Source organism: Paenibacillus ginsengihumi DSM 21568 (assembly GCF_000380965.1).
Lineage (GTDB): Bacteria > Bacillota > Bacilli > Paenibacillales > NBRC-103111 > Paenibacillus_G > Paenibacillus_G ginsengihumi.
On the sequence record NZ_KB905578.1, the window covers coordinates 1 to 55,422 of the forward strand.

The window sequence follows — 55,422 nt, forward strand, 5'->3', positions numbered from 1 at the left end:
AGTGAATCAGCAAATGTTGTATTTTGTACAACAAAAACGGGGAAATATACCGCTCTAGCGGCCTAATGTTGTAGAAAGTGCAACATTTCGGGCGATGTTCCCGGGTTTGCAGCCAAACGCGCCCAAATTGTTGCACAAAGTGCAATATTTCTCTGCCTCCTGTACGTAGGATGAGGGAAATGTTGCATTTTTTGCAACATTCGTCGCCCAATGCTCGGTTGTGCCCGGGAAGGTCAGCCCTAATATGAAGTTTGCATGGTCAGGGGAGTTTCAGCGGCTAAAGAGAAGTTTGCACGGTCAGGCGAGGTTCGGCGGCTAACCGATGACGAGCGCTTTCGTCATCGGTCTTCATCTTCGGCGAATTTTTCAAGACAGGGCGCTTGAAAGTTCCTCGCCATTACATGAATCCAGCGGCTTCGACGCATAATATGGACAGCTTAAACAAACGTTTTGCGACCCACTTGCATTTCTAAGCAAATTTGCTATAATGAACTTAAAGTCAAAGAAAGTCAAAGTCAATTTGACTGATTGTTTCGTCATTTGACGATAATACGGGTAGTTGCGCCATTTGACGATAATCGGATAGTTTCGTCTTTTGACGATCATACTGGTTATTTCGCCTTATAGCGAGAATGATGGATGGATACAGCACTTGGCATTGCCATACGCGGAATGTAAAGAGCCTTCGAACAAGAATCCATTTCATCGGTCATCAATTCGTTTAAGCAATTGGAGGGTCCTTGATGCGCAATGTTTCAGAAATCATCGAGCAGTATCTGAAGCAGATTTTGCAGCATAGTCCCGATGGTATCATTGAAATTCAGCGCAATGAGTTGGCCGATCAATTCAACTGTGTGCCTTCCCAGATCAATTACGTGATCAGCACTAGGTTTACGCTGGAGAAGGGATACGTTGTAGAGAGCAAACGAGGCGGCGGCGGATATATCCGCATTCAAAAGATTGAGCTGAATTCTCACAAAGCGGTATTGGATCACATCTTTCAGACGATTGGCAATAATATCGATCAGAACACTTCCGAAGGCTTGATTTATTCGCTCAAGGAAAGAGGATATTTGAGCGCCAGGGAAGCAGCCCTGATGAAAGCCGCGGTATCCCGCGACGTGCTGAAGCTCAAATTGCCGCTCCGCGACGAGGTCAGAGCCGGCCTGCTCAAGGCGATGCTGGTCTCATTGCTTACCAAATAAACCGCGTAAACCGCGGGTCATGGCTCACAGCGTCAACAAAGGGCTCATTCCCAAAGGGCCATAAGGAGGGACACGAATGCTCTGTCAAGAATGCGGCAAGAAGCAGGCAACGCTTCATTTTACCAAGATTCTCAATGGAGAGAAAACGGAGTTCCACATTTGCGAAAGCTGCGCCAGAGAGAAGGGAGAACTGATACCGGGAACACCCAACGGCTTTTCCATTCACAACCTGCTCTCGGGACTGCTTGATTTCGATCCGGCCGCGCATAGCTCCGTTGCCAACAAAGTACAGCCGACGCGCTGCGAGCATTGCGGATTAACGTATACGCAGTTCAGCAAAGTAGGGCGGTTTGGCTGCAGCCATTGTTACCAGTATTTCGGGGAAAGGCTGGACCCTTTGTTCAAAAGAGTGCACGGCAATACCGTACATGTCGGGAAGGTGCCGAAGCGCTCCGGCGGGATGATCAAATTCAAGCGGGAGCTGGATGATTTGAAGAAAGAGCTTCAGCGGCGCATCGAAAATGAAGAGTTTGAACAAGCCGCGCTGCTCAGAGACCGCATCAGGGAGATAGAGAGGAAAGTTTCCGAAGGATAGCCTGGAAAAGCGAAGGCGTTAGGCAAACCCGGATGTTCGCGAGGGAGGAGTAGGCATATGGCAGAAACGGATCGTTTTACAAGAAATGCGTTAAGCGACTGGATGAAGGGCGAAGGTCCCGAATCCGATATCGTCATTAGCAGCAGAATCCGCATTGCCCGCAATTTGCAATCATATCCGTTTCCGATGCTGGCGACCAATCAACAGTCGAAGGAAGTGCTTGCCAAAGTTGCGAACCTGTTATCGAATGAGGATTTGTCGGAAATCAGCCGGTTTACGCTGCTGCCGCTGAGCGAGCTGAGCGAGCTGGAGAAGAAAGTGCTTGTCGAGAAGCATCTGATCAGTCCGGCGCTGGCCAACGAATCGCGCAACGGGGCTATTATCCTCAGCGATAATGAGTCGATTGGCATTATGGTGAATGAAGAAGACCATTTGCGAATACAATGCTTGTGCCCTGGCTTTCAAATTAAAGAAGCGTGGGATTTGGCCAGCCGGATCGACGACATTTTTGAAACGCAGCTTGATTATGCCTTTGACGAAAAGAGAGGGTATTTGACCAGCTGCCCGACGAATGTGGGCACAGGCATTCGAGCCTCGGTGATGCTGCATCTGCCGGCGCTCGTATTGACGCAGCAAATTAACCGCATTTTGTCGGCTATCACGCAAGTGGGCCTGACGGTCAGAGGAATTTACGGAGAAGGCAGCGAGGCGCTGGGCAATCTGTTTCAAATTTCCAACCAAATCACGCTTGGGCAGTCCGAGGATGAGATTATCGACAATCTGTACAGCGTCGTCCGGCAAATTATCGGGCACGAAAGGGCGGCGCGGCAGCGGCTCATTCAAGAGACCAAGGTCAAAATTTTCGACCGGGTCAGCCGCTCATACGGCACGCTTTCCTACGCGGGAATCATGGATTCCAAGGAAGCGGCCCAGCGTCTGTCCGACGTGCGCTTGGGCATCGATCTGGGCTTTATTCGCAATGTGAGCACCCGGACGCTTAACGAGCTGCTGGTGATGACGCAGCCCGGATTTTTGCAGCAGTCGGCAGGAGATAAGCTGACGCCCGAAGAAAGAGACATAAGGAGAGCGCAGCTCATTCGAGAAAAGCTGTCTCGTCCTACCGGCAACGAACATTAATCCACTTTGGAGGTGTTACTCATGATGTTTGGCAGATTTACGGAACGCGCGCAAAAAGTGCTGTCACTCGCTCAAGAGGAAGCCGTAAGGCTGGGACATAACAATATCGGCACAGAGCATATTTTGCTCGGATTGATTCGCGAAGGCGAAGGAATTGCCGCCAAAGCGCTGATTGCGCTGGGACTGGGCCTGGAGAAAATTCAGGACGAGGTCGAATCGCTGATCGGCCGCGGACAAGAGCAGCCAACGAATATCGCATATACGCCGCGCGCAAAAAAGGTCATTGAGCTGTCTATGGACGAGGCGCGCAAGCTTGGACATACTTATGTAGGCACAGAGCATATTTTGCTCGGATTGATTCGCGAAGGCGAAGGGGTTGCGGCCCGCGTCCTGAACAACCTGGGCGTAAGCCTGAATAAGGCGCGGCAGCAAGTGCTGCAGCTGCTTGGCAGCAGCGAGGTGGTGTCCAGCAATCATGGTAACACCGCCAATGTCAGCACGCCGACACTGGACAGCCTGGCCCGCGATTTGACGGCCATCGCCAAAGAGGGCAACCTCGATCCGGTGATCGGGCGCAGCAAAGAGATCGAGCGTGTCATTCAAGTGCTCAGCCGCCGCACCAAAAACAACCCGGTGCTCATCGGCGAGCCTGGCGTCGGCAAGACGGCGATCGCCGAAGGACTGGCGCAAAAAATTATCGCCAACGAAATTCCCGAGACGCTTCGCGACAAGCGCGTCATGACGCTCGATATGGGCTCGGTCGTGGCGGGCACGAAGTATCGCGGCGAATTTGAAGACCGCCTGAAAAAAATTATGGATGAAATTCGTCAAGCCGGCAATATCATTCTGTTCATCGACGAGCTGCATACGCTGATCGGCGCCGGCGGCGCGGAAGGGGCAATCGACGCCTCCAACATTTTGAAGCCGGCCTTGGCTCGCGGCGAGCTGCAGTGCATCGGGGCGACGACGCTTGACGAGTACCGCAAATATATCGAAAAAGACGCTGCGCTGGAACGCCGCTTCCAGCCGATTACGGTCGATCAGCCGACGCCGGAAGAGGCGATCCAAATTTTGATGGGGCTGCGCGACCGCTACGAGGCGCATCACCGCGTCAAAATTACAGACGAAGCGATCGAGCAGGCGGTGCGGCTGTCGGACCGCTACATTACCGACCGGTTCCTGCCGGATAAGGCGATCGACCTGATCGACGAGGCCAGCTCCAAGGTAAGGCTTCGCTCGTATACGGTGCCGCCGGATCTGAAGAAGCTCGAAAGCCGGCTGGAGGATATCCGCAAAGAGAAGGATGCGGCCGTCCAAAGCCAGGAATTCGAGAAGGCGGCATCGCTGCGCGACACCGAGCAGAAGATTCGCGAAGAATTGGAATCGACGCGCAACGAATGGAAGGAAAAGCAGGGGCGCACCGATTCCGAGGTGACGCCGGACGATATCGCACAAATCGTGACGAGCTGGACCGGCATTCCGGTGGTGAAGCTGGTCGAGGAAGAGACCGACCGCTTGCTGAAGATGGAAGAAATTTTGCATGACCGCGTCATCGGCCAGGAAGAAGCCGTCAAGGCGGTCAGCCGGGCGATTCGTCGGGCGAGAGCCGGCCTGAAAGATCCGAAGCGCCCGATGGGCTCGTTCATCTTCCTTGGTCCGACGGGCGTCGGTAAGACGGAATTGGCCCGCGCGCTGGCCGAGGCGATGTTTGGAGACGAAAACTCCGTCGTCCGCATCGACATGTCGGAATATATGGAGAAGCATTCGACTTCGCGGCTTGTCGGGGCGCCTCCCGGATACGTCGGATACGAAGAAGGCGGCCAGCTCACCGAGAAGGTTCGCCGCAAGCCATACTCCGTCGTGCTGCTGGACGAGATCGAGAAGGCGCATCCGGAAGTGTTCAACATTTTGCTTCAAGTGCTGGAGGACGGCCGGCTGACCGATTCCAAAGGCCGCACCGTCGACTTCCGCAACACGCTGATCATTATGACGTCGAACGTCGGCGCGGATACGATCAAGAAAAATTCGACGCTGGGCTTCACCGCTTCGAATGATTCCGAGCGCGACTACAACAACATGAAGGATAAAGTGATGGGCGAGCTCAAGAAGAGCTTCCGTCCGGAGTTCCTGAACCGGATCGATGAAATCATCGTCTTCCACTCGCTGGAGGAGAAGCACATCGCCGAGATCGTCGCGCTGATGGCCGACGAGCTGCGCAAGCGGCTGAAGGACCAAAACGTCGATTTCATCCTGACGGACAAAGCGAAGGCCTTCCTGGCGAAAGAGGGCTTCGATCCGACCTTCGGGGCCAGACCGCTGCGCCGGGCGATCCAGAAGCATATCGAGGACCGCTTGTCCGAAGAGCTGCTGCGCGGCAACATTTCCAAGGGAGACCATCTGATCATCGACGAGCAGGATGGCGAGCTGACCGTCAAACGAACGGAGGAAGTGCCGGCAGGGTCAGTTGAATAAATCAGTTGAAATATAAGAAGGAGGCCGATGAGGCCTCCTTTTTGCCGTCTTTGCCGTGCCAAGCAAGGGGAAGGCGGAAATCGCCGCACAAAGAGGTTTTCAAGACGAAGGGGACATGGTAAACTTTAGTATAGATGTCTATGACAAGTCAGGAGAAAGACGCATGGCCAGGACGAAAACGAAGTTTTTTTGCCAGGAGTGCGGATACGAGGCTCCCAAATGGTTGGGGAAGTGTCCGGGCTGCCAGGCTTGGAATACGTTCGTGGAAGAATTGGATACGGGCGGCAAGTCTAATGGATACCATTCTTCTCTTGTGAGGACGAAAGAAAAAGCGGTTTCCATCATACATATAAAAGGCGGAGAAGAAGAGCGAATTGAGACCAGTATCAGGGAACTGAACCGGGTGCTGGGCGGCGGCATCGTGCCGGGTTCGCTCATTCTTGTCGGCGGCGATCCGGGAATCGGCAAATCGACGCTGCTGCTGCAAACGTCTCACGAGCTGACCAAGCGCGGCCTCAAGGTGCTGTATATTTCCGGAGAGGAATCGGTTCGCCAGACGAAGCTGCGCGCCGACCGGCTCCAGGCGGTATCGCCGCTCCTGTTCGTGCTGTGCGAGACGAACCTGGAGCATATCGAAGCGGCGATTGATGAGATCGAGCCCGACTTTTTGGTCATCGACTCGATTCAGACCGTATATCATTCAGCCGTTGCTTCCGCGCCGGGCAGCGTATCGCAGGTGCGCGAGTGCACGGGGCATTTTATGCGCTTAGCCAAAATAAAGGGAATTGCAACGGTCCTAGTTGGCCATGTTACTAAAGAAGGAGCGATTGCCGGACCGCGGCTGCTTGAGCATATGGTCGATTGCGTGCTGTATTTCGAAGGAGAACGGCATCATTCGTACCGGCTGCTGAGAGCGGTGAAGAACCGGTTCGGCTCGACCAACGAAATCGGCATTTTCGAGATGCGCGAAAGCGGTTTGACAGAGGTCACCAATCCGTCCGAGCTGTTCTTGTCCGAAAGGCCGCTCGGCGTGGCCGGATCGACGGTCGTGGCCAGCATGGAAGGAACCCGGCCCGTGCTGGTCGAGCTGCAGGCGCTCGTCTCCCAGACGAATTTTCCGTCTCCCCGCCGCATGGCGACAGGCTTCGACCACAACCGCTTGTCGCTGATCATCGCGGTGCTGGAGAAACGAATGGGCATGTTCCTGCAAAATCAAGACGCTTACTTGAATGTGGCGGGCGGCGTCAAGCTTGATGAGCCTGCTGTCGACCTGGCGGTGGCAGTCAGCATCGCCTCCAGCTTCCGAGAGCATCCGACCAGACCTTTCGATGTCGTCTTCGGGGAGGTCGGGCTGACCGGCGAGGTTCGCGGCGTCTCGCGCGCCGACCAGCGCGTGCGGGAGGCGGAGAAGCTTGGCTTCCAAAGGGTCATCCTTCCTGCCAAGAGCATGAAGGGCTGGAATCCTCCCCAGGGCATCGAGCTGATCGGCGTGAACACGGTCGCCGAGGCGCTGACTGCCGCATTAGGATAGTACGTATCAACAACACAAGGTTTTCAGACAAGGTGCATACAGAGCGGCCGAACGATAGCGATCAGGCCGTCTCCTGAGGAACGCTTGGTCTGCAAACATCCGACTGGAGGCACAGCATGAGCAAGGATGAAGCCAAACGGGAGGTTACGCTAAGCCAGCTGCTTCAGCTGGTCGCTCCCGGAACCCCTTTCCGCGAAGGGCTGGAGAATGTGTTGCGGGCCAAGACCGGCGGGCTGATTGTCGTAGGCTATAGTCCCGAGGTCATGGAGATTGTGGACGGAGGATTCTCGATCAACTGCGAGTTTACTCCGAATTATTTATATGAATTGGCCAAAATGGACGGCGCCATCATCTTGAGCGAGGATCTGCGCAGCATTCTATATGCCAATACGCAGCTCGTGCCCGATTCGACGATCCCTTCAACCGAGACAGGCATCCGTCACCGGACGGCGGAGCGCGTGGCCAAGCAGACGGGGAAGCTGGTCGTATCCATTTCCCAGCGGCGCAACGTCATCACCCTGTATCAAGGCAATTTGCGGTATGCGCTGAAAGATATCGGCGTTATTCTGACGAAAGCGAACCAGGCGATTCAGACGCTGGAGAAGTACAAGTCGGTGCTGGATCAAGCGCTCACCAATCTGGGAGCTTCCGAATTCGAGGAGCTGGTAACGCTTCATGACGTCACCGGCGTGATGATGCGCATCGAGATGGTGCTGCGGGTCAAGGCGGAAATCAAACGGTACATTAACGAGCTCGGCAACGAAGGGCGCCTGATCAGCATGCAGCTGGAGGAGCTTGTCGGCAACACGGAGCAGGAAGCGCTGCTGCTGATCAAGGACTACATGCGCGAGCTGAACGAGGAGAAGATCAGGGAGCTGATGGGAGCGCTCAAGCGGCTGGCATCTGACGATATGCTCGACCACCCTCACATTGCCCGGCTGCTCGGATACCCGAACGCCTCTGGAAGCACCGAGGAAACGATTGCCCCGCGCGGTTATCGGGTGCTGCACAAGATCCCGCGGCTGCCTTCCGTCATTATTCAAAATCTTGTGGAGCGCTTTCAAGACTTGCCGCATCTGATGATGGCGACGATCGAAGAGCTCGACGACGTGGACGGCATCGGGGAAGTGCGAGCTCGCACGATCAAGGAAGGTTTGAAGCGAATCCAAGATCAGGTGCTCATTGACAGACATATCTAACTTGCATACAATCAGAGGGTAGCCTAAATAAGTAATCGGATTTAGGGTACAGTATAACCAGAGGTGGATTCTTAAATGATAACCAAATCCCTTCCGAATATATTTACGATAGGCAATCTGTTCCTCGGTATCATCTCAATTATTCTCGTGTTTAACAATAATCAAGAACTGGCGGCTATTATGGTCATCGTAGCGATGCTGCTCGACGGCCTGGACGGACGGGTGGCCCGGGCGCTCAACGCGCAGAGCGAGTTCGGCAAAGAGCTGGATTCCTTGTCGGATGTCATTTCCTTTGGCGTGGCGCCAGCGTTCATCATGTATGTCACGGCTTTCACCGAGCTGAATGCGGCGGCAGCCTGGATCGTGACCGCCATCTTCCCGATCTGCGGAGCGCTTCGTCTGGCCCGCTTCAATGTCGTAGCCGGGGTGCCGGGTTATTTCATCGGCCTGCCGATTCCGGCGGCCGGCGGCATGCTCTGCACGCTAGCGTTGTTCCATAGGGAACTGAATCCATACGTTCTGGTGTTTGCCACGCTGCTCTTGTCTTATTTGATGATCAGCACGGTCAAATACCCGAATTTCAAGCGGGTCGGCATTCCGAAGGCGGCGATCTGGGTCACGCCATTCGTCGTCATCGCGGCGGTTGTGCTGGCCGTCATTTTCCCGGGCACGCTGTCCAAGATGATTTTCATTCCCCTGGTGCTCTATGCGCTGTACGGACTAAAAAAAAACGTTGACCGTCTTTCCCGCAGAAGGAGAAGACGCAAGGAGCAGTCGCTGGAAGAGATGGAATCCAACAGCACGCCGTTGTGACGGCTTGCCTGGACCAGCGATTAATCGAATAATCAAAACGAGGAAGAATGAAAAGCATTTATTTTCCTGCCGCAAGGATGTGGAAAATAATGCTTTTTTTTGTGCATCCGCCGCTTGAAGTGGATTAGAAAGCGAGCTTTTGGTTCATAATGGTAAGGTGAGTGAAGGAAACAGGAGAGGCTGGAGGTGAAATCTATGATGAAAAAGTGGTTTCAAGTTCTATTGGCCGTGATCGGCGGATTGCTCGCGGCGGAATGGAGCGATCGAATCGGGAAGCCGTTAATCGAAGTCATAGCTCCTGTACTGGGAATTCAGGAAACGGAATGGCTGGCTTATTGGATGTTTGGACTCGGTGCATTATTCGTCTATGCATGCAGTGCATGGGCTATCGACGCGGGGCTTCGCCTCATTCGCGAAGGAGAAGAGAGGGTGGCGCGCGTGCCCGTCACCGACCTATTGTCCGGCACGCTGGGGATGGCCGTCGGACTGCTCTTGGCGACGTTGCTGCTGAACCCGTTCGAACGGGCCGGGTTATCCCCTCCGCTGCTGCATGTGTTGTTGGTCGCGCTGTTCGCTTACGCGGGCTACCGGCTCGGGAGGACGAAGCGGGAGGAACTGCCGGCAGCGCTTGGCGCCCGCGCAGGCAAGGCGGAGAAGGAAGTCAAAGGCTTCGAAGAGCACAAAATTTTGGATACCAGCGTGATCATCGACGGGCGGATCGCCGATATTTGCAAGACAGGCTTCATTGAAGGAACGCTCGTCATCCCCGAATTCGTGCTGGAGGAGCTGCAGCATATCGCCGATTCGTCGGATTTGCTTAAGCGCAACCGCGGCCGCCGCGGATTGGACATCCTGAACAAGATCCAGAAAGAACTGGATGTGAAGGTGCTAATCTACGAAGGGGATTTCGACGAAATCTCCGAAGTAGACAGCAAGCTGGTGAAGCTGGCCAAGGTGCTCGGCGGCAAAGTCATCACGAACGATTTCAACTTGAACAAAGTGTGCGAGCTGCAGGGTGTATCCGTGCTGAACATCAACGATTTGGCCAATGCCGTGAAGCCGGTCGTGCTTCCCGGAGAAGAAATTGTCGTTCAGGTCATCAAGGACGGCAAGGAGCACGGCCAAGGGGTCGCTTATCTGGACGACGGCACGATGATCGTGGTCGAAGGCGGCCGGGACTTTATCGGCACGACGCTGGACGTGCTGGTCACGAGCGTGCTGCAAACTTCGGCGGGACGAATGATTTTCGCCAAGCCGAAGCTATTGGAAAAAGCGCTGTAACAAGGTATGATTATAGGGACGCCCCTGTCGCCTGTCAGGGTGCGCATACTTGTTGCAGGAGGACGGCCGTGAAGGACAAGCTTGGCGTAATCGTCGTCGCCGCGGGCAAAGGCACGCGGATGGGGACTCAGGATAGCAAGCAGTTTTTGACATTGGGCGGCAAGCCGATCCTTGTACATACATTGGAACGGCTCGGGCGGGTGGATATTGTGGAGCGCATCGTCGTCGTGACAGCGGCGGAGCATATTGCGCGGTGCGAATCCTATATCGGCCGCTACGGGCTGAAGAAGATCGCGCAGATCGTCCCTGGCGGAAGAGAACGCCAGGATTCCGTCCGTGCCGGAATCGAAGCGCTGGGAGACGCCGTTGAATGGGTGATGGTTCATGACGGCGTCCGCCCGTTTCCGGCCGAGGCGCATGTGCGGCGCTGCTACGAGACGGCGCGGGAAACGGAGGCGGCCGTGCTGGCGGTTCCCGTCAAGGACACGATCAAGGTGGTGGACGCGGATGGCGTCATCCAGTCGACACCGGACCGTCGAAGCTTGTGGGCGATTCAGACCCCGCAGGCTTTTCGTCTTTCCTTGCTGCGGGAAGCCCACGAGCAGGCCGCCAGGGATGGCTTTGCGGGCACGGACGATGCGATGCTGGTCGAGCGGCTTGGCGTGAAGGTGCGTGTCGTCGAAGCGGACTATTACAATATTAAAATTACGACGCCCGAGGATTTGCCTTGGGCGGAATGGATCTATCGGCATGTGAGGTAAGCCTCGGCGCCGAATGCGGGAATTGGGGGAGAACGATGATACGGATAGGACAAGGGTTTGACGTGCATCAATTGACGGAAGGACGCAAGTGCATCATCGGCGGGGTGGAAATCCCGTACGAGAAAGGCCTTCTCGGCCATTCCGATGCGGATGTGCTGCTGCACGCCGTCAGCGACGCGATTCTGGGGGCGCTGGCGCTGGGCGATATCGGCAAGCATTTCCCGGATACGGACGAGGAGTACAAAGACGCGGACAGCTACAAGCTGCTCGTTCGCGTATGGCAGCTTGCCAAGGAAGCGGGGTACCGCCTCGGCAATGCCGATGCGACGATCATCGCCCAGAAGCCGAAGATGGCGCCGTACATTCCGGCGATGGTTGAACGCATTGCCGCTGCCCTGGAGGCGGAGCCGTCGCAGGTTAACGTCAAGGCCACGACGACCGAACAGCTCGGATTCACCGGCCGAGGCGAAGGCATTGCCGCACAAGCGGTTGTTTGTCTTGTCAAAGATGTGCTATCATAACTCATAATATTTTCCGGGGAGACATGACGATGAGCAACCTTCGCGTAAGATACGCCCCCAGTCCGACGGGGCATCTGCATATCGGCGGGGCAAGAACCGCCTTGTTCGATTATTTGGTCGCCCGCAAAATGGGGGGGCAATTTATTATTCGCTTCGAGGATACCGACCAGACGCGCCACATCGAATCGGGAATCGACAACCAGCTGGACGGATTGCGCTGGCTCGGCATCCAGTGGGACGAAAGCGTCGATATCGGAGGACCTTACGGCCCTTACAGGCAGACGGAGCGGCTCGAGCTGTATCGTCCGTTCACCGATCAGCTGCTGCAGAGCGGCCACGCTTACCGCTGTTATTGCACGGAGGCGGAGCTGGAGCAAGAGCGGGCGGAGCAGGAGGCTCGCGGGGAAACGCCGATGTATTCCGGCAAATGCCGTCATTTGACGGCCGAGCAGGAGGAGCGGTACCGGGCTGAGGGACGCCGGCCGTCCATCCGTTTTCGCGTGCCGCAAGACCGGATCATCGCTTTCGACGACCGGATTCGGGAGCGGGTCGAATTCGAGACAAGCGGCATCGGAGATTTCATCATCGTGCGTCCGGACGGCATTCCTACGTACAACTTCGCCGTTGTCCTGGACGATCATCTGATGAAGATCAATCTCGTGATCCGGGGAGAAGAGCATCTGACCAATACGCCGCGGCAAATCATGATATACGAAGCGCTGGGCGTCGAGGTGCCGGAATTCGCTCATCTGTCCCTGATTTTGAATCAGGACCGCAAAAAGATGAGCAAGCGCGACGAATCGATCATCCAATTCGTCGAGCAGTACAAGGAGCTCGGCTATTTGCCGGAGGCGGTCGTCAACTTCATCGCGCTGCTCGGCTGGGCGCCGAAAGGCGAGGAGGAGATTTTCAGCCTGGAGGAGCTGGTAGCGCAGTTCGATCTGGACCGGGTATCGAAGAGTCCTGCCGTCTTCGACATGGACAAGCTGAATTGGATGAACAATCTGTATATCAAAAAAGCGGACCCGGCCCGCATCGTGGAGCTGGCGATTCCTCATCTGCAAAAGGCGGGGAGACTGCCTTCCGAACTGACGGCGCAGCAGCGGAGCTGGGCGGAGGATTTGATTCGTCTGTATCAGGAGCAGCTTCGCTTCGTCGCCGAGATCGTTCCGCTGTCCGAGCTGTTCTTCCGCGAGGAAATCAGCTTCGAGGAGGAAGCGAAGGCGCTGCTGGCTGAAGAGCATGCGCCCGTCGTGCTAAGCAGCTTCCTTCGCCAGGTGGAGCAGGCGGGAGAGATTGCCGCCGAAGGCTGGAAAGATTTGCTGAAGGCCGTACAGAAGGAGACCGGCTACAAGGGCAAGCAACTTTTCATGACCGTCCGCGTGGCGTTGACCGGACAAATGCACGGCCCGGATCTGAACATGACGCTGCATCTGCTGGGCCGGGAGACGGTGATGGCGAGGCTGAAGAAGTTATTGTAAACCGCCGTCATTTCCGCTATACTATTGGCATCAATAATCCCGAACATGGGGCGGCGCTGGCCGCCAATCGTTCGGGGGCGCAGGCGACGAGCGGGGAGCGGCAAGCATCGCAGGTCGCCCGCGCCGATATTCGAATCAGGCTGAGAACGGGAGAGTACGCTGCATTAACGGATTTCCAGAGAGGACGACCGGATGCGAGTCCGGCTGGAAGTCGTCCAGTCCCATGCAGACGGAAGTGCACCCGGGAGCCGCGAAGGCGAACGTTCTTTGCCGCGCGATAGGGCGGCCGGAGAGCGGGCAGCCTTGCGCCGGAACGTTCACGTTAAGAACGCATGAGATGGGGAGCGGGCTTGTTCTCTCGCGCCTGGATTCCCCAAGCAGAGTGGAACCGCGTTATTGCACGCCTCTGCAGCCTTGACAGGCTGCGGAGGCTTTTTTAATTTATGGAGTGATGGAGCTTAAGCTAGGAAAGTGGTGGCTTCGGATGTTCAAGCGAATGAAAGAAGATATCGAGACCGTCTTCGAGAATGACCCGGCGGCCCGCAACTGGTTCGAGGTCGTGTTCACTTACTCGGGACTGCATGCGCTCTGGGCGCATCGGATAGCTCATTGGTTCTACAAGAAAAAGTGGTATACACTGGCGCGCATCATTTCGCAGTTCAGCCGCTTCATGACGGGGATCGAGATCCATCCCGGCGCAGTGATCGGCCGCCGCTTTTTCATCGATCACGGGATGGGCGTCGTCATCGGCGAAACGTGCGAGATCGGCGACAACGTGCTGCTGTATCACGGCGTAACGCTCGGCGGCACCGGCAAGGAGAAGGGGAAGCGGCATCCGACGATCGGCAACAATGTGGTCATATCGGCTGGAGCGAAGGTGACCGGTTCGTTCAAGATAGGGGATAATTCCCGGATCGGGACGAATGCGGTCGTACTGAGCGAGGTGCCGCCGAACAGCACGGTCGTCGGCATTCCCGGCCGCGTCGTGAAGCGGGACGGCGTCCGCGTCGGGCGGCTGGAGCACGACAAGCTGCCCGACCCGATCGTCGATACGTTCCGTCAGATGCAGCAGCAGATCGACGAGCTGAAGGCGGAGCTGGAGAAAGTCAAGCAAAATTCCGATAGCAGAGAAAGGGTTTAACATATGGCGCTGAAAATTTATAACACGATGAGCCGAACGAAGGAAAGCTTCGTGCCTCTGACGCCGGGCAAAGTGAAGATGTATGTCTGCGGCCCGACCGTATACGACTACATTCATATCGGCAACGCGCGGCCGCTTATTTTCTTCGATGTGGTCCGCAGATATCTGGAGTCGGAAGGCTACGAGGTCAGCTACGTCGTCAACTTCACCGATGTGGACGATAAGCTGATCAAGAAAGCGAACGAAGCGGGAAGCTCGGTGCCGGAGGTGGCCGAGCGTTTCATTGCCCAGTACCATGAGGACGCCGGCGGTCTTGGGGTGCGCGAGGCGTCGCTGCATCCGCGCGTGACGCAAAATATGGAGGAGATCATCGCTTTCATTGCCGGACTCGTCGATAAAGGGCTCGCTTACGAAAGCGGAGGCGACGTCTATTACCGCACGTCGAAATTCCCGGATTACGGCAAGCTGTCGCATCAAAATCTGGAGGAGCTGCAATTCGGCATCCGGATCGAGGTGGACGAACGCAAGGAGAATCCGCAGGATTTCGTGCTCTGGAAGGCGGCCAAGCCCGGGGAGATCAGCTGGTCCAGCCCGTGGGGCGAGGGACGGCCGGGCTGGCATATCGAATGCTCGGCGATGGTGCGCAAATATTTGGGCGATACGATCGACATCCACGGCGGTGGGCAAGATTTGACCTTTCCTCATCATGAATGCGAGATCGCGCAGTCGGAAGGACTCACCGGCCATCCGATGGCCCGGTACTGGATGCATAACGGCTTCGTCAATATCAACAACGAGAAAATGTCCAAGTCGCTCGGCAACGGCATTAACGTGAACCGGCTGCTGCAATCGATACCGGCGGAAGCGATCCGCTATTTCATGCTGTCGGGGCATTACCGCAATCCGCTCAACTTCAGCGACGATGCCGTCGAGCAGGCGAAGAACAGCTTGCAGCGGATCGAGAACTGCCTGGCGAATCTGCGGCACAGGCTCGGTTCCGCCGAGCCCGGGGAAGCGGAGGCTTCCGTCAGGGAGACGATCGAATCGGTCCGGAAGCAGTTCAAGGCGAAGATGGACGACGATTTCAATACGCCGGACGCCATTACGGCCATCTTCGAGCTGGTGCAGGCGGCCAATGCCTATCTGGCCGGGGCGCGCGTCGTCGCCGGCTCCATCGAAGCGTTCCTCGCGCAGTTCGAGGCGATGGATCGCGTGCTGGGCATACTAGCTAAAGCCGAGGACGAGCTGCCGGGCGACGAGATCGACCGGCTCATCGCCGAGCGGACGGAAGCGCGCAAGGCCAAAAACTGGGCAAGGGCGGACGAAATCCGCGATTTGCTGATGGAACGCGGCATCGTGCTCGAAGATACGCCGCAAGGCATCCGCTGGCGGCGCAAATGAGCGGAGCGCAAGGAGGAGAACGCTTGTTCCTGGCTGCGGAGCAGGAGGCCGGAGGCGCGAAATGGTCCGGGCCTCCGCAAGAAGGGCAAGCGGCGGCGCCGGCGGGGACGGAGTGCGGCCATGGCGATCCCCCCGGCAGCCTGCCGCAGGCAGCGGGCAAGGATACCGCCGCAGCAGCGTTCGGTCCGGAGCTGCTCTTGTACCCGCCGGCGCGGGACCCGAAGCTGCTGAATCCGCTCGTGCTGGCTTATGTCGGCGACGCGGTGTTCGAGATGTTCGTACGGCAATACGTCGTTTCTCAGGCAAACCACCGCCCTCATCATCTGCACCGTTCCTCGGTCCGGTACGTCTCGGCCAAGGCGCAGTCGCGCGCCTTGGAGCTGTGGATGCCGGAATTGTCGGAGGAGGAGCTCGAGATCGTGAGAAGGGGGCGCAACGCCAAATCGGGGAGCGTCCCCAAAAGCGCCGACGTGCTCGAGTATCGGCACAGCACGGCCTTCGAGTGCCTGATCGGATATTTGTACTACATGCAGCGGTGGGAACGGCTTCGCGGGCTGATCGAGCTAATCTTGGGCGAGCGCCAGGACAAGGACCAAGGGAAGGGGTAGCAGGAACGACTATGGAAGAATTTATTGTCGGCAAGCATTCGGTATTAGAGGCGCTTCGCTCGGGGAGAACCGTTCATAAAATATGGATATCCGAGCAGGCGCAGAAGCAGGCGGTTCAGCCCATTGTGGCCGAGGCCAAGCGTCGCGGCGTGATCATTCAGCCGGCGGACAAGCGCAGGCTCGACCAGATGGCCGCAGGCGTGCAGCACCAAGGGGTCGTCGCCCAGGCGGCAGCTTATGAATATGCCGAAGTTGACGACATTTTGCAGCGTGCAAAAGTGCGGGGCGAGCAGCCGTTCGTGCTCATATTGGACGAGATCGAGGACCCTCACAATCTCGGCTCGATTCTGCGCACGGCCGACTGCACCGGGGCGCACGGCGTCATTATCCCGAAGCGGCGCTCCGTCGGCTTGACCGCGACCGTATCCAAAACGTCGGCGGGAGCGGTCGAATACGTGCCGGTCGCCCGCGTGACCAACATTGCGCAGACGATGGAGGATTTGAAGCGCCGCGGCATCTGGATCGCCGGGGCCGATGCGGCGGCCGAGCGGACGGTATTTCAGGAAAATTTGAATGTGCCTCTGGCGGTCGTGATCGGCAACGAAGCGAAAGGGATCGGGCGCCTGATTAAGGAAAAATGCGATTTTCTGCTGAAGCTGCCGATGTTCGGGAGCATCAATTCGCTGAATGCCTCCGTGGCCGCATCGGTATTCATGTACGAGGTCGTGCGCCAGCGTATGGCCGCCCGCTAGTCGGGCGGCCTTGGGCCTGCGGGTGAATATGATTCAGGAAATTCTCATCGTAGACGGCTACAATATCATCGGCGCATGGCCTGAGCTGCAGAAGCTGAAGGAGATCAGTCTGGAAGAGGCGCGCGACCAGCTGATCCAGATTTTGGCCGAATATCAGTCGTACTCCGGCATGAAGGTCATTCTCGTGTTCGATGCGTACTATGTGCCCGGGATTGGCAAAAAATATATGCAGAGCAAGCTGGCGGTTTTTTTTACGAAGGAGAAGGAGACGGCGGACGAGCTGGTCGAGCGCCTGGTCAGGGAACATATCGGCAGGCGTAAGCAAATCTATGTCGCCACCTCCGATATGACGGAGCAGCACGTCATATTCGGGCTTGGAGCTTTTCGCATATCGGCCAGAGAGCTGCTCGTCAAGGTCCGTCAGTCGCGGCATGATATCCGGAAGAAAATCCAGGAGACGGCGTCCCGCAGAAACAATACGCTTGACAGCAAGCTGACCGGCGAGCAGCGGGATTTGTTCGAAAAGTGGCGCAGGGGAGAGCAGTGAAGGCCGGCGGGAAGGGCCGGTCCGGCCGGCGGACGGCTTGCCGGGATCGCGGGCGGCGGCTTTCGTTCGGGAATTCGGTTGACGGTAACAGATTACATAATGTATACTAATCCTATCTTTCATGCGCTGGGCCGGAGGGATTGTAGTGGGTGTCGACCTCAAAGAATTGAGAAAGCTTGAGTACGATCTCAAGGCCGACGAGGATCTGGTCGAAGCAGTGCGCTTGGGAGACAGCGACGCGCTGGAATATTTGATCAACAAGTATAAGAACTTCGTTCGCGCAAAGGCGCGATCCTATTTTTTGATCGGCGCCGACCGGGAAGATATCGTCCAGGAAGGAATGATCGGCCTGTACAAGTCGATCCGCGATTTTCGCGGCGACAAGCTGGCGTCCTTCAAGGCCTTTGCCGAGCTGTGCATTACCCGCCAAATCATAACGGCCATCAAGACGGCCACCCGTCAGAAGCATATTCCTCTCAATTCCTACGTATCGCTGGACAAGCCCATCTACGATGAAGATTCCGACCGCACGCTGCTCGACGTGATCTGCGGCTCCCGCGTATCCGACCCCGAGGAGTTAATTATCAACCAGGAAGAATTCAGCGGTCTGGAAGACAAGATGGGAGAAATATTGAGCGATCTGGAACGGCGAGTGCTGATGCTGTATTTGGACGGCAGATCGTATCAGGAGATCGCTGTGGATCTGGATCGGCATGTGAAGTCGATCGACAATGCGCTGCAGCGGGTGAAGCGAAAGCTGGAACGATATTTGGAAGTGAGAGACGGATGATTTTTGAAGCGCCTATGCCGACGGTCGTAAGGTGCTTTTTTTGTTACCGTCCCGTTTAACCGCGCATCGAATGGTCGATAATGGTTACAATGGAGCGGTTCAATGTTAATCCTATTTCCTTGACATCGGATAGGCCGTATGATACATTGTTTGGGTGGCCTTTAAATTGAGGCGTTTTTGTGCTGATCATTTAAAGGCGAATCATTAAGGCTGGAACCGTAGGAGGTGTACATCATGCGGGTGATCATCACGTTAGCGTGTACGAACTGCAAGCAAAGAAACTATACATCCACTAAGAACAAGCGCAACCATCCGGACCGCATGGAGTTCAAGAAATACTGCAAGTACTGCAACGAACAGACCGTGCATCGCGAGACTCGCTAAGCTTTGGGGGTGTAGTTGTGTCCTTTTTGGCAAGGATGAAGCAGGGTTTCGGGCGCACATTCGGCTACTTCGCGGACAGCTGGTCCGAATTGAAGAAGGTCAAATGGCCTACTCGTAAAGAGTTGACAAGCTACACGCTGGTCGTGCTGTTTACGATCGCCTTCGTCACGGTGTACTTCTACGTTCTGGATTTGGGAATTTCCGAGCTGCTTCGCCTCGTGTTCCAATAATATGAGCTGACGGGTGGCGATAGGAATGGAGAAGAGATGGTACGTCGTACATACCTATTCCGGGTATGAGAACAAGGTTAAGGCCAATTTGGAGAAGCGCGTCGAATCCATGGATATGAAGGACAAGATTTTTCGTGTGCTCGTACCCATGGAAGAAGAAGTCGTGAACAAGGACGGCAAGAGGAAGACGGTCATGCGCAAGGTGTATCCCGGATACGTGCTCGTGGAGATGATCCAGACGGACGATTCGTGGTACGTGGTGCGCAATACGCCCGGCGTTACCGGATTCGTAGGATCGACCGGTTCAGGGTCGAAGCCGACGGCGCTGCTGCCTGAGGAAGTCGACGCCATCCTGAAGCACATGGGCATCGAAGAGCCGAAGCCGAAGATCGACTTCGAGCTGAAGGACTCGGTGCGCGTGAAGGTCGGACCCTTTGCCAATTTTGTCGGTACCGTGGAAGACATTCTCGTCGACAAAAGCAAGCTGAAGGTTCACGTCAATATGTTTGGCCGGGAAACGCCGCTCGAGCTGGACTACCATCAGGTAGAGAAGCTGTAACGAGGGGAACCCTGTCAGATTACGGACAAGGAGGTGCTACACAATGGCAAAAAAGGTCATCAAAATCGTTAAGCTGCAAGTGCCTGCGGGCAAAGCGAATCCGGCTCCGCCGATCGGTCCCGCACTCGGTCAAGCAGGGGTTAACATCATGGCGTTTTGTAAGGAATTCAACGCGCGTACCGCGGATCAAGCAGGTCTGATCATTCCTGTTGAAATTTCGGTATTCGAGGACCGTTCCTTCACCTTCATCACCAAAACGCCGCCGGCGGCTGTCCTGCTTCGCGTCGCTGCGGGAATCGAGAAAGGTTCCGGCGAGCCGAACAAGAAGAAAGTCGCTACGGTCAAACGTGCGAAGGTGCGTGAAATCGCCGAGCAAAAAATGCCTGACCTGAACGCGGCATCCGTCGAGGCTGCTATGCGTATGATCGAAGGTACGGCCCGCAGCATGGGCGTTGCGATCGAGGACTAAGGCGTTTATCGGTTTGCGGCATGCGGCCGCAGGCCTCATGTGGGAGGATTTTCTTTCCGCTAACACCACCATAGGAGGAATGGCCAGATGGCTAAACATGGCAAGAAGTATACAGAAGCTGCCAAGCTGATCGATTCCGAAGCTCTTTATGAGTCCCTTGAAGCGATTGAGCTTGTGAAAAAAGCGGCTACTGCCAAATTCGACGAGACCGTCGAAGTGGCCGTACGCCTGGGCGTTGACCCGAGAAAGCAAGACCAAGCCGTTCGCGGCGTCGTTGTACTGCCTCACGGCACTGGTAAGACCAAGCGCGTTCTTGTATTCGCCAAAGGCGAGAAAGCCAAGGAAGCGGAAGCGGCAGGCGCCGATTTCGTCGGCGATCAAGACATGATCAACAAAATCCAGCAAGGCTGGCTCGACTTCGATGTCTGCGTGGCGACGCCGGACATGATGGGCGAAGTCGGTAAACTCGGCCGTATTCTCGGCGGCAAAGGGTTGATGCCGAACCCGAAGGCCGGCACGGTAACGCTCGACGTAGCCAAAGCCGTGCAGGAGATCAAAGCAGGTAAAATCGAGTATCGTCTGGACAAAGCCGGACAAATTCACGCGCCGATCGGCAAAGTGTCTTTCGATGCCGAGAAGCTGAATGAGAACTTCCGCGCGCTTGTGGAGGCGCTCGTTCGTGCGAAGCCGGCTGCTGCCAAAGGCGTATACCTGAAAAACATTTCGGTATCCTCCACGATGGGCCCTGGCGTTCGCGTCAACCCGGCGGCATACCGTTAATGGATGAGCTTTGACGTTGACTTTTGCGAGTCGACGTGATAACCTGATTTAGGTTATCAATAACATGTGAATATGCTTACCGTAGACAGCAGGTGCGGAAGGGAAGAGAGTGCCCTGAAGCTTAATTTCCTGCCGAGGTGTTATGATACAGTATCGGAATTCTGCATGCCCGTCAGCCCGTTCCCAGAACGAGAATGACGCCTGAAGATACCCGGAATGATCATGCCTTCGCTCATGTCTGCGAAGGCATTTTCGTTGTTCCAGGCTACGCGCCGGGAACAGCGTGCCTCGACGAAGGTTGTATTCACGGTAAGTTGAACGAGAGCAAGCTGCGGTTTGTTTGTAGAAATCAATAGGAGGTGCACCCATGGCAAACGCGAAAATCATTGAGCAGAAAGCTCAACAGGTTGCGGTTTTGGCGGAGAAGCTGAAAGAAAGCTCCTGCACGATCGTTACCGATTACCGCGGTTTGAACGTGGCTCAAGTAACGGAGCTTCGCAAGCAGCTGCGTGAAGCGGGCATCGAGTTCCAGGTTCTGAAGAACACCCTGGTTCGCCGCGCGACAGCGAATGCCGAGCTGTCCGAATTGGACGCATACTTGACAGGGCCGACGGCCATTGCATTCAGCAAAGACGATGTGGTGACTCCGGCCAAAATTTTGACGGAGTTCGCCAAAGCTAACGAGAGTCTGTCCGTGAAAGCGGGCGTTGTTGAAGGCAAAATCGTAGACGTAGCCCAAATCAAGGCGCTGGCGGCTCTGCCTTCCCGCGAAGGCCTTCTGTCCATGCTGCTTAGCGTGCTGCAAGCGCCGATGCGCAACTTCGCCCTTGCAGTCAAAGCTGTTGCGGACCAGAAGAACGAAGGCGCTGCAGAGGCGTAATCGCTGCTCGGTCACGCGCGAGACGGTTCGATCATCGATCTATTAAGATATCGATCAATTAAGATAATGGAGGTTTAACCATGAGCAAAGAGCAAATCCTGGAAGCCATTAAAGGCATGTCTGTACTGGAACTGAACGATCTCGTAAAAGCAATCGAAGAGGAATTCGGCGTAACGGCGGCAGCGCCGGTTGCCGTTGTAGCTGGCGGCGGCGGCGGAACCGAAGCGGCTGAGCAATCCGAATTCGACGTTATCCTGGCTAACCCTGGCGGTTCCAAAATCAACGTCATCAAAGTCGTTCGCGAAATTACGGGTCTCGGCCTGAAAGAAGCGAAAGACCTGGTAGACAACGCTCCGAAGCCGCTGAAAGAGAAAGTGTCCAAAGAAGAAGCGGACAGCATCAAAGCGAAGCTCGAAGAAGCTGGCGCTACTGTAGAAGTGAAGTAATTTCCGAAAGGAACGATACCCCTTGCAGAGACCCTCTCTTCAAGGGGTTTTGCATTTGACGGGAAGCTGCTGGAATCGGAAACGATATAGAAAGGGCGGTTCATCAAGGTGGCGGAGCATTATTATTCGCAAAAGCCGACGGCTGGACACGATCTTTATACGATCGAAGCGACGCTGAGGGGGAGGGCGTATTCTTTTCAAAGCGATGCCGGCGTCTTCTCCAGGAAAGGGATCGACTTCGGCTCGCGTCTGTTGATCGAGACGATGGAGCTCGCGAGCGATGCGCGGGTGCTGGATGTGGGCTGCGGCTACGGACCGATCGGGCTCGCGGCGGCGGCGCTGGCCCACCGGGGTACGGTGACCATGATCGATATTAACGAAAGGGCTATCGAGCTGGCGAAGAGGAATGCCCGGCGCAACGGCATAGCGAATGTGCGCATTCTGCAAAGCGACCGCTTAAGCGAGGTGCTTCAGGAGCGGTTTGACGCCGTGCTGACCAATCCGCCTATCCGGGCCGGCAAGGACGTCGTTCACGGCATTTTCGAGCAAGCGGCCGAAGTGCTTGTTCCCGGGGGAGCGCTCTGGGTCGTCATTCAAAAGAAGCAGGGAGCGCCGTCGGCCTTCGCCAAGCTGGAGGAGCTTTTTGCTTCCGTAGAGGAAGTGCGTAAAGACAAGGGATACCGCATTTTCAAAGCCGTGAAATGAAGGGGGTCAATGAGATGGAAGGGCTGGAAATATTGTTTGACTTGAAAGTTGCGATATGATATTATTATATAATGTCAGTATTAAGATTGGGTTAAATGTCTTTAGTGAGCTAAAATGTCAAGAATTTTTTATCGGGGGATGAATAAAATTTTGACATGTCGCGTATAATGTTAAAATTTTCCGTGAACCCTAGTAAGTATGTGGAAAAGTGAGTATGGCGAAGGACAAACGGCCGCAAGTAGCACATCGCTTCTGAGCGGAGTTTTCACTTCTACGGCGATGCAGTGCGGAGTGGAAGCGTTCGGGCAGGCTTGTGTTTAGTCCTATTGAGTAGACTTGAGAGGTGAATGAAGTTGGCGGGTCATTTGGTACAATACGGTCGACGCAAACGCAGGTCTTACGCGCGGATTCATGAAGTGTTGGAAGTTCCGAACCTCATTGAAATCCAACAAAAATCGTACGAATGGTTTTTGGACGAAGGGTTGCGCGAGATGTTTCAGGATATTTCCCCGATCCAAGACTTCACGGGGAATTTGGTGTTGGAATTTATCGACTACAGTCTGGGCGAGCCCAAGTATTCCGTCGATGAAGCCAAGGAACGCGACGTCACCTACGCAGCGCCGCTTCGCGTGAAGGTCCGCCTCATCAATAAAGAAACCGGCGAGGTCAAGGAACAGGAAGTGTTCATGGGCGATTTCCCGCTGATGACCGAGACGGGGACTTTCATTATCAACGGCGCCGAACGGGTCATCGTCAGCCAGCTCGTTCGCTCTCCCAGTGTCTATTTCAGCACAAAAACCGACAAGAACGGCAAAAAAGCATATACCGCAACCGTCATTCCGAATCGCGGCGCATGGCTGGAGCTCGAGACGGATGCGAAAGATATCATCTATGTTCGGATCGACCGCACGCGTAAAATTCCGGTCACGGTGCTTTTGCGCGCGCTTGGCTTCGGTACGGACGCGGAAATCATCGATCTGCTCGGGGACGATGAATTTATCCGCAATACGCTGGACAAAGACAACACGGATTCGACCGACAAGGCGCTGATCGAAATTTACGAGCGCCTGCGCCCGGGCGAGCCTCCGACGCTCGATAACGCCAAGAGCTTGCTGGTCGCCCGCTTTTTCGACCCGAAGCGCTACGATCTGGCGAATGTCGGACGCTACAAGATCAATAAGAAGCTGCACATCAAGAACCGCCTGTTCAATCAGCGGCTGGCCGAAACGCTGGTCGATCCGGATACCGGGGAGATCATTGCCGAAGCAGGCCAATTGATCGATCGCCGACTGCTCGATACCATTCTTCCGCATCTGGAGTCCAATGTCGGCTTCAAGGAATATTCGGTTGCCGGCGGAGTGACCGATTCGGATAAAATTCAGCTGCAGAGCGTCAGCGTCTACTCCCCGCAGGAGGACGGCAAGATCGTCAAGGTGATCGCCAACGGCAAGATCGACAAGACGGTCAAGCACATCACGCCGGCGGATATCATCGCCTCGATCAACTATTTCATCGATCTGCTGCACGGCATCGGCAGCACGGACGATATCGACCATCTCGGCAACCGCCGTCTGCGTTCCGTCGGCGAGCTGCTGCAGAACCAGTTCCGGATCGGATTGTCCCGGATGGAGCGCGTCGTGCGCGAGCGGATGTCGATTCAGGACGTCAATACGATTACGCCGCAGCAGCTTATTAACATCCGGCCGGTCATTGCGGCCATCAAGGAGTTTTTCGGCAGCTCGCAGCTGTCCCAGTTCATGGACCAGACGAACCCGCTCGCGGAGCTTACGCATAAGCGCCGGCTGTCGGCGCTCGGACCGGGCGGTCTGACCCGGGAGCGCGCCGGCTTCGAGGTGCGGGACGTTCACCACTCCCACTACGGGCGGATGTGTCCGATCGAGACGCCGGAAGGTCCGAACATCGGTCTGATCAACTCGCTCTCGACCTTCGCGCGGGTGAACGAATTCGGCTTTATCGAAGCGCCGTACCGGCGCGTAGACCCGAATACGGGCATCGTGACCGACGAAATTTCGTATTTGACGGCCGACGAGGAGGACAACTATGTCGTCGCTCAGGCGAACGCAGAGCTGACGGAGGACGGCCGCTTCGCGAACGATACGGTTATCGTGCGCTACAAGGACGAGATTTTGACGCTGCCGAAGGACCGCGTCGATTACATGGACGTATCGCCGAAGCAGGTGGTTTCCGTGGCGACGGCGCTCATCCCGTTCCTGGAGAACGACGACTCGAACCGTGCGCTCATGGGTTCGAACATGCAGCGGCAGGCGGTTCCGCTGCTCATTCCGAAGGCTCCGCTCGTCGGTACGGGCATGGAGCATAAGGCGGCCAAGGACTCGGGCGTGTGCGTCGTATCCAAGGTGAACGGCGTCGTCGAGCGGGTGACGGCCAACGAGGTGTGGGTGCGCCGCCAGGAGGTTGTCGACGGCAAGGTCGTAACCGGCGATCTCGTCAAGCACAAGCTGCACAAGTTCCTTCGCTCCAACCAGGGCACATGCATCAACCAGCGTCCGATCTGCCGCAAGGGCGAGCAGGTGCGGGTAGGCGACATCCTCGCCGACGGCCCGTCCACGGAGCAGGGCGAATTGGCGCTCGGACGCAACGTCGTCGTTGCGTTCATGACCTGGGAAGGCTACAACTACGAGGACGCGATCTTGCTCAGCGAGAAATTGGTGAAGGAAGACGTCTATACGTCCATTCACATTGAAGAATACGAATCCGAGGCGCGGGATACGAAGCTCGGTCCGGAGGAAATTACGCGCGACATTCCGAACGTCGGCGAAGATGCGCTCAAAAATCTCGACGAACGCGGAATCATTCGGGTCGGCGCGGAAATCGCCGCAGGCGACATTCTTGTCGGCAAGGTTACGCCGAAGGGCGTCACCGAGCTGACGGCCGAAGAGCGGCTGCTGCATGCGATTTTTGGCGAGAAGGCCCGCGAAGTGCGCGACACGTCGCTGCGCGTTCCTCACGGTACGGACGGAATCGTCGTGGACGTCAAAGTCTTCACCCGCGAGAACGGCGACGAGCTGCCGCCGGGCGTCAATCAGCTCGTGCGCGTATACATCGCCCAGAAGCGGAAAATCTCCGAGGGCGACAAGATGGCCGGACGTCACGGCAACAAGGGCGTCATCGCGCGGATTTTGCCGGAGGAAGACATGCCGTTCCTGCCGGACGGCACGCCGGTTCAGGTCGTGCTGAACCCGCTCGGCGTTCCGTCGCGGATGAATATCGGCCAGGTGCTGGAGGTTCACATCGGCATGGCCGCCCTCAAGCTCGGCATTCACGTCGCCTCGCCGGTGTTCGACGGCGCGACCGAATACGACGTATTCGACACGATGGAGGAAGCCGGCATGCAGCGCAACGGCAAGACGCTGCTGTATGACGGCCGGACAGGCGAACCGTTCGAACGGGAAGTGACGGTTGGCGTCATGTATATGATTAAGCTTGCCCACATGGTTGACGATAAAATTCATGCCCGTTCCACAGGCCCGTACTCCCTCGTTACGCAGCAGCCGCTGGGCGGTAAAGCGCAGTTCGGCGGACAGCGCTTCGGGGAGATGGAGGTGTGGGCGCTCGAGGCATACGGCGCAGCCTATACGCTTCAAGAGATTCTCACGGTCAAGTCTGACGACGTGGTCGGCCGCGTGAAGACGTACGAGTCGATCGTGAAGGGCGAGAACGTACCGGAGCCGGGCGTTCCGGAATCGTTCAAGGTATTGATCAAGGAGCTGCAAAGCTTGGGCATGGACGTCAAGATCTTGTCCGACAACGAGGAAGAGATCGAACTGAAGGAAATCGACGACGAGGACGATGTGGCCGGCGACAAGCTCAACCTGAATCTGGAAGGCTCGGAGATGGGCGTAGAATAATCGCCCCTTGCAAGACGACCGGACGATGAAGCGATATAAAGCACAATCTTGAGGGGGGTTGCTCCTTGATGGACGTCAACAATTTTGAGTTTATGAAGATCGGTTTGGCCTCTCCCGAAAAGATCCGTTCTTGGTCCCGCGGCGAAGTGAAGAAGCCGGAGACGATCAACTATAGGACGTTGAAGCCGGAGAAAGAAGGCTTGTTCTGCGAGAAAATATTCGGTCCGACCAAGGACTGGGAATGCCACTGCGGCAAGTACAAGCGCGTTCGCTACAAAGGCGTCGTCTGCGACCGCTGCGGCGTCGAGGTTACGCGCCAGAAGGTGCGCCGCGAGCGCATGGGGCATATCGAGCTGGCTGCGCCGGTATCGCACATCTGGTACTTCAAGGGCATCCCGAGCCGGATGGGGCTGGCGCTCGACATGTCGCCGCGTTCGCTCGAAGAGATCATTTACTTTGCATCTTATGTCGTCACGGACCCTGGCGATACGCCTTTGGAGAAAAAACAGCTGCTTTCCGAGAAGGAATACCGCAGCTACCGCGAAAAGTACGGCTACGCGTTCCAGGCAGGCATGGGTGCGGAAGCGGTGAAGAAGCTTCTGCAGGATATCGACCTGGACAAAGAAGTCGAGATCCTCAAGGAAGAGCTGAAAACCGCTCAAGGCCAGCGCCGCAACCGCGCGATCAAGCGTCTTGAAGTGATGGAAGCATTCCGCAATTCCAAGAACCGTCCGGAATGGATGGTGCTCGACGTGCTGCCGGTCATTCCGCCGGAGCTTCGCCCGATGGTTCAGCTTGACGGCGGCCGCTTCGCGACCTCCGACCTGAACGACCTGTACCGCCGCGTCATCAACCGGAACAACCGCCTGAAGCGGCTGCTCGATCTCGGCGCGCCGGACATCATCGTTCAGAACGAGAAGCGGATGCTGCAGGAAGCCGTCGACGCGCTGATCGACAACGGCCGCCGCGGCCGTCCGGTCACCGGACCGGGCAACCGCCCGCTCAAGTCGCTCAGCCATATGCTCAAGGGCAAGCAGGGCCGTTTCCGGCAAAACCTGCTTGGCAAGCGCGTCGACTACTCCGGCCGTTCCGTTATCGTCGTCGGCCCGAGCCTGAAGATGTACCAGTGCGGCCTGCCGAAGGAAATGGCCCTGGAGCTGTTCAAGCCTTTCGTGATGAAGGAGCTCGTCAACAAAGGACTGGCTCATAACATCAAAAGCGCCAAGCGCAAAGTCGAGCGCGTCAGCCCGGAAGTATGGGACGTTCTCGAGGAAGTGATCAAGGAGCATCCGGTGCTGCTCAACCGTGCCCCCACGCTGCACCGCCTCGGCATTCAGGCGTTCGAGCCAATCCTGGTGGAGGGCCGCGCGATCAAGCTGCATCCGCTCGTATGTACGGCGTACAACGCCGACTTCGACGGCGACCAGATGGCCGTTCACGTGCCGCTGTCCGCCGAGGCGCAGGCGGAAGCCCGCATTCTGATGCTGGCTTCGGGCAACATCCTGAACCCGAAGGACGGCAAGCCGGTCGTTACGCCTTCTCAGGACATGGTTCTCGGCAGCTTCTATTTGACGATGGACAACAAGCACGCCAAGGGCAGCGGCGCGATCGTCCGTTCTGTTTCCGAAGCGATCTCGCTGTATCATCGCGGCGAAGCTGCGCTTCACGCGCGCGTGGCTATTCCGGTCAAGGCGCTCGGCAAAACGAGCTTCACCGAGAAGCAGCAAAATGCGATGCTGCTGACGACCGTCGGCAAAATTATTTTCAACGAAATTTTCCCGAGCGATTTCCCGTACATCAACGAGGCGACCAAAGCCAACCTGCTGAACGGAACGCCGGAGGATTCGTTCGTATATGACAAGGGCGCGAACATTCGCGAGGCGCTCATGAATATGCCGGACAAAAAAGCGGTAGGCAAAGACTACCTCGGCGCCATTATCGGCGAATGCTTCCGCATTTACCAGACGACGCAAACGTCGATCATTCTCGACAACATCAAGCAGCTCGGCTTCACCTACTCGACTCGCGCCGGCATTACGATCGCGGTGGCTGACGTTACGGTGCCCAGCGAGAAGGAGCGCATTCTTAAGGAGTCCGAGGAGAAAGTGCGGGTTGTTACGAACCAATACCGCCGCGGTCTGATCACCGACGACGAGCGGTATGACCGCATCATCTCGATCTGGTCCAAGGCGAAGGACGAGATTACCGACATTTTGATGAAGTCGCTCGACAAATTCAATTCCATCAACATGATGGTGGAATCGAAGGCGCGGGGTAACAAATCGCAGATTACGCAGCTTGGCGGGATGCGCGGCCTGATGGCGAACCCGGCCGGTAAAATCATCGAGCTCCCGATCAAGTCGAACTTCCGCGAAGGTCTTACGGTATTGGAGTACTTTATCTCCACGCACGGCGCGCGGAAAGGTCTTGCGGATACGGCGCTGCGGACGGCCGACTCCGGTTACTTGACCCGCCGTCTGGTCGACGTTGCCCAGGACGTGATCGTCCGCGAGGAAGATTGCGGCACCGACAAAGGCTTCGTCGTCAGCAAAATTCAGGACGGCAAAGAGGTCATCGAGGATCTGTTCGACCGGATCGAAGGGCGCTACTGCTTCGAGACCGTGCGCCATCCGCAAACGGGCGAAGTGATCGTCTCCCGAAACCAGCTGATCGACGCGACGATCGCCAACGAGATCGTGAAGGCCGGCATCGAGAAGCTGCAGATTCGCTCCGTGCTCAGCTGCCGTTCGCGTCATGGCGTGTGCAACAAGTGCTACGGACGGAACCTGGCGACAGGCCAGCATGTCGAGATCGGCGAAGCGGTCGGCATTATCGCCGCGCAATCGATTGGCGAGCCGGGCACGCAGCTGACGATGCGGACGTTCCATACGGGCGGCGTTGCCGGCGACGATATTACGCAAGGTTTGCCGCGGATTCAGGAGTTGTTCGAGGCCCGCAACCCGAAAGGGCAGGCGATCATCTCCGAGATCGACGGCACGATCAAGGAAATTCGCGAGGCCAAGGACCGCCGCGAAATCGAGGTCGAAGGCGAAGCGGAGAACAAGGTCTATTCCGTTCCTTTCGGTTCCCGGATTCGCGTCACCGTGGGACAGACGGTCGAGGCGGGCGACGAGCTCACCGAAGGTTCCATCGACCCGAAAGAGATGCTGCGCATCAAGGGGATCCGCGGCGTGCAGAACTATATTCTGCAGGAAGTGCAGCGGGTATACCGGAACCAGGGCGTGGAGATCAACGACAAGCACGTCGAGGTCATGATCCGTCAGATGCTGCGGAAAATTCGCATCGTCGACGCCGGCGACACGTCGCTGCTTCCGGGCTCGTTCGTGGATATCCATGAATACGAGGAAGCCAACAAGGCGGCTCTGTTCGCAGGCAAGGAGCCGGCCGTCGCCAAGCCGGTGCTGCTCGGTATTACGAAGGCTTCGCTGGAGACCGACTCCTTCCTGTCTGCAGCCTCGTTCCAGGAGACGACGCGCGTCCTGACGGATGCGGCCATCAAGGGCAAGGTCGACCAGCTGCTCGGCCTGAAGGAGAACGTCATTATCGGCAAGCTGATTCCGGCCGGAACGGGAATGTCCCGATACCGGAACCTGCGAATCATCGACCCGAACGCCGAAGAGGCGGAAGAGGCGGTACAGGAAATGGAAGCCGTACCGGTCGAGTAAGCTAGCGGTTAACAGGAAAGCGGCGGCTTGTCTTCATAGGAATATGCCGATCCAGAAACGACCAGGTAAATTGTTTGTGAAGGCAAGCCGCTATTCTTGACACCGCATAGTCGAGATGCTAATATATCAAAGTGTGCCAATTTGGATGTTTCACCAGCAGCGTTGGAGGATGGTTTCATGTCGAATGAAATAGTCATTCAAGCGGAGAAGCTTACAATAGGCACCAAGCAAGCGACGAGAGCGGTAGAGCTCGGTAAAGCCGCTGAAGTATTTATTGCGAAAGATGCAGATCCGCGAATAACGACGAAGATGGTTAACCTCTGCAAGAAGATGGGGGTTAAGGTAACATACGTAGAATCCATGAAGTCCCTCGGTAAAGCGTGTGGTATTGAAGTGGGTGCTGCTATGGCAGCCGCGGTAAATGAATAAATAGAAGACGTTTTTGCAGCAAGATTGCTCAGGCGATCGGACGGCAAAAACTTTCTCTTTGTTCATTTGCGATTCGCCTGGATCTGTGGGCTTGAAGCAACAGCGATTCATTATAAGAAGGAGGTGGCCTCATGCCAACAATTAACCAGCTCGTCCGCAAAGGACGGCAAGACAAAGTGGTGAAGTCCAAGTCCCCTGCTCTGCAAAAGGGCTACAACGCTCTGAAAAGAGAGCAAACGGATCAGAGCTCCCCGCAAAAACGCGGCGTCTGCACTCGTGTAGGCACGATGACTCCGAAGAAGCCGAACTCCGCGCTTCGGAAATATGCTCGTGTGCGCTTGTCCAACCGCGTTGAGGTGACGGCTTACATCCCGGGTATCGGACACAACCTGCAGGAGCACAGCGTCGTGTTGATCCGCGGCGGTCGTGTTAAGGACCTTCCGGGTGTTCGTTACCATATCGTTCGCGGCGCGCTCGATACAGCCGGCGTGAACAACCGCAAGCAAGCTCGTTCCAAGTACGGCGCGAAGCGTCCGAAGGCTGCGAAGAGCTAATCGCGATAGAAGGATTTTTCGTTTCAAGATCGAATCTTTTGAGAAAGGGGGATAACTATGCCTCGTAAAGGTCCAGTTCCTAAAAGAGACGTGTTGCCCGATCCGATTTATAACAGCAAGCTGGTTACCCGCCTCATCAACCGCCTTATGATCGACGGTAAGAAAGGCGTGGCCCAATCGATTCTGTACAATGCTTTCAACATCATCCAAGAGCGTACAGGCAAAGATCCGATGGAAGTGTTCGAACAAGCGATCAAGAACATCATGCCGGTTCTGGAGGTCAAAGCCCGTCGTGTCGGCGGCGCCAACTACCAAGTTCCGGTTGAGGTGAAGCCGGAGCGCCGGACTTCCCTTGGTCTGCGTTGGCTCGTCAACTACTCCCGTCTGCGCGGCGAGAAGACGATGGAAGAGCGTCTCGCTCAAGAAATCATCGATGCCAGCAACAGCACCGGCGCTTCCGTGAAGAAGCGCGAAGACACGCACAAGATGGCAGAAGCCAACAAGGCGTTCGCGCATTATCGTTGGTAAGATAGTAACCCTACTTTTAGGAAGGAGAATACCTGAATGGCAAGAGAGTTCTCCTTGAAAGATACGCGCAATATCGGGATCATGGCGCATATCGATGCCGGTAAGACGACCACGACCGAGCGCATTCTGTTCTATACGGGCCGTACGCACAAAATCGGCGAGGTGCACGAAGGCGCCGCGACGATGGACTGGATGGAGCAGGAGCAGGAGCGCGGAATTACGATTACTTCCGCCGCTACGACCGCTCAGTGGAAAAATCACCGCATCAATATCATCGATACCCCGGGACACGTCGACTTCACGGTTGAGGTTGAACGTTCCCTTCGCGTATTGGACGGGGCCGTAGGCGTATTCAGCGCTAAAGAAGGCGTCGAGCCGCAGTCCGAGACCGTTTGGAGACAAGCGGACAAGTACGGCGTACCGCGGATCGCCTACGTCAACAAGATGGACATCATCGGTGCCGATTTCTTGGGCGCGGTTCAGCAAATGCGCGACAAGCTTGGCGCCAATGCCGTGCCGATTCAGCTTCCGATCGGCGCGGAGAGCGAATTCGTCGGGATTATCGATCTAGTCGAGCAGATTGCCTACATCTATAAGGATGATTTGGGCAAAGACATCGAGCGGACGGAAATTCCGGCAGAGTACAAGGACAAAGTCGAAGAGTTGCGGATGGAACTCGTTGAGAAGGTCGCCGAGCTCGATGAAGACTTGACCATGAAATACCTTGAAGGCGAAGAACTGACCGTCGAGGAGATCAAAGCGGCTCTTCGCAAAGGAACCGTCGAAGTGAAGATCTTCCCGGTCATTTGCGGATCGTCCTACAGAAACAAGGGCGTGCAGCTGATGCTCGACGCTGTTGTGGACTACTTGCCTTCGCCGATTGACGTGCCGGATATCAAGGGCACGCTCGATGACGGCACTGAGGTTACGCGCAAATCGTCGGACGACGAGCCGTTCGCCGCACTTGCGTTCAAAATTATGACCGACCCGTTCGTCGGACGTCTGACTTTCATTCGCGTTTACTCCGGTATTCTGCATTCCGGCTCCTACGTGCTTAACGCAACGAAGGGCAAACGCGAGAGAATCGGCCGCATCCTTCAGATGCATGCCAACAGCCGTCAGGAGATCAGCGAGGTTTATGCGGGCGATATCGCTGCAGCGGTAGGCCTCAAGGATACGGTTACGGGCGACACGCTGTGCGACGAGAAACATCCGGTTATTCTGGAGTCGATGAACTTCCCGGAACCGGTCATCGAGCTGGCTGTCGAGCCGAAGACGAAGGCCGACCAGGACAAGATGGGCGTCGCCTTGTCCAAGCTGTCCGAGGAAGACCCGACGTTCCGCGCTCATACGAACGAAGAGACAGGCCAAACGATTATCGCCGGTATGGGTGAGCTGCACCTGGAGATCATCGTTGACCGGATGCGCCGCGAGTTCAAAGTCGAGACGAACGTCGGTAAGCCGCAAGTTGCTTATCGCGAGACGTTCCGTCAACCGGCTCGCGTCGAAGGCAAATTCGTTCGCCAATCCGGCGGTCGCGGCCAATACGGCCACTGCTGGGTTGAGTTCGAACCGCTTGAGCCGGGCACTGGCTTCCAGTTCGAGAGCAAGATTGTCGGCGGTGCGATTCCGAAAGAATACATCGCGCCGATCCAGGCAGGTATTGAAGAAGCGATGAAGAACGGCGTATACGCGGGCTATCCGGTCGTAGACATCAAGGCTACTGTCGTAGACGGTTCCTACCACGATGTCGACTCCTCCGAGATGGCGTTCAAGATCGCCGGCTCCATGGCTCTGAAAGCTGCTGCCGAGAAGTGCCATCCGGTACTGCTCGAGCCGATCATGAAAGTCGAAGTTACCGTGCCGGAAGAGTACATGGGCGACGTTATGGGCGACCTGAACTCCCGCCGCGGCCGCATCGAAGGGATGGACAGCCGTCATGGTGCCCAAATCATTCGTGCGAAAGTGCCGCTTTCGGAAATGTTCGGTTACTCCACGACGCTGCGCTCCCGTACGCAAGGCCGGGGCGTATACTCGATGGAAATCTCTCATTATGAAGAAGTGCCGAAGTCCATTGCCGACGAAATCGTCGCAAAGAACAAAGGCGCCTAATATATATTGTTTAATTGAGGAGGCTATCTAACCATGGCAAAAGCGAAATTTGAACGCACGAAGCCGCACGTTAACATCGGTACGATCGGTCACGTCGACCACGGTAAAACGACGCTGACAGCGGCTATTACGACGGTTCTTTCCAAAAAATACGGCGGTGCCGCTGTAGCATTCGACCAAATCGACAAAGCGCCGGAAGAGCGCGAGCGCGGTATTACGATCTCCACCGCTCACGTTGAATACGAAACGCCGAACCGCCACTATGCACACGTTGACTGCCCGGGCCACGCCGACTATGTTAAAAACATGATCACCGGCGCAGCTCAAATGGACGGCGCGATTCTCGTCGTATCCGCTGCTGACGGTCCGATGCCGCAAACGCGCGAGCACATCCTGCTCTCCCGTCAGGTAGGCGTTCCTTACATCGTCGTATTCCTGAACAAATGTGACATGGTTGAAGACGAAGAACTGCTTGAACTGGTTGAAATGGAAGTTCGCGACCTGCTCAACGAGTACGAGTTCCCGGGCGACGACACGCCGATCATCCGCGGCGCTGCTCGTGAAGCTCTGCAAAACCCGGACGGTCCTTGGGCCGACAAAATCGTCGAGCTGTTCGAGCAAATCGACAACTACATTCCGACGCCGGAGCGCGATACGGACAAGCCGTTCCTTATGCCGGTCGAGGACGTATTCACGATCACTGGCCGCGGTACGGTTGCTACGGGCCGCGTAGAGCGTGGTACGGTTAAAGTCGGCGACGAGGTTGAAATCGTCGGTCTGACTGACGAAACTCGCAAAACGGTCGTTACGGGCGTTGAAATGTTCCGCAAACTGCTTGACTCCGCTCAAGCTGGCGACAACATCGGCGCACTGCTCCGCGGCGTTGACCGTAAAGACATCGAGCGCGGTCAAGTTCTGGCAAAACCGGCTTCCGTTAAGCCGCACACGAACTTCACGGCTCAAATCTACGTCCTGACCAAAGAAGAGGGTGGCCGTCACAAGCCGTTCTTCACAGGTTACCGTCCGCAGTTCTATTTCCGTACGACGGACGTTACGGGCATCATCAACCTGCCGGAAGGCACCGAGATGGTTATGCCTGGCGACAACATCACCGTTACGGTTGAACTGATCGCTCCGATCGCTATCGAAGAAGGTACTCGCTTCGCGATTCGCGAAGGCGGCCGTACGGTTGGCGCCGGCGCTGTTGCGACGATCCAAAAATAATAGCTCTCGGGCTGAAGAGAATCTCCTCAAGCAGATCGCTTGAGGAGATTTTGTATTCTAATCACGCGCTATATTATTGAAGAAAAAAATTTTCCATGACAAGAGTGGAGCTTTTTCTTGCTTTTTCATTGTATTTTTAATATAATAGTGAACGTTGGTCTGTGACGTCGCGATGATGTGAGAGGTTGCTGACACACCCGGCCCCTTTGCCATAGGGCAGGATGTCAGGAGATTTTCACGGAGTATGTCCGATTCCAAAATTGGGCGAAAGAAGGAGGGAATACTATGGCAAAGCAAAAGATTCGTATTCGTTTGAAGGCTTATGATCACAGAATTTTGGATCAATCCGCCGAGAAAATCGTGGAGACCGCCAAGCGTTCCGGTGCAGGAGTGTCGGGTCCGATCCCGCTGCCGACCGAGAAGCAGATCATCACGATTTTGCGCGCTGTGCACAAGTACAAAGATTCTCGCGAGCAATTCGAGATGCGTACGCACAAGCGTTTGATCGATATCGTGAATCCGACGCCGCAAACGGTTGATGCGCTGATGCGACTCGATCTGCCGTCCGGCGTAGACATTGAAATCAAACTGTAATCCATGATCGCATGGAGTAGATAGAGTTTAGCTAAGAGAGGAAAAGAGGTGTCAACGATGGCTAAAGGTATCTTAGGTAAGAAACTGGGGATGACCCAAGTGTTCACCGCTGAAGGCAATGTTGTGCCGGTCACGGTCATCCAAGCAGGTCCTTGTACGGTACTGCAGAAGAAAGATATCGAGAACGATGGTTACGAAGCCATCCAGATCGGTTTTGACAATAAGAAAGAAAAGAACGCCAACAAACCTGAGTCGGGTCATGCGAAAAAAGCAAACACGACGCCTAAGCGCTACATTCGGGAAATCCGCGGCGTTCAACTCGCTGACTACGAAGTAGGGCAGGAGATTAAAGCGGATATTTTCGCAGAAGGCGAATTCGTTGATGTAACGGGCACGTCCAAGGGGAAAGGCTTCCAAGGTAACATCAAGAGACATAACCAATCCCGCGGACCGATGACTCACGGCTCCAAGTACCACCGCGGCCCGGGTTCGATGGGCTCCATCCAGGCGAACCGCGTCATGAAAGGCAAGCCGCTGCCGGGTCATATGGGCAATGAGACGATTACTATTCAAAACCTCGAAATCGTAAAAGTCGACGCCGAACGCAACGTACTGCTTGTCAAAGGCTCCATTCCGGGTCCGAAAAACAGCTACGTTACCGTTAAGGGCGCTGTAAAGAAGTAAGCAGGAAAGGAGGATAACCCATGCCAAAAGTAGCATTATATAACGTCAGTGGCGCTCAAGTAGGAGAAGTTGAATTGGCGGATAGCGTCTTCGGAATCGAACCGCATATTCACGTGCTGAATGAAGCGGTATTGATGCAGCGTGCTTCTCTTCGCGCCGGTACTCATAAAACGAAAGGCCGTTCCGAGGTTCGTGGCGGCGGCCGTAAACCGTGGAAGCAAAAAGGGACAGGTCGCGCCCGTCAAGGGAGCATCCGTGCGCCTCAATGGAAGGGCGGCGGCACCGTGTTCGGTCCGACTCCGCGCAGCTATGCCTACAAGCTTCCTAAGAAAGTACGCCGTCTGGCGATCAAATCCGCGTTGTCTTCCAAGGTGAAGGGCAACGAAATTATCGTGCTGGATCAGCTGGCGCTGGCACAGCCGAAGACGAAGGAATTCGTCGGTATCTTGAACAACCTGAAGGTTAGCCGCAAAGCGCTGGTTGTAACGGCAGCTTATGACGAGAACGTGGCATTGTCTGCACGCAACATTCCTGGCGTGAAGTTCGTATCCGCCGAAGGAATCAACGTGCTTGATGTTATGGTTTACGACAAGCTCATCATTACGAAGGATGCGGTGCAAAAGGTAGAGGAGGTGTTTGCGTAATGAAGAACCCTCACGATATTATTAAGCGCCCAGTCATTACTGAACGTACAAGCGAGCTGATGGCTGATCGCAAGTACGCGTTTGAAGTGGACATTCGCGCCAACAAGACGGAGATCAAGCAAGCGATCGAGCAAATTTTCAAGGTGAAAGTGACGAACGTGAACACGTCCAGAATGCCGGCGAAGCCGAAACGCTATGGCCGTTATTTCGGTTATACGTCCGAATGGAAGAAAGCGATCGTTACGCTCAGCCCGGATAGCAAAGAGCTCGAGTTTTTCGAGTCCGTATAATGTAAATCTGTGAGATAAGGAGGGAATCCACGTGCCTATCAAATCTTTCAAACCGACTTCCCCTGGTCGTCGTCAGATGACGGTTTCCACGTTTGAGGAAATCACGACATCGACGCCGGAGAAGACGCTTCTGGCGCCTCTTCACAAGAAAGCCGGCCGCAACAACCAGGGCAAAATTACGACGCGTCACCATGGCGGCGGTCATAAGCGCAAATACCGCATCATCGATTTCAAACGGAACAAAGATGGAATACCCGGACGTGTTGCTACGATCGAATACGATCCGAACCGTACGGCGAACATCGCGCTGATCCATTACGTGGATGGCGAAAAACGCTACATTCTCGCTCCGAAAGGCCTTAAAGTAGGCGATCAAATCATGTCCGGTCCCGAGGCCGACATCAAAGTGGGCAACGCCCTTCCGCTGGACAACATTCCGGTAGGTTCGGTTATCCACAACATTGAGCTGAAGCCTGGCAAAGGCGGCCAATTGGTTCGCGCAGCCGGTACCGAAGCTCAATTGCTCGGTAAAGAAGGCCAATACGTTATCGTTCGTCTGACCTCTGGCGAAATGAGGAAAATCCTCAAGGTTTGCCGCGCGACGATCGGTTCGGTAGGCAACGAAGACCATGAGCTGATCAGCATCGGTAAAGCCGGACGTTCCCGCTGGCTCGGCAAGAGACCGGAAGTTCGCGGTTCCGTCATGAACCCGAACGATCACCCGCACGGCGGTGGCGAAGGCCGTTCCCCGATCGGACGCAAATCCCCGATGTCTCCTTGGGGCAAGCCGACGCTCGGATACAAGACCCGGAAGAAGAACAAAGCTTCCAACAAATACATTGTTCGCAGCCGCACGAAGTAATGATCGTGTAGCGGCATTGGATTCAGAAGGGAGGAACGAAGAATGGGTCGCAGCTTGAAAAAAGGACCTTTCGTCGACGGGTATCTGTTGAAGAAAGTCGAGGAAATGAACGCGAGCAACAAGAAGCAGGTGATTAAAACCTGGTCCCGTCGCTCCACCATTTTCCCGCAATTCGTCGGCAACACGTTCGCCGTATATGACGGCAGAAAGCATGTGCCGGTTTATGTAACGGAAGACATGGTCGGACATAAGCTCGGCGAGTTTGCTCCGACGCGCACGTACAAGGGACATACGGACGACGACAAGAAAACGAGACGTTAATCGGTTTGCCGAAAGCGACGCTGATTGAGAGGAGGTACATCCATGCAAGAATCTAAAGCTATTGCTCGCTATGTTCGCATCGCTCCCCGCAAGGTCAGACTCGTAGTGGATCTGATTCGCGGCAAGCAGGTGGGCGAGGCGATCGCCATTCTGCGCCATACTCCCAAGGCGGCATCTCCGGTCGTTGAGAAACTGCTCAACTCGGCGATTGCGAATGCGGAGCACAATTACTCCATGGATCCGAACAGCCTGGTGATTTCCAAGGTGTACGTTGACCAGGGCCCGACGCTGAAACGGTTCCGTCCGCGCGCGCAAGGCCGCGCCATGAGAATCAACAAACGCACCAGCCACATTACCGTTGTGGTATCTGAACAATAAGGAGGGATAACGTGTGGGTCAAAAAGTAAACCCGGTAGGACTTCGAATCGGCATTATCCGTGACTGGGAATCCAAGTGGTACGCCGGCAAAGATTTCGGCGATCTGCTGATGGAGGACGTAAAAATTCGCGAATACCTGAAGGGAAAGCTGAAGGAATCCGCGGTATCCAAAATTGAGATCGAGCGTGCGGCTAACCGCGTCAACGTGACGATCCATACAGCTAAGCCCGGTATGGTTATCGGTAAGGGCGGCTCCGAGGTAGAAGTGCTGCGTACTCACCTCACGAAGCTGACGAAGGGCAAGAAAGTGCACATCAACATCTCCGAAGTGAAAAACCCGGAGCTTGACGCGATTCTCGTTGCGGAAAGCATCGCTCAGCAGCTGGAACGTCGCGTATCGTTCCGCCGCGCTCTCAAACAAGCGATTCAAAGAACGATGAGAGCCGGAGCGAAAGGGATTAAAACATCGGTTAGCGGCCGTCTGGGCGGTGCGGAGATCGCCAGAACGGAAGGCTATAGCGAAGGTACGGTTCCGCTTCACACGCTGCGTGCGGACATCGACTACGGTACGGCAGAAGCTCATACCACTTACGGTCGAATCGGCGTGAAAGTATGGATCTACCGCGGCGAGGTTCTTCCGACGGCTAAGAAAAGAGAAAAGGCTGCAACGGAAGGAGGCAACTAATCATGCTTATACCTAAGCGCGTGAAACACCGCAAAGAGCACCGCGGTAAAATGCGCGGTCGCGCCAAAGGCGGTACGGAAGTGCATTTCGGCGAGTATGGCCTGCAGGCGCTGGAGCCGGCATGGATCACCAACCGCCAGATCGAGGCAGCACGTATTGCAATGACCCGTTACATCAGACGGGGCGGTAAAGTATGGATCAAGATTTTCCCTGCGAAGCCGATTACGCAAAAGCCTCTTGAAGTTCGGATGGGTAGCGGTAAAGGTAACGTGGAGAAATGGGTCGCTGTCGTGAAGCCGGGCAAAGTTCTGTTCGAGCTTTCCGGTGTCAGCGAAGAGATCGCTCGCGAAGCGATGCGCCTTGCTTCCCACAAGCTGCCGATCAAGACGAAGTTTGTGAAAAGAGAAGAAGTGGGTGGTGAAGCAAATGAAAGCCAGTGAACTGCGCAACTTGACCACTGCTGAGATCGAACAAAAAATTGCAGGATATAAAGAGCAGCTCTTCAACCTCCGTTTTCAACTGGCTACCGGTCAGCTCGACAATCCGGTGCAGATCCAAAAGATCCGCAAGGACATTGCCAGAGCCAAGACGGTTTTGCGCCAAAGAGAATTGGGAATCACTAGTTAATGATTGAGAGAGGAGGATCTCTGATGGCTGAACGCAATGAGCGCAAGACGCAATTGGGTAAAGTCGTGAGCGACAAGATGGACAAAACGATCGTCGTCGCCGTTGAAACATACAAGAAGCACGACCTGTACCATAAGCGCATCAAGTATACGAAGAAGTTCAAAGCCCATGACGAGAACAACGAGGCCAAAATCGGCGACACGGTTCGCATCATGGAAACTCGTCCGCTCTCCAAAGACAAGCGCTGGAGACTGGTCGAAATCGTTGAAAAAGCGGTTATCGTTTAATATAAGCCTCGTGCATTAATGCCGGAAGGAGGGAATACACAATGATTCAACCTTTTACTCGCTTGAAAGTCGCTGACAACTCTGGGGCAAAACAACTGATGTGTATCCGTGTGTTGGGTGGTACGGGACGTCGTTCGGCCAATATCGGAGATCTCATCGTATGCTCGGTCAAAGAAGCAACACCAGGTGGCGTTGTCAAGAAAGGCGATGTGGTGAAAGCTGTTATCGTGCGTACGCGCCGCGGCGCTCGCCGGAAAGACGGTTCCTACATCAGCTTCGACGAGAATGCGGCGGTTATTGTGAAAGAGGATAAGAGCCCGCGCGGTACTCGTATCTTCGGACCGGTAGCTCGTGAGCTTCGCGACCGCGATTTCATGAAGATCGTGTCTCTGGCTCCGGAAGTAATCTAATTCATTTCGCAATGTGGACGTTCGGACGACGAACGGTTCAGGAGGTGGAACATTCCCAATGGCTAAACAAGCGAAGAAGCTCGAGTCTCACAATAATAAATTGCACGTGAAGAAAGAAGATACGGTCATCGTCATCACCGGCAAGGACAAGGGTAAAAAAGGTCGCGTGATCGCCGCTTACCCCCGCGAAAACCGCGTGCTGGTCGAAGGCGTGAATCTGGTGAAGAAGCACAGCAAGCCGACGCAGCAAAACCCGCAAGGCGGCATCATCACCAAGGAGGCGCCGATCCACGTATCGAACGTCATGCTGGTTGATCCGAAAACGGGCCAAGCGACGCGTGTCGGTTACAAAGTGCTTGAGAACGGCAAAAAAGTGCGTGTAGCGAAAAAATCCGGCGAGATCATCGATTAATCGACTGAGCAAGAAAGGAGGTCATTGTTCTCATGGCAGCAAGATTGAAGGATCGTTTTTTGAATGAAATTACTCCTGCGCTGATGCAGAAGTTCAATTACAGCACGGTAATGCAGGTTCCGAAAGTGGAGAAGGTCGTCATCAATATGGGCGTTGGCGAAGCGGTCGCTAACTCCAAAGTCATGGACAGCGCCGTACAAGACCTGCAGCTTATCTCCGGTCAAAAGCCTGTCATCACCAAAGCGAAGAAGTCGATCGCCGGCTTCCGACTGCGTGAAGGCATGCCGATCGGCGCGAAAGTAACGCTGCGCGGCGAGCGCATGTACCACTTCCTCGACAAGCTGTTCAACATTTCGCTTCCGCGCGTTCGCGACTTCCGGGGCGTATCGACGAAGGCGTTCGACGGCCGCGGCAACTATACGCTCGGCTTGAAGGAACAGCTGATCTTCCCGGAGATCGAGTACGATAAAGTGGATAAAGTGCGCGGTATGGACATCGTTATCGTAACGACGGCTAAGACGGACGAAGAATCGCGCGAACTGCTCGCTCAACTGGGAATGCCGTTCGCGAAGTAATCGGCTTGCGCATCGCTGCAAGCGTCTCGGATACACATAGGAGGTGTAAAAGTAAGTGGCAAAAACTTCGATGAAGGTTAAACAGCAGCGTCCTCCGAAATTTAAAGTGCAGGCCTACACGCGCTGCGAACGCTGCGGTCGCCCACATTCCGTGCTGCGCAAATTCAAGATTTGCAGAATTTGCTTCCGCGAATTAGCATACAAAGGTCAAATTCCTGGCGTGAAGAAAGCCAGCTGGTAATATCCAAGTATCGGGAAGGAGGTAACATCACATGGTCATGTCCGATCCTATTGCAGATATGCTTACACGCATTCGCAATGCCAATCTTGTTCGTCACGAAACGGTGGAATTGCCGGCATCGAAGATTAAGCGCGAAATCGCTGAAATTCTCAAGCGTGAAGGATTCATTCGTGACGCTGAATATATCGAGGACAACAAGCAAGGAATCATTCGCTTGTTCCTGAAATACGGTCCGAACCAAGAGCGCGTTATCACAGGCCTGAAACGGATCAGCAAGCCCGGTCTGCGCGTGTACACGAAGAGCCAGGAAGTTCCGCGCGTACTCGGCGGTCTTGGCATCGCGATCATCTCCACGTCCAAAGGCGTGATGACCGATAAAGAAGCGCGTCAATCGAAATCCGGCGGAGAGGTTCTCTGCTACGTTTGGTAATTTTCACTCTTGAATGAACGGAGGTGCAAACTATGTCCCGTATTGGTCGTAAACCTATCGCGATTCCGAACGGAGTCGATGTGACCATCAATAATACAGTCATTACGGTCAAGGGGCCGAAAGGCACTTTGAGCCGCGAGCTTCACAAGGATATGAAGGTCAGCGTTCAAGACAATGTGATTAGCGTCGAGCGCCCTTCTGACAATAAACTGCACCGCTCCCTGCACGGGACGACCCGCAGCGTCGTTCAAAATATGGTCAGCGGTGTAACCGAAGGCTTCTCCAAGGCGCTGGAGCTGGTAGGCGTCGGATACCGCGCCAACAAATCCGGCAACAAGCTTGTCCTGAACGTGGGCTACTCCCACCCGGTAGAGATCGAGCCGGAGCAAGGCATCGAATTCGAAGTGCCGGCGAACAACAAGATCATCGTTAAAGGCATCGACAAAGAGCTGGTTGGCGCCACTGCCGCTAAAGTTCGTTCCGTCCGCGAGCCGGAGCCGTACAAAGGCAAAGGCATCAAGTACGAAGACGAGCGCATCCTGCGCAAAGAAGGCAAGGCCGGCAAGAAGAAATAAGGCGGCTTGAACCGCTTGCTTCATAGATGAAGATGAACGGATCCGAGTCGAAAGGAGTGAATCCCGCACATGATCACTAAAACCGATAAGAACAAAGCCCGTTTGAGAAGACATCTTCGTGTCCGGAAGAAAATTACGGGTACGACGGAGCGTCCTCGTCTGAACATTTTCCGCTCCTCCAAGCACATGTATGCTCAATTGATCGATGATGTGAAGGGCGTTACGATCGCATCGGCATCGACGGTGGACAAGGAGCTGCGCGGCCAGGTCAGCAACGGCGGCAATGTCGAGGCAGCCGGCAAAGTCGGAGCGCTGATCGCAGAGCGCGCGAAGAAAGCTGGCATCACCAAAGTCGTATTCGACCGCGGCGGTTATCTGTATCATGGCCGTGTCAAAGCACTGGCTGACGCTGCCCGCGAGGCAGGTCTGGAATTCTGATATCGAATCTACAAACAAGGAGGTAAAAGCACTTGCGTATTGACCCCAATACTTTAGAACTGACAGAAAAAGTCGTTCATATCAATCGCGTGGCAAAGGTCGTTAAAGGCGGACGCCGCTTCAGCTTCAGCGCGCTGGTCGTTGTTGGCGACGGCAAGGGCTGGGTAGGCGCCGGCATCGGCAAGGCGGCCGAGGTTCCGGACGCGATTCGCAAAGGCATTGAAGACGCGAAGAAGAACATGATCCACGTTCCGCTCGTTGGGACAACGATTCCTCACTTGGTCATCGGCCATTTCGGAGCAGGCAAGGTGCTGCTGAAGCCGGCATCCGAAGGTACGGGCGTTATCGCCGGCGGCCCTGTTCGCGCAGTGCTCGAACTGGCAGGCGTAGGCGACATCTTGACGAAGTCCCTTGGTTCTTCCAATTCCATCAACATGGTGAATGCAACGCTGGAAGGCTTGCAACGCTTGAAGCGTGCGGAAGATGTTGCAAAGCTTCGCGGCAAAACCGTCGAAGAACTGTTAGGATAAGGAGGGATACCATGGCTAAGCAATTGCAGATTACCCTCAAGCGCAGCCTGATTGGTCGTCCTGAAACGCAGCGTCGCACGGTTGCCGCTCTGGGCCTGCGCAAGCTGCACCAATCCGTAAACCAACCGGACAATGCCGCGATCCGCGGTATGGTTAACCAAGTCAGCCACCTGGTTGAAGTCAAAGAAATCGAAGCGTAACAATCATACATCTAAATTAGAGGAGGTGTGCAAACGATGAAATTGCATGAACTTACTTCTGCTCCCGGTTCCCGCAAATCCAGCAAGCGCGTTGGCCGCGGTATCGGTTCCGGCATGGGGAAAACGTCGACCCGCGGTCACAAAGGTCAAAACGCACGTTCCGGTGGTGGAGTGCGGCCCGGTTTCGAAGGCGGTCAAAACCCGTTGTATCGTCGCTTGCCAAAGCGTGGGTTCAACAACAGATTCCGCACGGAATATGCTGTTGTCAACGTGGAGGACCTGAACAAATTCGCAGCAGGCACGGAAGTGACTCCCGAGCTTTTGATCGAATCCGGCATGGTCAAGAACCCGCTGGATGGCATTAAAATTTTGGGTAATGGCGAAATTACTGTACAATTGAACGTAAAAGCCAACAAGTTCTCCCAATCTGCGGTAGAGAAAATTCAGGCTGCCGGCGGTAAAACCGAGGTGATTTAATGTTTCGCACCATATCCAATATAATGAAAGTAGACGAGCTCAGAAAACGGATCATCTTCACGTTGCTTGTGCTGATCGTCTACAGAATTGGTGCTTTCATCCCGGTGCCTAACATCAATACGGATATTCTCAAGCTTCAGGATCAAGCCAGCACAGCCAGTGTGTTCGGCTTGCTCAATACTTTCTCCGGCGGCGCATTGTTCCAATTCTCCATCTTCGCGATGGGGATTATGCCGTATATTACAGCCTCGATTATCGTGCAGCTGCTGTCGATGGACGTCATTCCGGCGTTCACGCGGTGGGCCAAGGAAGGCGAGGTCGGCAGAAAGAAGCTGAGTCAGATTACCCGTTACGGCACTATCGTGCTGGGGATCATTCAGGCGTTCGGCCTGGCGATTGGATTTAACCGGATGTTCACCGGTCTCGTTCTTGCGCCGTGCTTTACGACCTACGCCCTCATCGCGATCGTGCTTACGGCAGGCACGGCCTTCTTGATGTGGTTGGGAGAGCAAATCACCGAGCACGGCATTGGAAATGGGATATCCATTATCATCTTCGCAGGAATTATAGCTGGTATCCCGACGGCGATCGGACAAATCTACACGACGCAGTTTGTCGACGCCCAAGGTGCGCTGTTCCTGAATATCGTGAAAGTGGTCATTCTTCTCCTTGTTGTCGTTGCGCTCATCGTGGGCATCATTTACGTTCAACAAGGGATTCGGAAAATTCCGGTGCAGTACGCGAAGCGTGTCGTAGGACGCAAAATGTTCGGCGGCCAGTCGACCCACATTCCGCTCAAAGTGAATGCGGCCGGCGTTATCCCGGTCATTTTCGCCCTGTCGCTTCTCGTATTCCCGCCGACGATTGCCAGCTTCTGGGCCGGCAATTCGGTGGCTGACTGGATTATCAAGCACATGAGCTACACGGCGCCGCTCGGCATGGTGCTTTATGTGCTGCTGATCATCGGCTTCACGTTCTTCTATACGTTCGTACAGATGAATCCGGAGCAGATGGCGGATCAAATGAAGAAGAACGGCGGCTACATCCCCGGGATTCGTCCCGGCAAGGCAACTTCCGTTTACTTGACCAAAGTCATGACGCGGATCACTTTGTCTGGTGCTCTTTTCCTGGCCGCGATCTCCATTATTCCGATGATTCTCGGCAGCGTGGCAGGCTTGCCCAATACCGTGACCATCGGCGGAACTTCCCTGCTCATTGTCGTCGGCGTCGCGCTGGAGACGATGAAGCAGATCGAAAGCCAGTTGATCAAGCGCCATTACAAAGGCTTTATTAACAAATAGCACATAGGTACTGGTAGCCCAGGCTTCAAGGACTATCGGCACCTATTGTGCTGTTAGCATCAATAGATGCATTAAGGGAGGAAGTTAGATGAATATCATCTTTATGGGGCCTCCTGGTGCAGGAAAAGGTACTCAGGCGGAGAGAATCGTGAGCGAGTTCCAAATTCCGCATATCTCTACCGGTGATGCCTTCCGTCTGGCCATGAAGCAAGAAACGCCGCTCGGATTGGAAGCCAAGAAATATGTAGATCAGGGACTTCTCGTACCGGACGAGATCACGAACGGCATCGTCCGCGAAAGACTTCAGCAGCCGGATTGCAGCAAAGGTTTTCTGCTGGACGGTTTCCCGAGAACGATCTCTCAGGCCGAAGCGCTTGACGGGATGATGGAGGCTGTTGGCAAAACGATCGATCATGTGATTAACCTGAAGGTGGATCGCGATTTACTGCTTGCGCGTTTGACGGGTCGCAGAATCTGCAAATCTTGCGGAGCAACGTATCACATCTTGTTTAACCCTCCTGCACGTGACAATGTTTGCGACAAATGTTCCGGTGAATTGTACCAACGTTCGGACGATACGGAAGAAAAGGTGGGCACTCGGCTCGACGAGTACACCAATAAGACGGCTCCGCTTCTGGAGTACTATCGTAACAAGGGAATACTGCGTGAGGTTAACGGTGAGCAAGAGATCAATACGGTAACTGCACAAATCAGTTCACTATTGCGAGGGCAAGCGTAATGATCATTTGTAAGTCTGAAGCCGAACTGGCGATCATGCGGGAGGCGGGACGCATCGTTGCCGAAACCCATAAGCTGATGAGCCAAGCGGTTCGGCCCGGTATTACAACGAAGGAACTCGATCAAATCGCAGAAGACTTTATTCGCAGCCAAGGCGCAATCCCATCTTTTAAAGGCTACAACGGTTTTCCGGGAAGTATTTGTGCTTCCGTGAATGACGAATTGGTTCACGGCATTCCCAGCGGCAGAACGCTGCAGGAAGGTGACATCATCAGCATCGACATCGGGGCTCAATATAAGGGCTATCACGGAGACTCGGCGTGGACGTACCCGGTCGGCACGATTTCGGATACGGCCCGCAAGCTGCTCGAAGTGACGGAACGGTCGCTGTATGCCGGGTTGGCGGAAGCGAAGCCGGATGAGCGGTTGTACACGATATCGCATGCGATTCAGCGAGTCGTCGAAGACGAAGGATTCTCGATCGTTCGGGAGTATGTAGGCCACGGGATCGGCACCCAGCTTCACGAGGAGCCGCAAATTCCCAACTACGGCATTCCCGGACGCGGGCCGCGCTTGAAGCCGGGCATGGTCCTTGCGATCGAACCGATGGTCAACGTGGGCGAGCGTTATGTCAAGACCCTCGAAGACAATTGGACCGTGGTGACAGTGGATGGCACACTGTGCGCCCATTTCGAACATACCATCGCCATTACGCAGGACGGGTTTGAAATATTGACACTGCCCAGTGCATAATAGGTGAAGCCTTATGGACATGTCGAAGGTACCGCAGATCGGTCAGATCGTCAGGGTGAAGCAAGGTCGGGATTCCGGGAAGTTCGCCGTCGCCATCGGCGTCGCAGACCAACGGCACGTATGGATAGCGGACGGCGACAAACGGAAGTTCGAGCAGCCCAAGAAGAAGAACCTCATTCATCTCGAGCTCCTGCCGGCGATTAGCAGCGAAGTAGCTGACAGTATGGCGGAGTCTGGTCGGGTCACCAACGGCAAGCTGCGGTTTGCACTGAAGAAGTATGTGGACGAATCCATGTTGGAAGCGCAAGAGAAAGGAGAATGACTGTGGCCAAAGAAGATGTGATTGAAGTCGAAGGTACAGTGATTGAACCTCTTCCGAATGCCATGTTTAGAGTTGAGCTGGAGAACGGTCATAAAATACTCGCTGTCGTATCCGGAAAAATCAGAATGCACTTTATCCGCATTTTGCCCGGGGATAAAGTGACGGTTGAACTGTCGCCGTATGATTTGACCAGAGGCCGTATAACCTATCGCTTTAAATAAAATTGTCGGTGTATCCTGTGTTTATCGAAGACGGAGCGCGTGCTAACGAATAACTTCAGGAGGTTAAAACAATGAAGGTAAGACCGTCGGTCAAGCCGATTTGCGAAAAATGCAAAATCATTCGTCGCAAAGGCAACATTATGGTAATTTGCGAAAATCCGAAGCACAAACAAAAACAAGGTTAAGGAGGTGCCCGCATAGATGGCACGTATTGCTGGTGTAGACTTGCCCCGTGACAAGCGTGTAGAGATTGCGCTGACGTACATTTTCGGCATCGGTAAAACGACAGCTCAGAAGATCATCGCCCAAACCGGCGTTAACCCGGACACTCGCGTTCGCGACCTCACGGAAGACGAGGTAAGCAAAATTCGCGAAGTCATCGACAAGACGATCAAGGTCGAAGGCGATCTTCGCCGCGAAATTGCTCTGAACATCAAGCGGCTGATCGAGATCGGTTGCTACCGCGGTATTCGTCACCGTCGCGGCCTGCCGGTTCGCGGCCAACGCACGAAAACGAACGCTCGTACGCGCAAAGGTCCTCGTCGTACGGTAGCTAACAAGAAGAAGTAAAGGGGGGTAAACATCCATGGCTAAACCGAAAAATAAAGTGACTCGCACGAAGCGCCGCGACCGTAAAAATATCGAATCCGGCGTCGCTCATATCCGTTCCACGTTCAACAATACGATCGTTACGATTACTGACCCGCACGGCAATGCGATCTCCTGGTCGAGCTCCGGGAACCTCGGCTTTAAGGGCTCCCGCAAGAGCACGCCGTTCGCTGCCCAGATGGCGGCAGAGTCCGCTGCGAAGGCTGCTATGGAGCATGGCCTGAAGTCGGTCGAGGTTATGGTTAAAGGCCCGGGCTCCGGCCGTGAAGCAGCGATCCGTTCGCTTCAAGCCGCAGGTCTTGAAGTTAACCTGATTAAAGACGTTACGCCGATTCCTCACAACGGCTGCCGTCCTCCGAAACGTCGTCGTGTCTAATTAAGGATTACGGGAACGTGTGTGGTATATTTATCCAAAAGTTGTGAATACTGATTGGATAGGCATATTACACGTTCTAAGCGTCTTAAGTTATCCAGAGGGAAACGACGTTTGAAGGAGGGTTTATCCATGATCGAAATCGAAAAGCCGAAAATAGAGACCGTACACTCCAGTGAAGACGGCACTTACGGCAAGTTTGTCGTGGAGCCGTTGGAGCGTGGCTACGGAACTACGCTCGGCAACTCGCTTCGCAGAATTTTGCTGTCCTCTCTGCCGGGAGCGGCTGTCACTTCCGTCCAGATTGACGGCGTTCTGCACGAGTTTTCCACCGTTCCTGGTGTTGTCGAGGATGTCACGGAGATCATTCTGAACCTCAAAGGGCTATCGCTCAAAATTCACTCCGACGAAGAGAAAGTGTTGGAGATTGATGCTGAGGGAGAAGGCGTCGTTACCGCCGGGGATATTCGCGGAGACAGCGACGTGGAAATCCTGAATCCGGATTTGCATATTGCCACGCTGTCTTCCGATGCCCGTCTGCACATGCGCATTCATGCCAACAGAGGGCGCGGCTACGTTGCCGCCGACAAGAACAAACGGGAGGATCAACCGATCGGCGTCATTCCGATCGACTCGATCTACACTCCGATCACCCGCGTCAACTACAGCGTGGAAAATACTCGCGTCGGTCAAGTGACCAACTACGACAAGCTAACCCTCGAAGTCTGGACCAATGGCAGTATTCGACCGGAAGAAGCTGTAAGCTTAGGCGCGAAAATTTTGACAGAGCATCTGATGCTCTTCGTAGGCCTGACCGATGAAGCGAAGGACGCGGAGATCATGGTGGAGAAAGAAGAGGACAAGAAGGAGAAAGTGCTCGAGATGACGATCGAGGAGCTGGATCTTTCGGTTCGTTCTTATAACTGCCTGAAGCGTGCCGGCATCAATACGGTGCAGGAGCTCATTACAAAGACCGAAGAAGACATGATGAAGGTCCGGAACCTGGGACGCAAATCATTGGAGGAAGTGCAGGAGAAGCTGGAAGAGCTGGGCCTCGGCCTCCGTACGGAAGATTGATCGTCTCTGATGAACGGAAGTTCATCGTCTACATCTAGTTAAAAGGAGGTTGCACCTCATGGCATATCAAAAGCTGGGTCGCGACTCCAGCGCGCGGAAAGCATTGTTCCGCGATCTGGTAACCGACCTGTTCATTCACGAGCGCATTCAAACAACCGAAGCGAAAGCCAAGGAATTGCGTTCTATCGCAGAGAAACTCATTACGTTGGCGAAGCGCGGCGACCTGCATGCGCGCCGTCAAGTGGCTTCCTTCGTACGCCGCGAAGCTGCGAACGAGAACCAGGATGTGATTCAAAAGCTGTTCTCCGACATTGCTCCCCGTTATTCCGAGCGCAATGGCGGATACACGCGGATCCTGAAGCTGGGTCCTCGTCGCGGTGACGCAGCGCCTATGGTATATTTAGAATTGGTTGACCGAGCTTAATTTCGGATGGAAAGGGTGGACGGGATCTTTTGATTCTGATGAAACCCTTTTTTTTGTACTCGGGGGATGACGCTTGAGAAATTTGTGCATGAAGGTAAGTTACGACGGTACGGCTTACAACGGCTTTCAGACCCAGCCGGATGGCAATACGATTCAGGATGTGATTGAAGAGGCGCTGGCGCAATTGACGGGAGAGACGGTGAAAATAACCGGTTCCGGACGAACCGATGCCGGCGTCCATGCCCGGGGGCAAGTGTTCAATTTTTTCACGGCGTCGAAGATTCCGCTCAATCGCTGGTGCCTGGCCATCAATTCCCGTCTGCCGGACGATATTCTGGTGTGGCAGGCGCGGGAGGTGCCGGAGACGTTCCATGCCAGGCGCTCAGCCAAATGCAAAACGTACCGTTATACGATCCGCTGCGGCAAGCACCCCGATGTATTCAAACGCCATCAGGAGTACCATCATTATACGCCGCTCGATGCGGACGCGATGAGGGACGGGCTGCGGTACTTGGTGGGAGAGCATGACTTCACCTCGTTTTGCTCCACGAGAACGGACAAAAAATCGAACGTGCGCACGATCTATTCGGCCAGGCTGGAATGCGGCGAATGGGACGCCCAGCTGGAATCGTACCCCCTCTATGTGTATTTGACGGGAAACGGCTTTTTGTACAACATGGTGCGGATTATCGTCGGAACGCTGCTGGAAGTCGGCATGGGGAAGCGGAAGAGCGAGGAGATCGTTCATATTCTCGAGGGCAGAAGCCGCCTGCTGGCCGGTCCGACTGCGATGGCCCACGGGTTGATGCTTTGGGACGTCGAGTACGAGCTGCTTGACGAGGTAGGGCAGCAGGCTTATTTTTAATTCGTTCATTAGCAGAAAAAGAGTTGCTTGCTGTGTGGAAATGTTGTAAAATATCACTTGGTGTTTCTTGATTGGCTATCCCACGGCCCCGGGTCAAGAAAGCCGTACAGCAACAACTATGAATGAACCTGGAAACTCGATGCAGTGATCGCGAGTTTTCAGTACCTAAGGTGACGGCCGATGGCGAAGAATCGCTTGTCATGGGCGTCCGGCTAATGAATTCGAACTACGGATGAGATAGATTTCTAGGAGGATAATGAAATGCGTACCACATATATGGCTAAGCCCAATGAAGTAGAACGCAAATGGTACATCATCGACGCTGCCGATAAGACGCTCGGCCGTCTGGCCAGCGAAGCGGCAAGCATTATTCGCGGCAAGCACAAGCCGCAATTCACTCCGCACGTGGATATGGGCGATTTCGTGATCGTCATCAACGCGGACAAGGTTGTACTTACCGGCAAGAAGCTTCAAAACAAGAAATACTACCGTCACTCCATGTATCCGGGCGGCCTGAAGGTGACGACCGCTGCGGACATGCTGAAGAACAAGCCCGAGCGTATGGTCGAGCTTGCTATTCACGGTATGCTCCCGAAAAACCGCCTCGGCAACAGCATGAAGACGAAGCTGAAAGTATATGCAGGCGCTGAACATCCGCATCAAGCACAAAAACCTGAAGTTTGGGAACTTCGCGGTTAATATAAAGGGAGGACTGTATTGTGGCACAAGTACAATACTACGGCACCGGCCGTCGTAAGCATTCGGTAGCACGCGTTCGTCTTGTACCAGGCGAAGGACGCATTGTAATCAATAAGAGAGATTTGGACGACTACTTCGGTTTGGAGACGCTGAAGCTGATCGTGAAGCAACCGCTCAACTTGACGGAAACGCTCGGTCAATACGATGTTCTCGTTAACGCCCATGGCGGAGGCGTAACAGGACAAGCCGGCGCGATTCGCCACGGCATTTCCCGTGCGCTGCTCAAGGCTGATCCGGAATTCCGCGGTCCCCTGAAGAAAGCCGGCTTCCTGACGCGCGATCCGCGCATGAAGGAACGGAAGAAGTACGGCTTGAAGGCCGCTCGTCGCGCGCCTCAATTCTCCAAGCGTTAATATGCGCTTCAGAAACCTTCTCAAACATTGTTTGGGAAGGTTTTTTTTTATTTATACACCAACGCCCAGTTCAGGCAATAAAATATGAAAGACGCCGCTGACGAACGAATCCTTCGTCAGCGGTCGTCACCTAGCGCAAAAATTTTAAATTGACAAAAAGTCCTGGATGACTATAATATGAGACAATAACAACAAATCATATTTGCATAGTCGGATTAATCTGGGCAGGAGGTATAATTCATGAATTTATTTGAAAAGGAAGAGCTGATTCGTCAAGCGGCCGAAGATTTCGAGAACCAGTCTCCGGAGAAACTTTTAGCCTGGGCGGTAGAAAGGTTTCCCAACATTACGCTTGCCTGTAGCTTCGGGGCTGAGGATGTCGTGCTCGTTGACATGCTGCAAAAGATCAGCCCCCAGACGGATATTTTTTACCTGGATACGAACGTTCACTTCAAGGAAACGTACGAAACGCGCGACCGCCTGCAGCAGCATTACGGCGTCGAATTCGTTCAAGTGCTGCCCAAGCTGACGCTTGAGGAGCAGGCCGAGCAGTACGGCCCTGAGCTGTGGAAGAAAGATCCGAATCAGTGCTGCAATTTGCGCAAGGTCGATCCGCTGACGGATATTCTTAAAAACTACGATGCGTGGATTACCGGGATTCGCCGTGACCAAGCGCCGACGCGCGCTAACGCCAAGAAAGTGGAGTACGACGTCAAATTCGGCCTGGTCAAGTTCAATCCGCTGGCTAGCTGGACGAATGATGACGTCTGGAACTATATCCGCTCCAACGGGGTCATTTATAACCCGCTTCACGACAATCATTATCCGAGTATCGGCTGTGAGCACTGCACCCGTCAAGTCATGCCGGGAGAGGACCCGCGCGCGGGCCGCTGGGCCGGTTTCCAGAAGACGGAGTGCGGGCTTCACAAGTAATCCGATCGTTCGGAAATATTCGTAGAAGGAGCGAAATGAGATGACTGCAACAATCGCGCCGCATGGCGGCACACTCATCAACCGTTTGGTCCAGGGGGAGGAGCGCGAGCGACTGCTTGCGGAAGCGAAGTCGTACGATCAGCTGAAAATCAACGCCTGGACGGTGTCCGATCTCGACCTGATCGGCGTCGGCGCATTCTCGCCGCTAACCGGGTTCATGAACGAGGAGGACTACCATTCCGTCGTCGAGCGGATGCGCCTGGCCGACGGCACCGTGTGGAGCATTCCGATTACGCTGGCTGTCCAGCCGCACATCGCGGAAGGCTTCAAGCAAGGGCAGAAGGTCGCGCTTGTGGGAGAGCAAGACGGCGTCCTGTACGGTGTCATCGAGGTGCAGAGCATCTATAACGTCGATCAGAAGAATGAGGCCGTGAAGGTGTTCAAGACCGACGATACGGCACATCCCGGCGTACAGAAACTGTTCTCCAGGCCGTCGACATACATTGGCGGACCGGTACAGGTGCTTAATCGTCCGAAGCCGGAGAAATTCGGCGAATTTTATTTTGACCCGGCCCAAACAAGACAAATTTTCGCGGAAAAAGGCTGGAGAACCGTAGTCGGCTTCCAGACCCGCAATCCGGTTCACCGGGCGCATGAATATATCCAAAAATGCGCCTTGGAGATTGTCGATGCCCTGTTCCTGAATCCGCTGGTCGGCGAGACGAAATCGGACGATATTTCCGCCGATATCCGGATGCGCAGCTACCAGGTGCTCCTTAATAACTATTATCCGAAGGATCGCGTGTTTTTCGGCGTATTCCCGGCAGCAATGCGCTATGCTGGACCGCGTGAGGCGATCTTCCATGCCATGGTGCGCAAAAATTACGGCTGCACTCATTTTATCGTCGGGCGCGACCATGCCGGCGTAGGCGATTATTACGGCACATACGAGGCCCAGGAAATTTTCCGCAACTTTACGGCGGAAGAGCTGGGCATCACCCCGTTGTTCTTCGAACATAGCTTCTTCTGCACGAAGTGCGGCAACATGGCATCCAGCAAAACATGCCCGCACGGCAAAGAAGACCATCTCCATCTTTCCGGCACGAAGGTGCGCGCGATGCTTCGCAACGGCGAGTGCCCGCCGCCGCAGTTCTCCCGTCCGGAAGTGGCTAAAATCTTGATCGAAGGCATGGCTGAGCAGCTGGAGGCAGCCAAGCAGTAGGTATAATTGTCCACCCTGTCCCATAAGATGAACAAGAATCTTATGGGATACGAGGTGGTTTTTTCATGTTCGGGAAGCGAAAGCGGGTCGTCGTCTGGCTGTCCAGAAACAGTGTCCTCAAGCTTGCAATGTCCGCCCTGCTCGTCGCATTGACCTTATTCATGTTCACTTACGAGTTGCCCGCAACGAAAACATGGACCTATTGGACGATGCCTCTCTCCGGCAAGATGATCGCGCTGGACGCAGGCCACGGCGGACCGGACGGCGGCGCCTCGAGCCGGGAAGGCATCGCTGAAAAGGACATCAATCTGGCGATCGCAAAGCATCTGAGAGATTATTTGCAGCAGGCCGGAGCGCTCGTCACGATGACCCGGGAGGAGGATAAGGATTTGGCCGCCCCCGAGACCAAGGGCTACAGCCGGAGAAAAACGGAGGATTTGCTGAACCGGGCAGAGCTCATTGCAAAGCAAAATCCCGATATGTATGTGTCGATTCACTTAAACAGCATTCCGTCGGCAAGATGGCGCGGAGCGCAAACCTTCTATTATCCGAACCATCAGGACAGCCCGAATCTGGCTGCCTTGATTCAGGAAGAAATCAAGAAAAGCTTGAAAAATACAGACCGTGTGGCCATGCAGGTGGATAAGGAGGTTTATCTGCTAAAGACGCTGAAGATGCCCGGGGCGCTCGTTGAGGTCGGA

The 55,422-nt window shown here is 55.0% G+C and carries 69 protein-coding genes and 1 other annotated feature (1 of these 70 only partly in view); all 69 genes read left to right on the forward strand.

Annotation, left to right across the window (positions count from 1 at the left end; all coding sequences use genetic code 11):
- Window positions 1-743 precede the first annotated feature (743 nt).
- On the forward strand, window positions 744-1,205 hold the full coding sequence (locus tag F591_RS0115620) for a CtsR family transcriptional regulator (RefSeq protein WP_019535558.1): 462 nt from the start codon (window positions 744-746) through the stop codon (window positions 1,203-1,205).
- Window positions 1,206-1,281: 76 nt separating this feature from the next.
- Window positions 1,282-1,800 carry a protein-arginine kinase activator protein McsA gene (gene mcsA, locus F591_RS0115625; protein WP_019535559.1) on the forward strand — a complete coding sequence of 173 codons (519 nt, stop codon included), beginning with the start codon at window positions 1,282-1,284 and terminating at the stop codon, window positions 1,798-1,800.
- Between the two features lie 57 nt (window positions 1,801-1,857).
- Window positions 1,858-2,937, forward strand: a complete 1,080-nt coding sequence (gene mcsB / locus F591_RS0115630) for a protein-arginine kinase McsB (RefSeq protein WP_019535560.1) — start codon at window positions 1,858-1,860, stop codon at window positions 2,935-2,937.
- A gap of 21 nt (window positions 2,938-2,958) precedes the next feature.
- Window positions 2,959-5,409 carry an ATP-dependent protease ATP-binding subunit ClpC gene (clpC, locus tag F591_RS0115635; RefSeq protein WP_019535561.1) on the forward strand — a complete coding sequence of 817 codons (2,451 nt, stop codon included), beginning with the start codon at window positions 2,959-2,961 and terminating at the stop codon, window positions 5,407-5,409.
- Between the two features lie 163 nt (window positions 5,410-5,572).
- Window positions 5,573-6,940: a DNA repair protein RadA gene (gene radA, locus F591_RS0115640; protein ID WP_019535562.1), complete on the forward strand. Its 1,368-nt coding sequence runs from the start codon at window positions 5,573-5,575 to the stop codon at window positions 6,938-6,940.
- 116 nt (window positions 6,941-7,056) lie between these two features.
- Window positions 7,057-8,139: a DNA integrity scanning diadenylate cyclase DisA gene (disA, locus tag F591_RS0115645; protein ID WP_019535563.1), complete on the forward strand. Its 1,083-nt coding sequence runs from the start codon at window positions 7,057-7,059 to the stop codon at window positions 8,137-8,139.
- 75 nt (window positions 8,140-8,214) lie between these two features.
- Window positions 8,215-8,952, forward strand: a complete 738-nt coding sequence (gene pssA / locus F591_RS0115650) for a CDP-diacylglycerol--serine O-phosphatidyltransferase (RefSeq protein ID WP_019535564.1) — start codon at window positions 8,215-8,217, stop codon at window positions 8,950-8,952.
- A gap of 195 nt (window positions 8,953-9,147) precedes the next feature.
- Window positions 9,148-10,233: a PIN/TRAM domain-containing protein gene (locus F591_RS0115655; RefSeq protein ID WP_026326654.1), complete on the forward strand. Its 1,086-nt coding sequence runs from the start codon at window positions 9,148-9,150 to the stop codon at window positions 10,231-10,233.
- A gap of 68 nt (window positions 10,234-10,301) precedes the next feature.
- Window positions 10,302-10,994 carry a 2-C-methyl-D-erythritol 4-phosphate cytidylyltransferase gene (gene ispD, locus F591_RS0115660; RefSeq protein WP_019535566.1) on the forward strand — a complete coding sequence of 231 codons (693 nt, stop codon included), beginning with the start codon at window positions 10,302-10,304 and terminating at the stop codon, window positions 10,992-10,994.
- 35 nt (window positions 10,995-11,029) lie between these two features.
- The gene (ispF, locus tag F591_RS0115665; RefSeq protein WP_026326655.1) at window positions 11,030-11,515 is read left to right on the forward strand and encodes a 2-C-methyl-D-erythritol 2,4-cyclodiphosphate synthase; all 486 of its coding nucleotides are present in this window, start codon (window positions 11,030-11,032) and stop codon (window positions 11,513-11,515) included.
- A 29-nt stretch (window positions 11,516-11,544) separates the two neighbouring features.
- Window positions 11,545-12,996: a glutamate--tRNA ligase gene (gltX, locus tag F591_RS0115670; protein ID WP_019535568.1), complete on the forward strand. Its 1,452-nt coding sequence runs from the start codon at window positions 11,545-11,547 to the stop codon at window positions 12,994-12,996.
- Window positions 12,997-13,480: 484 nt separating this feature from the next.
- Window positions 13,481-14,137: a serine O-acetyltransferase gene (gene cysE / locus F591_RS0115675; protein WP_019535569.1), complete on the forward strand. Its 657-nt coding sequence runs from the start codon at window positions 13,481-13,483 to the stop codon at window positions 14,135-14,137.
- A 3-nt stretch (window positions 14,138-14,140) separates the two neighbouring features.
- Window positions 14,141-15,538, forward strand: a complete 1,398-nt coding sequence (cysS, locus tag F591_RS0115680; protein ID WP_019535570.1) for a cysteine--tRNA ligase — start codon at window positions 14,141-14,143, stop codon at window positions 15,536-15,538.
- A 23-nt stretch (window positions 15,539-15,561) separates the two neighbouring features.
- Window positions 15,562-16,146 carry a ribonuclease III domain-containing protein gene (locus F591_RS0115685; RefSeq protein WP_019535571.1) on the forward strand — a complete coding sequence of 195 codons (585 nt, stop codon included), beginning with the start codon at window positions 15,562-15,564 and terminating at the stop codon, window positions 16,144-16,146.
- Between the two features lie 11 nt (window positions 16,147-16,157).
- Window positions 16,158-16,898: a 23S rRNA (guanosine(2251)-2'-O)-methyltransferase RlmB gene (gene rlmB / locus F591_RS0115690; RefSeq protein ID WP_019535572.1), complete on the forward strand. Its 741-nt coding sequence runs from the start codon at window positions 16,158-16,160 to the stop codon at window positions 16,896-16,898.
- Between the two features lie 28 nt (window positions 16,899-16,926).
- The gene (locus tag F591_RS0115695; protein ID WP_019535573.1) at window positions 16,927-17,445 is read left to right on the forward strand and encodes an NYN domain-containing protein; all 519 of its coding nucleotides are present in this window, start codon (window positions 16,927-16,929) and stop codon (window positions 17,443-17,445) included.
- Between the two features lie 145 nt (window positions 17,446-17,590).
- Window positions 17,591-18,235: an RNA polymerase sporulation sigma factor SigH gene (sigH, locus tag F591_RS0115700; RefSeq protein WP_019535574.1), complete on the forward strand. Its 645-nt coding sequence runs from the start codon at window positions 17,591-17,593 to the stop codon at window positions 18,233-18,235.
- 234 nt (window positions 18,236-18,469) lie between these two features.
- Window positions 18,470-18,619, forward strand: a complete 150-nt coding sequence (gene rpmG, locus F591_RS0115705; RefSeq protein WP_019535575.1) for a 50S ribosomal protein L33 — start codon at window positions 18,470-18,472, stop codon at window positions 18,617-18,619.
- A gap of 17 nt (window positions 18,620-18,636) precedes the next feature.
- Window positions 18,637-18,849, forward strand: a complete 213-nt coding sequence (gene secE / locus F591_RS0115710) for a preprotein translocase subunit SecE (protein ID WP_026326657.1) — start codon at window positions 18,637-18,639, stop codon at window positions 18,847-18,849.
- A 25-nt stretch (window positions 18,850-18,874) separates the two neighbouring features.
- Window positions 18,875-19,408, forward strand: coding sequence for a transcription termination/antitermination protein NusG (gene nusG / locus F591_RS0115715; RefSeq protein WP_019535577.1), 534 nt, complete (start codon window positions 18,875-18,877; stop codon window positions 19,406-19,408).
- A gap of 43 nt (window positions 19,409-19,451) precedes the next feature.
- Complete coding sequence (gene rplK / locus F591_RS0115720; RefSeq protein ID WP_019535578.1) at window positions 19,452-19,877, forward strand: 50S ribosomal protein L11; 426 nt, start codon at window positions 19,452-19,454, stop codon at window positions 19,875-19,877.
- Between the two features lie 87 nt (window positions 19,878-19,964).
- Complete coding sequence (gene rplA / locus F591_RS0115725; protein ID WP_019535579.1) at window positions 19,965-20,657, forward strand: 50S ribosomal protein L1; 693 nt, start codon at window positions 19,965-19,967, stop codon at window positions 20,655-20,657.
- A 61-nt stretch (window positions 20,658-20,718) separates the two neighbouring features.
- Window positions 20,719-20,920: a sequence feature (ribosomal protein L10 leader region), on the forward strand.
- 104 nt (window positions 20,921-21,024) lie between these two features.
- Window positions 21,025-21,537 carry a 50S ribosomal protein L10 gene (gene rplJ, locus F591_RS0115730; protein WP_019535580.1) on the forward strand — a complete coding sequence of 171 codons (513 nt, stop codon included), beginning with the start codon at window positions 21,025-21,027 and terminating at the stop codon, window positions 21,535-21,537.
- Window positions 21,538-21,617: 80 nt separating this feature from the next.
- The gene (rplL, locus tag F591_RS0115735; RefSeq protein ID WP_019535581.1) at window positions 21,618-21,983 is read left to right on the forward strand and encodes a 50S ribosomal protein L7/L12; all 366 of its coding nucleotides are present in this window, start codon (window positions 21,618-21,620) and stop codon (window positions 21,981-21,983) included.
- Window positions 21,984-22,091: 108 nt separating this feature from the next.
- Window positions 22,092-22,688 (forward strand): class I SAM-dependent methyltransferase, encoded by a 597-nt coding sequence (locus F591_RS0115740; protein WP_019535582.1) that lies wholly within the window; start codon window positions 22,092-22,094, stop codon window positions 22,686-22,688.
- A 353-nt stretch (window positions 22,689-23,041) separates the two neighbouring features.
- A complete protein-coding gene (rpoB, locus tag F591_RS0115745) occupies window positions 23,042-26,578 on the forward strand; it encodes a DNA-directed RNA polymerase subunit beta (protein WP_026326658.1) in 3,537 nt (1,178 codons plus the stop codon).
- Window positions 26,579-26,643: 65 nt separating this feature from the next.
- Window positions 26,644-30,264: a DNA-directed RNA polymerase subunit beta' gene (rpoC, locus tag F591_RS0115750; protein WP_026326659.1), complete on the forward strand. Its 3,621-nt coding sequence runs from the start codon at window positions 26,644-26,646 to the stop codon at window positions 30,262-30,264.
- Between the two features lie 177 nt (window positions 30,265-30,441).
- Complete coding sequence (locus F591_RS0115755; protein WP_019535585.1) at window positions 30,442-30,693, forward strand: ribosomal L7Ae/L30e/S12e/Gadd45 family protein; 252 nt, start codon at window positions 30,442-30,444, stop codon at window positions 30,691-30,693.
- Between the two features lie 131 nt (window positions 30,694-30,824).
- On the forward strand, window positions 30,825-31,247 hold the full coding sequence (rpsL, locus tag F591_RS0115760; protein WP_019535586.1) for a 30S ribosomal protein S12: 423 nt from the start codon (window positions 30,825-30,827) through the stop codon (window positions 31,245-31,247).
- Window positions 31,248-31,304: 57 nt separating this feature from the next.
- Complete coding sequence (rpsG, locus tag F591_RS0115765; RefSeq protein WP_019535587.1) at window positions 31,305-31,775, forward strand: 30S ribosomal protein S7; 471 nt, start codon at window positions 31,305-31,307, stop codon at window positions 31,773-31,775.
- 36 nt (window positions 31,776-31,811) lie between these two features.
- On the forward strand, window positions 31,812-33,887 hold the full coding sequence (gene fusA, locus F591_RS0115770) for an elongation factor G (protein WP_019535588.1): 2,076 nt from the start codon (window positions 31,812-31,814) through the stop codon (window positions 33,885-33,887).
- Between the two features lie 33 nt (window positions 33,888-33,920).
- Entirely contained in the window at window positions 33,921-35,111 is a 1,191-nt protein-coding gene (gene tuf, locus F591_RS0115775) for an elongation factor Tu (RefSeq protein WP_019535589.1), read from the forward strand.
- Window positions 35,112-35,396: 285 nt separating this feature from the next.
- On the forward strand, window positions 35,397-35,705 hold the full coding sequence (rpsJ, locus tag F591_RS0115780; protein ID WP_005544556.1) for a 30S ribosomal protein S10: 309 nt from the start codon (window positions 35,397-35,399) through the stop codon (window positions 35,703-35,705).
- 57 nt (window positions 35,706-35,762) lie between these two features.
- Complete coding sequence (rplC, locus tag F591_RS0115785; RefSeq protein ID WP_019535590.1) at window positions 35,763-36,389, forward strand: 50S ribosomal protein L3; 627 nt, start codon at window positions 35,763-35,765, stop codon at window positions 36,387-36,389.
- Window positions 36,390-36,409: 20 nt separating this feature from the next.
- A complete protein-coding gene (gene rplD, locus F591_RS0115790) occupies window positions 36,410-37,033 on the forward strand; it encodes a 50S ribosomal protein L4 (protein WP_026326660.1) in 624 nt (207 codons plus the stop codon).
- Complete coding sequence (rplW, locus tag F591_RS0115795; RefSeq protein ID WP_019535592.1) at window positions 37,033-37,323, forward strand: 50S ribosomal protein L23; 291 nt, start codon at window positions 37,033-37,035, stop codon at window positions 37,321-37,323. Before rplD ends, rplW begins: the two co-directional genes overlap by 1 nt.
- 31 nt (window positions 37,324-37,354) lie before the next feature.
- Window positions 37,355-38,185 carry a 50S ribosomal protein L2 gene (rplB, locus tag F591_RS0115800; RefSeq protein WP_019535593.1) on the forward strand — a complete coding sequence of 277 codons (831 nt, stop codon included), beginning with the start codon at window positions 37,355-37,357 and terminating at the stop codon, window positions 38,183-38,185.
- A 42-nt stretch (window positions 38,186-38,227) separates the two neighbouring features.
- Window positions 38,228-38,506: a 30S ribosomal protein S19 gene (rpsS, locus tag F591_RS0115805; RefSeq protein WP_019535594.1), complete on the forward strand. Its 279-nt coding sequence runs from the start codon at window positions 38,228-38,230 to the stop codon at window positions 38,504-38,506.
- A gap of 42 nt (window positions 38,507-38,548) precedes the next feature.
- On the forward strand, window positions 38,549-38,884 hold the full coding sequence (gene rplV, locus F591_RS0115810) for a 50S ribosomal protein L22 (protein ID WP_019535595.1): 336 nt from the start codon (window positions 38,549-38,551) through the stop codon (window positions 38,882-38,884).
- 13 nt (window positions 38,885-38,897) lie between these two features.
- Window positions 38,898-39,569, forward strand: coding sequence for a 30S ribosomal protein S3 (gene rpsC / locus F591_RS0115815; protein WP_019535596.1), 672 nt, complete (start codon window positions 38,898-38,900; stop codon window positions 39,567-39,569).
- A 2-nt stretch (window positions 39,570-39,571) separates the two neighbouring features.
- Complete coding sequence (gene rplP, locus F591_RS0115820; protein ID WP_019535597.1) at window positions 39,572-40,009, forward strand: 50S ribosomal protein L16; 438 nt, start codon at window positions 39,572-39,574, stop codon at window positions 40,007-40,009.
- Complete coding sequence (rpmC, locus tag F591_RS0115825) at window positions 39,996-40,196, forward strand: 50S ribosomal protein L29 (RefSeq protein WP_019535598.1); 201 nt, start codon at window positions 39,996-39,998, stop codon at window positions 40,194-40,196. Before rplP ends, rpmC begins: the two co-directional genes overlap by 14 nt.
- Before the next feature lie 23 nt (window positions 40,197-40,219).
- Window positions 40,220-40,483: a 30S ribosomal protein S17 gene (rpsQ, locus tag F591_RS0115830; RefSeq protein ID WP_019535599.1), complete on the forward strand. Its 264-nt coding sequence runs from the start codon at window positions 40,220-40,222 to the stop codon at window positions 40,481-40,483.
- A gap of 41 nt (window positions 40,484-40,524) precedes the next feature.
- The gene (gene rplN, locus F591_RS0115835; protein ID WP_019535600.1) at window positions 40,525-40,893 is read left to right on the forward strand and encodes a 50S ribosomal protein L14; all 369 of its coding nucleotides are present in this window, start codon (window positions 40,525-40,527) and stop codon (window positions 40,891-40,893) included.
- 58 nt (window positions 40,894-40,951) lie between these two features.
- Entirely contained in the window at window positions 40,952-41,305 is a 354-nt protein-coding gene (gene rplX, locus F591_RS0115840; RefSeq protein WP_019535601.1) for a 50S ribosomal protein L24, read from the forward strand.
- A gap of 32 nt (window positions 41,306-41,337) precedes the next feature.
- The gene (rplE, locus tag F591_RS0115845; RefSeq protein ID WP_019535602.1) at window positions 41,338-41,880 is read left to right on the forward strand and encodes a 50S ribosomal protein L5; all 543 of its coding nucleotides are present in this window, start codon (window positions 41,338-41,340) and stop codon (window positions 41,878-41,880) included.
- A gap of 55 nt (window positions 41,881-41,935) precedes the next feature.
- On the forward strand, window positions 41,936-42,121 hold the full coding sequence (locus F591_RS0115850; RefSeq protein WP_026326663.1) for a type Z 30S ribosomal protein S14: 186 nt from the start codon (window positions 41,936-41,938) through the stop codon (window positions 42,119-42,121).
- A gap of 31 nt (window positions 42,122-42,152) precedes the next feature.
- Entirely contained in the window at window positions 42,153-42,551 is a 399-nt protein-coding gene (rpsH, locus tag F591_RS0115855; RefSeq protein WP_019535604.1) for a 30S ribosomal protein S8, read from the forward strand.
- A gap of 32 nt (window positions 42,552-42,583) precedes the next feature.
- Entirely contained in the window at window positions 42,584-43,126 is a 543-nt protein-coding gene (rplF, locus tag F591_RS0115860; RefSeq protein ID WP_019535605.1) for a 50S ribosomal protein L6, read from the forward strand.
- 69 nt (window positions 43,127-43,195) lie between these two features.
- Window positions 43,196-43,564: a 50S ribosomal protein L18 gene (rplR, locus tag F591_RS0115865; RefSeq protein ID WP_019535606.1), complete on the forward strand. Its 369-nt coding sequence runs from the start codon at window positions 43,196-43,198 to the stop codon at window positions 43,562-43,564.
- 32 nt (window positions 43,565-43,596) lie between these two features.
- Window positions 43,597-44,094, forward strand: coding sequence for a 30S ribosomal protein S5 (rpsE, locus tag F591_RS0115870; RefSeq protein ID WP_019535607.1), 498 nt, complete (start codon window positions 43,597-43,599; stop codon window positions 44,092-44,094).
- Between the two features lie 11 nt (window positions 44,095-44,105).
- Window positions 44,106-44,294, forward strand: a complete 189-nt coding sequence (gene rpmD, locus F591_RS0115875; RefSeq protein WP_019535608.1) for a 50S ribosomal protein L30 — start codon at window positions 44,106-44,108, stop codon at window positions 44,292-44,294.
- Window positions 44,295-44,330: 36 nt separating this feature from the next.
- Window positions 44,331-44,771, forward strand: a complete 441-nt coding sequence (rplO, locus tag F591_RS0115880; RefSeq protein WP_019535609.1) for a 50S ribosomal protein L15 — start codon at window positions 44,331-44,333, stop codon at window positions 44,769-44,771.
- The gene (secY, locus tag F591_RS0115885; protein ID WP_019535610.1) at window positions 44,771-46,072 is read left to right on the forward strand and encodes a preprotein translocase subunit SecY; all 1,302 of its coding nucleotides are present in this window, start codon (window positions 44,771-44,773) and stop codon (window positions 46,070-46,072) included. The genes rplO and secY overlap by 1 nt, the downstream gene beginning before the upstream one ends.
- An 88-nt stretch (window positions 46,073-46,160) precedes the next feature.
- Window positions 46,161-46,811, forward strand: coding sequence for an adenylate kinase (locus tag F591_RS0115890; protein ID WP_019535611.1), 651 nt, complete (start codon window positions 46,161-46,163; stop codon window positions 46,809-46,811).
- Window positions 46,811-47,563 (forward strand): type I methionyl aminopeptidase, encoded by a 753-nt coding sequence (gene map / locus F591_RS0115895; RefSeq protein WP_019535612.1) that lies wholly within the window; start codon window positions 46,811-46,813, stop codon window positions 47,561-47,563. The genes F591_RS0115890 and map overlap by 1 nt, the downstream gene beginning before the upstream one ends.
- Window positions 47,564-47,576: 13 nt before the next feature.
- Window positions 47,577-47,885: a KOW domain-containing RNA-binding protein gene (locus F591_RS0115900; RefSeq protein ID WP_019535613.1), complete on the forward strand. Its 309-nt coding sequence runs from the start codon at window positions 47,577-47,579 to the stop codon at window positions 47,883-47,885.
- A 2-nt stretch (window positions 47,886-47,887) separates the two neighbouring features.
- A complete protein-coding gene (gene infA / locus F591_RS0115905; protein WP_026326664.1) occupies window positions 47,888-48,106 on the forward strand; it encodes a translation initiation factor IF-1 in 219 nt (72 codons plus the stop codon).
- Window positions 48,107-48,177: 71 nt separating this feature from the next.
- A complete protein-coding gene (gene rpmJ / locus F591_RS0115910; RefSeq protein WP_019535615.1) occupies window positions 48,178-48,291 on the forward strand; it encodes a 50S ribosomal protein L36 in 114 nt (37 codons plus the stop codon).
- A 16-nt stretch (window positions 48,292-48,307) separates the two neighbouring features.
- Entirely contained in the window at window positions 48,308-48,676 is a 369-nt protein-coding gene (gene rpsM / locus F591_RS0115915) for a 30S ribosomal protein S13 (protein WP_019535616.1), read from the forward strand.
- A 16-nt stretch (window positions 48,677-48,692) separates the two neighbouring features.
- On the forward strand, window positions 48,693-49,091 hold the full coding sequence (gene rpsK / locus F591_RS0115920; RefSeq protein WP_019535617.1) for a 30S ribosomal protein S11: 399 nt from the start codon (window positions 48,693-48,695) through the stop codon (window positions 49,089-49,091).
- 129 nt (window positions 49,092-49,220) lie between these two features.
- Window positions 49,221-50,165 (forward strand): DNA-directed RNA polymerase subunit alpha, encoded by a 945-nt coding sequence (locus F591_RS0115925; protein ID WP_019535618.1) that lies wholly within the window; start codon window positions 49,221-49,223, stop codon window positions 50,163-50,165.
- Between the two features lie 58 nt (window positions 50,166-50,223).
- Window positions 50,224-50,589, forward strand: coding sequence for a 50S ribosomal protein L17 (rplQ, locus tag F591_RS0115930; RefSeq protein ID WP_019535619.1), 366 nt, complete (start codon window positions 50,224-50,226; stop codon window positions 50,587-50,589).
- Window positions 50,590-50,662: 73 nt separating this feature from the next.
- Window positions 50,663-51,454, forward strand: coding sequence for a tRNA pseudouridine(38-40) synthase TruA (truA, locus tag F591_RS0115935; protein ID WP_026326665.1), 792 nt, complete (start codon window positions 50,663-50,665; stop codon window positions 51,452-51,454).
- A 261-nt stretch (window positions 51,455-51,715) separates the two neighbouring features.
- Window positions 51,716-52,153: a 50S ribosomal protein L13 gene (gene rplM / locus F591_RS0115940; RefSeq protein ID WP_019535621.1), complete on the forward strand. Its 438-nt coding sequence runs from the start codon at window positions 51,716-51,718 to the stop codon at window positions 52,151-52,153.
- Window positions 52,154-52,173: 20 nt separating this feature from the next.
- Entirely contained in the window at window positions 52,174-52,566 is a 393-nt protein-coding gene (gene rpsI / locus F591_RS0115945) for a 30S ribosomal protein S9 (RefSeq protein ID WP_019535622.1), read from the forward strand.
- A gap of 240 nt (window positions 52,567-52,806) precedes the next feature.
- The gene (locus F591_RS0115950; RefSeq protein ID WP_019535623.1) at window positions 52,807-53,499 is read left to right on the forward strand and encodes a phosphoadenylyl-sulfate reductase; all 693 of its coding nucleotides are present in this window, start codon (window positions 52,807-52,809) and stop codon (window positions 53,497-53,499) included.
- 40 nt (window positions 53,500-53,539) lie between these two features.
- Window positions 53,540-54,721 carry a sulfate adenylyltransferase gene (gene sat / locus F591_RS0115955; protein ID WP_019535624.1) on the forward strand — a complete coding sequence of 394 codons (1,182 nt, stop codon included), beginning with the start codon at window positions 53,540-53,542 and terminating at the stop codon, window positions 54,719-54,721.
- Between the two features lie 65 nt (window positions 54,722-54,786).
- Window positions 54,787-55,422, forward strand: partial view of an N-acetylmuramoyl-L-alanine amidase CwlD gene (cwlD, locus tag F591_RS0115960; protein WP_019535625.1) — the 5' portion only. It continues 120 nt past the right edge of the window; the window shows 636 of its 756 coding nt (coding positions 1-636); its start codon is at window positions 54,787-54,789; its stop codon lies beyond the right edge, outside the window.

Bases quoted from the DNA above. Each gene is read 5' to 3' on its own strand.
- sat (WP_019535624.1), top strand. From the start codon at position 53,540: ATGACTGCAACAATCGCGCCGCATGGCGGCACACTCATCAACCGTTTG.
- rpsK (WP_019535617.1), top strand. From the start codon at position 48,693: ATGGCTAAACCGAAAAATAAAGTGACTCGCACGAAGCGCCGCGACCGT.
- nusG (WP_019535577.1), top strand. From the start codon at position 18,875: ATGGAGAAGAGATGGTACGTCGTACATACCTATTCCGGGTATGAGAAC.
- rplW (WP_019535592.1), top strand. From the start codon at position 37,033: ATGAAGAACCCTCACGATATTATTAAGCGCCCAGTCATTACTGAACGT.
- rpsG (WP_019535587.1), top strand. From the start codon at position 31,305: ATGCCTCGTAAAGGTCCAGTTCCTAAAAGAGACGTGTTGCCCGATCCG.
- cysS (WP_019535570.1), top strand. From the start codon at position 14,141: ATGGCGCTGAAAATTTATAACACGATGAGCCGAACGAAGGAAAGCTTC.
- rplE (WP_019535602.1), top strand. From the start codon at position 41,338: ATGGCAGCAAGATTGAAGGATCGTTTTTTGAATGAAATTACTCCTGCG.
- rplM (WP_019535621.1), top strand. From the start codon at position 51,716: ATGCGTACCACATATATGGCTAAGCCCAATGAAGTAGAACGCAAATGG.
- fusA (WP_019535588.1), top strand. From the start codon at position 31,812: ATGGCAAGAGAGTTCTCCTTGAAAGATACGCGCAATATCGGGATCATG.
- cysE (WP_019535569.1), top strand. From the start codon at position 13,481: ATGTTCAAGCGAATGAAAGAAGATATCGAGACCGTCTTCGAGAATGAC.
- map (WP_019535612.1), top strand. From the start codon at position 46,811: ATGATCATTTGTAAGTCTGAAGCCGAACTGGCGATCATGCGGGAGGCG.
- mcsA (WP_019535559.1), top strand. From the start codon at position 1,282: ATGCTCTGTCAAGAATGCGGCAAGAAGCAGGCAACGCTTCATTTTACC.
- F591_RS0115755 (WP_019535585.1), top strand. From the start codon at position 30,442: ATGTCGAATGAAATAGTCATTCAAGCGGAGAAGCTTACAATAGGCACC.
- rpsQ (WP_019535599.1), top strand. From the start codon at position 40,220: ATGGCTGAACGCAATGAGCGCAAGACGCAATTGGGTAAAGTCGTGAGC.
- F591_RS0115925 (WP_019535618.1), top strand. From the start codon at position 49,221: ATGATCGAAATCGAAAAGCCGAAAATAGAGACCGTACACTCCAGTGAA.
- tuf (WP_019535589.1), top strand. From the start codon at position 33,921: ATGGCAAAAGCGAAATTTGAACGCACGAAGCCGCACGTTAACATCGGT.
- F591_RS0115655 (WP_026326654.1), top strand. From the start codon at position 9,148: ATGATGAAAAAGTGGTTTCAAGTTCTATTGGCCGTGATCGGCGGATTG.
- rplV (WP_019535595.1), top strand. From the start codon at position 38,549: ATGCAAGAATCTAAAGCTATTGCTCGCTATGTTCGCATCGCTCCCCGC.
- rplN (WP_019535600.1), top strand. From the start codon at position 40,525: ATGATTCAACCTTTTACTCGCTTGAAAGTCGCTGACAACTCTGGGGCA.
- rplR (WP_019535606.1), top strand. From the start codon at position 43,196: ATGATCACTAAAACCGATAAGAACAAAGCCCGTTTGAGAAGACATCTT.
- rplX (WP_019535601.1), top strand. From the start codon at position 40,952: ATGGCTAAACAAGCGAAGAAGCTCGAGTCTCACAATAATAAATTGCAC.
- rplF (WP_019535605.1), top strand. From the start codon at position 42,584: ATGTCCCGTATTGGTCGTAAACCTATCGCGATTCCGAACGGAGTCGAT.
- rplA (WP_019535579.1), top strand. From the start codon at position 19,965: ATGGCTAAACATGGCAAGAAGTATACAGAAGCTGCCAAGCTGATCGAT.
- F591_RS0115890 (WP_019535611.1), top strand. From the start codon at position 46,161: ATGAATATCATCTTTATGGGGCCTCCTGGTGCAGGAAAAGGTACTCAG.
- rplJ (WP_019535580.1), top strand. From the start codon at position 21,025: ATGGCAAACGCGAAAATCATTGAGCAGAAAGCTCAACAGGTTGCGGTT.
- F591_RS0115900 (WP_019535613.1), top strand. From the start codon at position 47,577: ATGGACATGTCGAAGGTACCGCAGATCGGTCAGATCGTCAGGGTGAAG.
- rpmG (WP_019535575.1), top strand. From the start codon at position 18,470: ATGCGGGTGATCATCACGTTAGCGTGTACGAACTGCAAGCAAAGAAAC.
- rpsS (WP_019535594.1), top strand. From the start codon at position 38,228: ATGGGTCGCAGCTTGAAAAAAGGACCTTTCGTCGACGGGTATCTGTTG.
- pssA (WP_019535564.1), top strand. From the start codon at position 8,215: ATGATAACCAAATCCCTTCCGAATATATTTACGATAGGCAATCTGTTC.
- F591_RS0115620 (WP_019535558.1), top strand. From the start codon at position 744: ATGCGCAATGTTTCAGAAATCATCGAGCAGTATCTGAAGCAGATTTTG.
- F591_RS0115695 (WP_019535573.1), top strand. From the start codon at position 16,927: ATGATTCAGGAAATTCTCATCGTAGACGGCTACAATATCATCGGCGCA.
- F591_RS0115950 (WP_019535623.1), top strand. From the start codon at position 52,807: ATGAATTTATTTGAAAAGGAAGAGCTGATTCGTCAAGCGGCCGAAGAT.
- rpsJ (WP_005544556.1), top strand. From the start codon at position 35,397: ATGGCAAAGCAAAAGATTCGTATTCGTTTGAAGGCTTATGATCACAGA.
- rplP (WP_019535597.1), top strand. From the start codon at position 39,572: ATGCTTATACCTAAGCGCGTGAAACACCGCAAAGAGCACCGCGGTAAA.
- clpC (WP_019535561.1), top strand. From the start codon at position 2,959: ATGATGTTTGGCAGATTTACGGAACGCGCGCAAAAAGTGCTGTCACTC.
- rplK (WP_019535578.1), top strand. From the start codon at position 19,452: ATGGCAAAAAAGGTCATCAAAATCGTTAAGCTGCAAGTGCCTGCGGGC.
- rpsL (WP_019535586.1), top strand. From the start codon at position 30,825: ATGCCAACAATTAACCAGCTCGTCCGCAAAGGACGGCAAGACAAAGTG.
- radA (WP_019535562.1), top strand. From the start codon at position 5,573: ATGGCCAGGACGAAAACGAAGTTTTTTTGCCAGGAGTGCGGATACGAG.
- ispF (WP_026326655.1), top strand. From the start codon at position 11,030: ATGATACGGATAGGACAAGGGTTTGACGTGCATCAATTGACGGAAGGA.
- rlmB (WP_019535572.1), top strand. From the start codon at position 16,158: ATGGAAGAATTTATTGTCGGCAAGCATTCGGTATTAGAGGCGCTTCGC.
- rplD (WP_026326660.1), top strand. From the start codon at position 36,410: ATGCCAAAAGTAGCATTATATAACGTCAGTGGCGCTCAAGTAGGAGAA.
- disA (WP_019535563.1), top strand. From the start codon at position 7,057: ATGAGCAAGGATGAAGCCAAACGGGAGGTTACGCTAAGCCAGCTGCTT.
- rplC (WP_019535590.1), top strand. From the start codon at position 35,763: ATGGCTAAAGGTATCTTAGGTAAGAAACTGGGGATGACCCAAGTGTTC.
- rplL (WP_019535581.1), top strand. From the start codon at position 21,618: ATGAGCAAAGAGCAAATCCTGGAAGCCATTAAAGGCATGTCTGTACTG.
- gltX (WP_019535568.1), top strand. From the start codon at position 11,545: ATGAGCAACCTTCGCGTAAGATACGCCCCCAGTCCGACGGGGCATCTG.
- rpmC (WP_019535598.1), top strand. From the start codon at position 39,996: ATGAAAGCCAGTGAACTGCGCAACTTGACCACTGCTGAGATCGAACAA.
- secY (WP_019535610.1), top strand. From the start codon at position 44,771: ATGTTTCGCACCATATCCAATATAATGAAAGTAGACGAGCTCAGAAAA.
- mcsB (WP_019535560.1), top strand. From the start codon at position 1,858: ATGGCAGAAACGGATCGTTTTACAAGAAATGCGTTAAGCGACTGGATG.
- rplO (WP_019535609.1), top strand. From the start codon at position 44,331: ATGAAATTGCATGAACTTACTTCTGCTCCCGGTTCCCGCAAATCCAGC.
- rpmD (WP_019535608.1), top strand. From the start codon at position 44,106: ATGGCTAAGCAATTGCAGATTACCCTCAAGCGCAGCCTGATTGGTCGT.
- rpsM (WP_019535616.1), top strand. From the start codon at position 48,308: ATGGCACGTATTGCTGGTGTAGACTTGCCCCGTGACAAGCGTGTAGAG.
- rplQ (WP_019535619.1), top strand. From the start codon at position 50,224: ATGGCATATCAAAAGCTGGGTCGCGACTCCAGCGCGCGGAAAGCATTG.
- rpsH (WP_019535604.1), top strand. From the start codon at position 42,153: ATGGTCATGTCCGATCCTATTGCAGATATGCTTACACGCATTCGCAAT.
- rpmJ (WP_019535615.1), top strand. From the start codon at position 48,178: ATGAAGGTAAGACCGTCGGTCAAGCCGATTTGCGAAAAATGCAAAATC.